Genomic DNA, 55,760 nt, shown 5'->3' with positions numbered 1-55,760 from the left:
TCAGGCCGATGACCCTGCGGCTGTTCGTGCTGCAGGCCCATTACCGCAAGCCTCTGGATTTCACCGCCGAGGCCCTGGAGGCGGCGGCCACGGGCTGGAAGGGTCTGGACGGCGCCCTGGGCCTGGGGGAGCGCCACGGGGCGGCCCTGGGCTGGGGCGGCGACCCGGCGACGGCCAGTCTGGAGCACAGCGAGGTGCTGGCCGAGGCCCGCGGGCGCTTCGCCGCCGCCATGGACGACGACCTCAACACCTCGGCGGCCGTGGCGGTGCTGTTCGAGCTGGCCCGGCCGCTGCGGGCCCTGGCCAACCGGCTGGAGCGCGGTGAGCAGGAAGCGGGCGCCGCCGCAGAAGCTGCCGAACTTGAGCGGCGTTGGCTGCTGCTGCGGGAGCTGGCTGGTGTGCTGGGGCTGGAGGCGGACCCGGCAAAGGAGGCCGTGGAGGGGGCGATGGATGGGGCAGCGATCCTGGAACGGATCGAAGCGCGGCGGGCCGCCAAGGCCGCCCGCGATTTCGCCAGCGCCGACCACATCCGGGCCGAACTGGCCACCGAAGGGATCGAGCTGATCGACCGACCGGGCGGTCTGACCGACTGGGTGCGGAGCTGACGCGGGGCCTCCTGCAAGGCCGTGTTCCAGACGCAACAAGCATTAATCCCCGTGTGAAAATACTGCCAGGGACGCCTCCACTGCCACGTCCCATCTGAATTCTGGCTGCTGCGATGAGCGTCTGCCCCCCGATCGGCACTCCCAAGCGTCCAGTGGCCTGCAGGCTGAGGGAGGTCCAGGAGCTGCAGGCCCACTGGCTGGAGCGGCTCGCCTTCGGCCAGGGCCGCGCCGACGATGAGCTGGTGCAGCTCTGGCTGGGGCTGTTTCCGGTGTCGTGGCGGCAGCTGTCCGATATGCGGCTGCTGGAGGCTCAGATCGCCACGATCCGCGCCCATCTGCAGGGCAGCTATAGCGATCTGTTGCAGGCGATGATTCAGGACACGGCCCTGCAGATCTCGTTGAATGGGCTGGGGAACCGCCGCAGGAATCCGAATGAGAACTTCGCCCGAGAACTGCTCGAACTATTTACGCTCGGAGAAGGACACTTTCGCGAACGGGATGTGAGCGAAACGGCCCGGGCGCTCACCGGCTTCCGGAGAGGGGCGGATGGCCGCCTATTCGTCGATCCCCGCCAACATGATGCGGGTCTGAAAACGATTCTGGGTCGCCGAGAGCCCTTCGAGGGGGCGTCGCTGGCCGCCTGGCTGTGCCAGCAACAGGCCACCGCCTTGAATCTGGTGCGGCGCCTCTGGCCGAGGATGGTGGGCGTGGCGCCAACGGGCGGACAGCTCGAAGCCCTGGCCGGCCGTTGGCGCCAACAGGGGCTGGCGTTGCCCTGGCTGATGCAAGCGTTGCGGCGATCAGCAACGGCCCCGGCCAACAGGGGCCAGCGGCTTGAGGATCCGATCCTGATGATGGCGCGCAGCCTGCGCCTGCTGGGCAGCCGCCATCCCGATGCCTTGCTGATCGCCCGGCAGCACCTCGGCCGGATGGGCCAGGAGCCGTTCGATCCCCCCTCGGTGAAGGGCTGGCCTGTGAACGGTGAGTGGATCAATCTGCGCTGGCAGCAGGCCCGGGTGCGGGGGCTGCAGGCCCTGCTCTCGGATGAGGAGGTGTGGGCGTCGCGGCGGACTCCTGGGACGCTCGTTGTTGGCGTGACCGCCATCCCGCCGCTGACGTTCACCCTGCCATTGGCTGTCTCCAGGGAAGCCATGGGCTTGCTGTTCACCGATCCTGCCTGGCAGTTCGCATGAAACGACGCCAGTTTCTGCAGCGCAGTGCTGAAGCCCTGGCCGCCAGCCTGGCTGTGTCGGCGTGGGTGGAGCAGCTGCAGCACGGCGCACGGGCCGGCGGCCAGCCAGGACGGGTGCTGGTGCTGCTGGAGTTGAGGGGGGGTAATGACGGCCTCAACACCGTGATTCCGTTCCGAGATCCGCGCTACCAGCAGGCACGCCCCAGCCTCGCCATTGACGATGGACCGGCCCTCGATGCAGATCTGATCCTCCACCCGGCGCTGGCACCACTGCTGCCGATCTGGAAAGCCCGGCGGTTGGCCTTCGCCCTGGGGGTGGGCTGGGAGCAGCCCACCCGGAGCCACTTCAAGGCCATCGACCAGTGGGCCACCGGCACCACCAGCGGATCGGGGCCAGGCTGGCTGGCGGCCGCCCTGGATCGGCGCGGATCGCGGGGGCCCCTGGTGGCGTTGGGTCCAACGGGCTCCGCGGCCCTGGAGGGGGGGAGGGCCTTAGCGATACAGATGGCACCGGCCCAGCTGCAGGGTCGCCTGCCGGCCCGGGTCGATCCCGCCCAGGCCGGAAACCATGCCCTGCTGCGCAGGATGCTGGCGTTGGAAGCGAACGGCCGCAGGGAGTTGCTCCGGCTGCGGCAGGCCCTGCGGCCGCCCCCGGAGGGCCTGCAACTGCCGCGGGGGGGCCTGGGGCCGCAGGTGGCTCTGGCGTTGCAGCTGATCGGTTCGGGTGCGGCTCCCCCCGTGATCCAGATGGCCCAGGGCGGCTACGACACCCATGCCGGCCAGGGGTCGCGCCATGGCAAGGTGCTGGCCGAACTGGCCAGTGCCCTGGCCGGCTTTGAGCGGGGGCTGAAGCTGCTGCCGGGTCGTCCCGAGGTCTGCCTGCTGGCCACCAGTGAATTCGGCCGGCGGCTGCGGGAGAATGAAAGCAACGGCACCGATCACGGCAGTGCCTCGATCGCCCTGTTGCTGGGCGATGGGGTGCCCCATCCCTTCCTGGGCACCTATCCAGATCTGGAGCGGCTGGATGGGCGGGGGGATCTCATCGCCGGGCTCGCACCGCAGAAGCTCTACGAGAAGCTTTTGCACCTCTGATTGTTGTGATCTGCGATCCAGAGTACGGTTGACAACCAGCCGACCAAAGGAATGCTGCGTTGTTAATCAGAACCCAGCGTGCTGGCGTCACAACCCTGCCTTCCGATTCAATTGGAAACCCCCAATGGATGATCCACCGCCTACAAAAAAGACTTCACGCTACTGCTTTGGTTTCGTCAGAACATACTGCAACTTCCCAGCTTGTTGGTGGGAATTCTTACGTTGCTGGGTGTCAGCAGCCTGATCTCAAGGATGAGCACATCAGAAATGCTGGCAAAGCAGATTGACAATCTCAAACATGCCGAAGACATCCAACGTAGTGTCTCGATTCTGGCGATTGAGCATACACTGCCAAGCAGAAGTCCTATCGAAGGAGTTAATCATGAGATGCCCCTGAGCCGGGTGCTAGATGAAGTCCTCTTGTACGACAGGGCCAAAGGTAATTTGCTCATCAAGAAAAATGACAGCGGACGTCAACGCCTCGCCCACATCCACCGAATCATGCTGGCCCTGGTCCGGGGCCTCAACAAGGAATGAGGAGAAGGCTTTGATCGCCTGTCCGATGCCGGAGAGCATCTCGTGTTCCAAACAACCAGCAACAAGAAAGATCCAGGGAAATCACTGCATGATCTGATCAAGACCTGAATGTCGTTATGCATCGGCCCTCGGCCTCTGGAATTGGTGGTGGCCTGGCAAAGCCTCCCATGATGAGCTGCTGCGCACAGCCGTTCAATAGTTGGCGGAAATCAATACCAGCTCGTCGGCCCGCTCAGAGCAGCCCCTTTCCAGCCGGATCACCAACAGCGGTCTGCAAGGCCTGGCGGGCGAGGGGGCGATCCAGCGCAACGAGTTATCTTAGGAGGATGTGATTGCCGCCTCAGAGATCGTGGCCACTGTCATGGTCAGAGATCAGCAGAAGCAACTCGTGTCTGAAAGGCACGGAAAGCCACCTGACCAGCCACATGTGTTCATACATTACGACAGCAAAGAACTTAAAAAACCACTGACCGAAGTCGCCCAAATCCTGGCGATCAATGGATATTTCGTGGATCTCTCACTGCGGTATGTCGCCTCCAGCACCAAGGCCTGCGCCAGCCATTCCCAGGTGAAGCTGTTCCATGACGCCGATCGGGGAACGGCGGAGGCCCTGGTGAAGGTAACCAACAGCATCACCGCCAACCCAGGCACGAAGGCGGGCACAACCTGGCCCCGTTCGTGGGTGATCATTGGGTCGAAAGAGTGGGGCGGAATCACCGATCTCAGCGGTTGGAGCCTCTCCTCCAAGGTGCCGAGGGGGCAGCTGGAGCTATGGCTGATCGACCGCGGAGGTCGCTGCAAACAAGCCCGTGGGTAGGGCCTCTGTGAAGTTCAGATGGTGGTACCTTTTGGCCCCATCCTCCAGGTCAATGGAACTGTCGCAGCATGAGCCTGCCCCTGCGTCCCGATCCCTCCCGTCTCCGCTGGCCCGTGGGCGCCAGTCTGGTGTTGGTCGTGGTGGTGGCCCTGCTGGTGGGGCTGCAGCTTGGCGCCGTGCCCTGGCGGTTTCGCCGTCAGATGCTGCAACTTCAAGGTGCCCTTGCCGGCGGTGCGGTCGGAATGGTCGTGGGCTATGCCCTGGGCCGCCGCCGCAGGCAGCCATGACCACCCTGCCCCGCCGAGGCGCCGCTTCCAGCCTGGATCGACAGCCTTCGGGGGGATCGGCGGTCATCGCGTAAGCCTCGGGTGCAGCCCAGCTGGCGTGCTGATCGGGCACCCGCCGGCTCAGGGGATCTGGCTGGTCATCATTCAGGGCCGCTTATCGGCCATCAGTTTTTCAATCTTGCGGATCCGCTGCAGGGTGGTCTGCCACACCTCCAGCTGGAAGGCCCGTTCGCGATCGCCGGCCGCCACCGCCTGGCGGCAGTCCTCCACCAATGCCTCAAGATCCTCGCGACGCTCAAAGGCTTCCCAGAGCTGGCGCTCGATCCGAGCCCGCTCGATGAAGTTCCAGCGCTGCAGCCAAGACATGAAAGCGATTCGGTGTCGTCCCAGTTAAGCCAGCACCGCCGGCGGCCGGAGATGGGACACTGGGACGCCATGAATCCTGCTGGGGCCAGCCTGTGAAAGCCATCGCCGTGCTGGGCTCCACCGGGTCGATCGGCACCCAGACCCTGGAGATCGCCGAGGAGTTCCCCGATCGCTTCCGCGTTGTGGCCCTCACCGCCGGCCGCAACCTTGATCTGTTGGTGGAGCAGATCATCCGCCACCAGCCGGAGGTGGTGGCCCTGGCCGAGGCCGACCTGGTCGCCGAGCTGGCCAGCCGCCTGGCGGCCCTGGAACCGGCGCGGCGCCCGGCCCGGCTGCCCGAGCTGGTGGGGGGATCCGAGGGCCTCTGCGCCGCCGCCGCCTGGCCCAGCGCCGATCTGGTGGTCACCGGCATCGTGGGGTGCGCCGGTCTGCTGCCCACCCTGGCGGCGATCCGGGCCGGCAAGGACCTGGCCCTGGCCAACAAGGAGACCCTGATCGCCGCCGGCCCGGTGGTGCTGCCCGAACTGCAGCGCAGCGGCAGCCGGCTGCTGCCCGCCGACTCAGAGCATTCAGCCCTGTTCCAGTGCCTGCAGGGCACCCCCTGGGCGGACACCGCCCGCCTCTCCACCGGCGTGCCGACGCCCGGTCTGCGGCGGATCCAGCTCACCGCCTCCGGCGGCGCCTTCCGCGACTGGCCCGCCGCCGACCTGGCCAAGGCCACCGTGGCCGATGCCACCAGCCACCCCAACTGGAGCATGGGGCGCAAGATCACGGTGGATTCGGCCACCTTGATGAACAAGGGGCTGGAGGTGATCGAAGCCCACTACCTGTTCGGGCTCGACTACGACCACATTGAGATCGTCATCCACCCCCAGAGCATCATCCACTCGATGGTGGAGCTGGCCGATTCCTCCGTGCTGGCCCAGCTGGGCTGGCCCGACATGAAGCTGCCCCTGCTCTACTGCCTCAGCTGGCCGGAGCGGCTGGAGACCCCCTGGCGTCGCCTCGATCTCACCGCCGTGGGCCAGCTCACCTTCCGCGCCCCCGACCGGGAGAAATACCCCTGCATGGCGTTGGCCTACGCCGCCGGCCGGGCCGGCGGCACCATGCCCGCCGTGCTCAATGCCGCCAACGAGCAGGCGGTGGCCCTGTTCCTGGAGGAGGCGATTCCCTTCCTCGCCATCCCCGAGCTGATCGAGCGGGTCTGCGACCGCCACCGCGTCGACCACCACAGCACCCCCTGCCTCGACGACGTGCTGGCGGTGGACGGCTGGGCGCGCCAGGCCACCCGCGAGGCGGCGGTCGCGCTCCGCGTCCAACCAACCCCGGCCCTGTCGGCATGAGCGGGGTTCAGCACCACCTGCTGCTCTGCGCCACGCCCACCAAGGCGCTCTGTGGCGACCCGGCCGTTGGGGCGGCCAGCTGGGACCGGCTCAAGCAGCTGGTGCGGGAGCTGGGGCTGGAGGAGCCCGGCCGGCCCCAGGGGGTGGTGCTGCGCACCAAGGCCGATTGCCTGCGTGTCTGCTGCGAGGGCCCGGTGCTGCTGATCTGGCCGGAGGGCCTCACCTACGGCGGCGTCACCCCTGAGCGGATCGAGCGAATCGTGCACCAGCATGTGATTGGCGGGGAGCCCATTGAGGAATGGATCGTGCGCCGCACCCCCTTCAGCCGCCCCCTTCCCCCCGGCTGAGGCGCTTCAGCCAGGCCACCACCAGCCGGTCGGCCCAGCAGGCCGGTCCGTCGCCAGGGGCATGGAAGCCGTTGTGGCCGCCCTGGGGCGTGATCAGCACCGTGGGGGCCGATCCCGCGCCGGTCGCCGCCTGGCCGGAAACCCTGGCCGCCAGCTGCCGCAGGGGCCCCACCGGCACCCAGGGATCGTCGCCGGCATGCAGCAGCAGGGTGGGGGGCAGGGGCTGGCCTTCGAGCAGGGGGCCCAGGGGACTGGCGGCGGCGTAGTAGGCGGCCACCGAGGCGAAGCCCCAGCGCGGCGCCGTGATGGCCGCATCGAAACCCCGGATCGTGCGGGCACGCCTTGGCCCCACCAGCGCCTGGCGCTCCGCCTCCAGGAGCCCCCCCGGATCGGCCAGGGTCTGCTCCCGCAGGCGCTCCATCAGCCAGCGCTGGTACAACCGGTTGCGGCGGCGCTCGAACTGGTCAGCGCAGACGGTCAGATCGAGGGGACTGCTGACGCAGACCAGGCCATCCAAGCCCATGCCGCCCAGGCCAGCGTTGAGCAGCACCGTGCCCCCCAGGGAAATGCCGGCGCCGAAGAGTGGCAGGTCAGGGGCCAGTTGCCGGGCCCGGGCCAGGGCCGGCCGCAGGTCGTCGTTGCAGATGGCGCAGTAGGTGCCCCGGGCAAGGGGTCGGCCGCGGCCGGCCCCCCGCAGGTTAAGGCGCAGCACGGCGAAACCCTCGGCGGCCAGGGCCTGGGCCAGTCGCCGCGGGCCTGGGCCGTCGCCGGAGCCCCCCAGACCATGCAGCACCAGCACCAGGCCGATCGGTGCTCCATCGTCGGGACGGTCCAGCAGAGCCACCAACTGGTCGCCGTCCGCCAGGGGGATCGGCAGAGCCTCGGCGCGATCGGGGGGAAAGCGCTGGGGGCGCAGGGTATCCCGCAGGGTCTGCAGATCCCCGCCGATCCACGGGGCGCGCTGGCGGAACGGGCTCAGGCCAAGGCGGTCGGGTAGCTGGGACACGAGCGGGGCCCCACCCTCAGGCCGACACCTTCACCTTGCCTACGCCCATGGACCGGAGCTCGCTCAGCAGGCCATTGAGCACCGCCTTGGCATCCCCGAATACCATAGCGGTCTGGGGCATTTCGAACAGGGCGTTGTTGATGCCGGCATAGCCGGCCCCGAGGCTGCGCTTGACGACGAACACCTGGCGGGCCTGGTCCACCTCCAGCACGGGCATCCCGTAGAGGGGGCTGGTGGGGTCGTTCTTGGCCTGGGGGTTCACCACATCATTGGCCCCCAGCACGATGACCACGTCGGTGCGGGGGAACTCGGGGTTGACCAGGTCCATTTCCAGCAGCTGCTCGTAAGGCACGTCGGCCTCGGCCAGCAGCACGTTCATGTGGCCCGGCATGCGTCCCGCCACCGGATGGATGGCGTAGCTCACCTCCACCCCATGGCTCTCGAGCAGCTTGGCCAGCTCCCGCAGGGAATGCTGGGCCTGGGCCACCGCCAGGCCGTAGCCAGGCACGAACACCACCCGCTCGGCCTGTTCCAGGGCCATGGCGCATTCCTCGGCGCTGCAGCTGGTGATGCGGGTGTAGCCCGCCTCGCTGCCGCCACCGCCCACGGCGCCGGCGCTGGCCCCGAGGGCACCGCCGAAGAGCACCGACACCAGGGAACGGTTCATGGCGGTGCACATCACCTGGGTGAGGATCAGGCCCGCCGCCCCCACCATGGCGCCGGCCACGATCAGCAGCTGGCTGCCCACCACGAAGCCCGCCGCCGCCGCCGCCACCCCGGAATAGGAGTTGAGCAGGGAGATGACCACGGGCATGTCGGCCCCGCCGATGGGCAGGGTGACGCCGATGCCCAGCAGGGTGGAGCCGCCCATCAGCAGCCACAGGGGCAGGCCGGAGGGATCGCCGGGCAGCAGCAGGGCCGAGACCAGGCAAAGCACCGCCAGGGAGATGTTGACGCCGTGGCGCAGGCGGCTCTGGGTCCAGCCGGGGGTGTCCAGCCAGCCCTGGAGCTTGGCCATGGCCACGATCGAGCCACTGAAGGTGATGGCGCCGACGAACACCGACACGGCGATCGACACCAGGGCGACGATGTCGGCATCCCCCGTATCGAACAGGGCCACTCCCATGGCCACCAGCAGGGAGGCCATGCCGCCGCAGCCGTTGAACAGGGCCACCGTTTCCGGCATGGCGGTCATGGGCACCCGGCGGGCCGTCACCAGGCCGGCCAATCCGCCGGCGGCGCTGCCGGCGGCGATCCAGAGCCAGGCGATCGGATCGGGCCGGATCTCGATCAGCAGCCCCACCACGGCCAGACCCATGGCCAGGGCCGCCAGGGCGTTGGCCCCACGGGCGGAGCTCACCTTCGAGAGGCCTTTGATGCCAAGGGCCAGCAGGAGAACGGCCGCCAGATCGATGGCGGCGGCAAAAGCATCCATGGAGAACGTCATCGGCTGTCACCCTTGCGGCGGAACATGGCGAGCATGCGATCGGTGACCAGGAAGCCGCCGATCACGTTGTAGAGGGCGAAACCCAGGGAAAGGGCTCCGATCACCAGCAGGGCCGTGTTGTCTCCGGCCTGCTGGATGAGGGTGAGGGACGCCAGCACGGTGATGCCGCTGATGGCATTGGCCCCCGACATCAGGGGGGTGTGCAGGGTGGGGGGCACCTTGCCGATCAATTCCAGCCCCAGCAGGCTGCCCAGCAGGAGCACCCAGAGGGACTGCGTCAGAAGGCTCATGAACGGGCTCCGATGGGGGACAGGCCGGCGGGCTCGACGATGTCGTCGCGGCGGCAGGCGCCGGCAAAGGTGAGCAGACAGCCGTCCAGGATCGGATCCTCCGGATCCAGCCGGAAGCCGTCCTCGCCCAGCACGTGCTCAACCAGGGTGGCGATGTTGCGGGCGTAAAGGGCGCTGGCGTGGTTGGGAACGGTGCTGGGCAGGGCATCGGCCCCGATCAGCAGCACGCCCCGGCGCTCCACCGTGGCCCCGGGGATCGTGCCGAAGCAGTTGCCCCCCTGGGCCACGGCCAGATCCACCACCACCGCTCCGGGCCGCATGCCATCGAGCATCTCTTCGCTGATCAGGCGGGGTGCCGGCCGGCCGGGCACCAGGGCGGTGCAGATCACCATGTCGGCCAGGGCCAGCTGGTCGGCCAGCTGCTGGCGCTGGGCCGCCAGGAAGGCTTCGCTGGCCTGGCGCGCGTAGCCGCCCACCTCGGCGGGGGCCTCCTCCAGTTGCGGCGGGTCGATGAAGCGGCCCCCGAGGGATTCCACCTGCTCCTTCACCGCCGGCCGCACATCCGAGACGTACACCACACCGCCGAGGCGGCGGGCGGTGGCCAGTGCCTGAAGACCAGCGACGCCCGCACCCAGGATCAGCACCCTGGAGGGCTGGATCGTGCCCGCCGCCGTCATCAGCATCGGCACGTAGCGATCGAGGGCGGCGGCCGCCAGCAGCACCGCCTTGTAGCCGGCGATGTTGGCCTGGGAGGAAAGAACGTCCATCGACTGGGCCCGGGTGATCCGCGGCAGCAGCTCAAGGGCGATGGCGGAGGCCCGCCGGCCATTGAGCGCCGCCACCAGGGCGGTGGCGCCGTAGGGGGCCAGCAGGCCCACCAGCAGGGCTTCCTCCCGCAGGCGGCCAAGATCCTCGCTCCGCGGGGGCTGCACACAGAGCACCCCATCGACCGCCCCCCAGGCCGCGGCGTCCCCGTCCCACAGCTCGGCGCCCACGGCGGCGTAGTCGGCGTCGAGGAAGCCGGCCGCCTGGCCCGCCCCCCGCTCCACCTGAAGGGTCGCCCCCTTGACCACCAGGCGCCTGACCGTTTCGGGGGTCGCGGCGACCCTCCGCTCTCCGGGAGCCGTCTCCCTGGGAATCAGCAATTTGACCAACGCGGGGCCACACACACTCCTTCCGCAATAGACAGCCCCGCCGGTGACGGCAAGCAACCGGGCGCCAATGTGCGGACACGCCCACCGGGCCCTGGCCAGCCCAGCAGAATCGGCCCATGGCGCCACCGTCCTTCGATCTGGGTCTGGGCCGCGATGGCGGCTTGCGGGGCGTCGCCGGGACTCCCTGCGGCCCCGAGCCCCGGGCCTGGCAGCGGCGCCTGATCCAGCTGCTGCGGGCCCGGCTGGTCGCGGCGACCCCCGGGGGCCAGGACGTGCTCCTGCACGCCGGTCCCGGCGCCGGCAAGACCCTGGGGGCCCTGCTCGCCTTCCAGCAGTTGCAACGGGAAGGACGGCTGGAGCGGTTCGTGGTTTTTTGCCACCGCAGCGCCATCGGCCGCCAGTGGATCGGCGCCGCCGCCCGCCTCGGCCTGGTGCTGCGGGAGTGGGACCCGGGGGGGGCGCCCCCGGCGGCGACCGGCCAGGGCCTGCTGCTCAGCTACCAGGCGGCCGCCCTGCACCGAAGCCGCCTGGAGCAGGAACTGGTCGGCCATCTCCATGGCCGGCGCTGGCTCGCGATCGGCGACGAGGTGCACCACCTGGGCCTCGATCCTCTTGAACCGAAGGCCACGGCCTGGGGGCACGCCTTCAGCAGCCTCAGCGGCGGCGCCCAGCTGCGGCTGGGTCTCACCGGCACCCCCTTCCGCGCTGACAACCTGGGCTTCTGTTCAGGCCGTCGGATCCGGATGCACGACCAGGACGGTCCGGCCGAGCGCATCATTCCGGACCTCTGCGTCGAGCCCCGGGCCCTGATCGCCGCCGGTGACGTGCGGCCCCTGGAATTCCGCTTCCAGGACGGTTGGGTCGAACACGGGCGTCCGGAGGATGGGCGGGACCGCGAGATCTCCCCCCTGTCGGCGGAGCAGCGGGAGAGCTGGCGGGCCCGCAACCTGCGCCGGGCCATCCGACCCGGGGATCGGGGCGGGATCGCCCTGCGGCTGCTGCTCCAGGCCCGCCGACGCCTGGAGCGGGTAAGGCTGGAGCATCCGGGGGCCGGCGGCCTGGTGGTGGCCCGCGACATCGGCCATGCCGGCAGCATCGCCGACCTGCTGGCCAAGGAAGGGGACCGGGTGCACCTGGTGCACTCCCAGGATCCGGAGGCGGCCCAGCGCCTGGCGGCGTTCCAGGCCGGGGAGGCCGACTGGCTGGTGAGCATCGACATGTGCGCCGAAGGCTTCGATGCCCCCCGGCTACGGGTGGTGGCCTACCTGACCACCGTGGTCACCCGCAGCCGCTTCGTTCAGGCGATCACCAGGGCCGTGCGCATGGACGGGGATCGCTCCGGTCAGGAAACCATCCCGCGCCTGCCGTCCTACGTGTTCGCTCCGGCCGATCCCCTGCTGATCAGCTACGCCAGGGGCTGGACCGTGAGTGAGCCCTACGTGATCCGCCCACGCCCCCCGGAGGTGGCCCCCGGCGGGGGCGGCTCCCCGGGGAGCGGCCAAGGCCTGCCGCTGCAGGCCCTGGCGGACGACGCCGGGCGGATGCTCAGCGTCAGCGGGCCCGTGTTGCCGTTGATTCGACGCCAATTGGCTTAACTTCTCCCCCACTTGGCTTGCCGCCGCTGGCTTTCCTGCAACGATGTGACAACCAACACCGTCGAGGAGTCCACCAACAGCCAACGTGGGCACACCAGGACATCCACCGAGATCACCCCGATGGACAGGCCAAGAGACGATTCAAGCGAACAGGACGCTTCTTTTGATGCTCCCATGGATGCGGCTGTCCATCGTCGTGTGACCGTGGCGGTCTGCTGGGCCCTGGCCCGCCGGGCTGCCCTTGATGGCCGTGAACTGTTCGAAGACAGCTACGCCATCAACGAGGAATTCCGTGAGTGGCTGCTCACCCTGGAAGACCACCCCGAACTGCTTCAGGCCAACGTTCTGATGGTGCCGAGGGATCTGGACCTCGGCCGTCGTCCGGAAACCGACGGCCTGCTGGAAATCTGAGCGGCTCGAGCCGGCCTCAGCGGCGCCTGGGCCCACCGGGACGGTTGCCCCCCGGCCTCGGTCCGGTGGCTCCGGCATTGCGCTCCCGGTAGGTGATGCGGCCCCGGGTCAGGTCGTAGGGGCTGATCTCCACCAGCACCTTGTCCCCAGCCAGCAGCTTGATCCGGAACTTGGTCAGCTTGCCCGCCGCCCGGCAGAGGCATTGGTGACCGGCAGGCTGCTCGAGGGTGACGAGGTAGAACCCGTTGCCCTGCTCCTTTTCGATCACACCGGACGTTTCGATCATGCGGGAAGGCTGGCTTGAGGAAAACAACAGAGTTTCAGCTTAAGCGCCGGCCGTGCCCGCTCCCAAGCCCGTCACACGGTGGCAAGACAGGAGCGATAGGGTCAGCCGAAAGAGCGCCCCTGGCCCCACCCCATGATCCTTCCTCCCATTTCGATGGATCTGGGCCTGCTGCTGATCTCGATCGGCGTGGTCAACCTCTGGCGGGCCCGGGAAAGCGCCTGACCCTGCCGGAGCAGTGACGACGACCCTGCTGCTCCATAAGCCCTACGGGGTGCTCAGCCAGTTCACCCCGGAACCGGGCAGCCCATGGGGCACCCTGGCCGATCTGGTCAATCAACCGGGCGTCTACGCCGCCGGCCGCCTGGATGCGGACAGCGAGGGACTGCTGGTGCTCACCGACGATGGGCGGCTTCAAGCGAGGCTCACCGACCCGGCCCAGGGCCATTGGCGCCGGTATCTGGTGCAGGTGGAAGGTGTGATCACCCCGCCGGCCCTCGACAGCCTCCGGCAGGGGGTGATGGTCCAGGGGCGACGCACCCTGCCGGCCCGGGCCCGGGCCGTGGCGGACCCCGCCCTGTCTGAAAGGGATCCGCCGATCCGCCACCGGCTGCGGGTGCCCACCGACTGGCTGGAACTGGAGTTGCGCGAGGGGCGGAACCGCCAGGTGCGGCGCATGACCGCGGCGGTGGGGCTGCCCACCCTGCGCCTGCTGCGTACGGCAATCGACCTGATGGACGGCGGCCCGCCCCTGGATCTGGTGGGCCTGGCCCCCGGCACCTGGCGCGCCGTGAGCCCCATCGAGCGCCAACGCCTGGCGGCGCTGCTCAGACCAGGGCGTCTTTCAGTTCCCTGACCGTCTGGAGCTGACCGTAGTAATAGTTCGCCCGGGCGCGTCGGTCGGGATCCTCCAGGCTGTCGAAGGCATCGAAGCCCAGGGAGGCCCAGAGCTCATGGCCGCAGGCGCGTGTGAGCTCGGCGATCGCCTCCTCCTCCAGGTTGGCCAGACGCCGCTGCAGGTTCTTGATCTGGGAAATCGCCATGGCCGTCGCCAAACGCTGCAATAGTACACACGAACTGTCGCGTCTTGGCGCTCAGAACGGCAGCTTCTTCTTGGCTTCCTTGTCGAGGTCGGACTCCATCTCCCGCAGACGCCGCAGGATCGTGTCGTAGTACTCCTTGAGGTAATCCTCGAGAAGGGTGGTTTCGGCTGGATCCAGGCCGAAGGCGGCATAGCTGGCCTCCATGGGCGCGGTGAGGGGCTCGCCGCCGCCCACCACCTCAGCGAACGCAAGCCGTTCGGCGACGTTGAGGCTGGCCTCGAAAAATCCCGTGGCCGACTGCATCAGCCGCAACAGGACCGGCGGCACCCGAAACACCCGGGCTTCGCGGCCGCTGTAGCGCTCGCAGAGTTGGGTGATCTCCCCGGTGATCCAGGCCCGGGGACCCACCACCGGGAACGCCCGCCGGATCGTTTCGGGCCGCTCCAGGGCCGCCACGGCGAAACGGGCCACGTCCTGGGTGTTCATGTAGGCGATCGGCGTCGGTGCTCCGCTCACCCAGACGGTCTGGCTCTCCAGCACGGGAATCGCGAACTGGCTGATCAGCCCCTGCATGAAGGCGACACCACGCAGGATCGTGTAGTCGAGGTCGGACGCTTCAAGCCACGCCTCGGTGCAGGCCTTGATGTCCATCAGCGGCACGGACCGGTGCTTGGCCGCATCCAGCAGCGACACGAACACCAACCTCCCCAGACCGACCCGCCGACAGGCGGCGAAGAGGTTCTGCTTGCCGTCCCAGTCGATCTCGTAGGCACTGCCGCCATCGGTGGCCCGGGCCGTGGCGGCATCGATCACGGCCTCCTGCCCCTCCAGGGCGTAATCGAGGCTGGCGGGCTCCAGCAGGTCACCGCGGGTGAGATCACAGCCCCATTCCTGCAGGAAGGCGGCCTTGCGGGGCGAGCGCACCATGCAGCGGACGGTGTGTCCAGCATCAAGGGCACGGCGGGCGATCTGGCGACCGAGGGTTCCTGTTCCACCGACAACCAGAACCTTCATGGACCCCTGCAAAGGAAGCGGGCTGAGCCTAAAGGTGCGTCCGGCCCCAGCGCGGAGCCGGGGCTCCGGCGCTCAGTCGTTCAGGAGCTTGAGCAGCAGGGCGCCGCCCGCAAGCCCGACGGGGATCAGCACCCAGAAGATGGCGGCGGTGCCGAAGATTTCAGAGGCCATGGCCCGGACAGAGGGAAACGGGCTACCTATCTAGCAGCCTTCGTGGCCACCAGCCCCCGGGCCGTGGCCACGATCACCGGCCAGGGGGCCTCGCTGCGCAACTGGCCGGCCATCACGCCGCTGGCCGCCGTTGCGAACCCCTCCGCCCTCAGTGCCGCCACCAGCTGGGCCAGCGGCGGGGGCCCCTGGCCCAGGTGGCGGCCAATCGCATCCACGGGCCAGCAGCGGGGTGTCACGGCCGGATCGTCCTGGAGCCGCTGCAAAAGTCGTCGGCCCGGCCGGTCCAGGTGGGCACCACCCCCCTCCTCGGCCTGCTGCAGCATCGCCGCCAGCGTGCCGGGATCCTGGAGGGGGCCGATCCAGAGCGGGCCGCTGACCGCCAGGGCCGGCCCCTCGCCCGAGGCAGCCCCAGGGCAGGTGCAGGGGCGCCAGCGGCCAAGCCGCAACAGGCTCTGCACCTGCTGATCGCCGCAACCATGGCAGTGGGCCACCAGGCCCAGCTGGGCCTCCTCCCCAGCGGCGGGATGCCGCGCCAGTCGCACGGCCGTGCGGAACGCCCGCCCTTCGCTGAAGCTCAGCAGGGGGGTGAGCCCCCGCCCCATCGCCCAGGCGGTTCGGGCCAGCAGCCCCAGCTGCAGGCGCAGGGCGATCTCCCAGCTGGCGGGGTGGGCCCGGGCGGCGGCACCGAAACGGCGCACGGCGGCGCGGCGGTCATGGCCCGTGGCCGAGCGGCCGTCGGTGCTGGCCAGGTAGAGCACGCCGCCGAAGGCCACCGCCTCCAGGGCCAGGGGAACCAGGGCGGCCGGACAGCCGAAGGCATCCAGGTCCACCAGCTCGAAGCGGCGCCCCTCCACCAGGCAACCGGCCAGCAGTTGCTGGGCCGTGCTGGTGCTCATCTGCCGCTCCACGGCCACGGGCAACCGGGCGAGGTTCCGCTCCAGCAGGGGCAGGCGGTCCGGGTCGGCGTCGTTGGCCCACACCGCCGTGGCGCCGCCCTCCAGGCCGTAGCGGAGGGCCCGGATGCCGCAGCCCGCCAGGCCATCAAGGACCCGCACGGGCCGATCCGGGCCGGCGGCGGCCAAGGTCCGCGCCAGCAGCACACCGGAGTCCCTGGCCGGCCTGGAGGCGGGTCGGAAGAAGCCGTCACCGGTCTCCACCAGGGCCGCACCTTCGCAATAGTGAGGGGGTTCGCTCAAGTCCGGGTCCTTGCCGCAACCATCGGTGTCGTCCGCCGACCCCCAGCCTGCCCCCGGGGAGGCCGCACCGCAGCAGGGAGCCGACTGGGGGGACCACGCCCGGTGGGACTGGCGCGGCCACGGCTGCCACTGGCGCCGCCTGGGCCCCCCTGACGGGCCGGCGCTGGTGCTGTTGCACGGCTTCGGGGCCGCCAGCGGCCACTGGCGCCGCAATGCCGGCCCCCTGGCGGCGGCGGGATGGTGCGTCTACGGCCTCGACCTGATCGGCTTCGGTGCCTCCAGCCAGCCGGGGCTGGACCGCCACCAGGCCCTCGACAACCGCCTGTGGTCGAGGCAGGTGCAGGCCTTCCTGGCGGAGGTGGTCCAGGGGCCTGCCGTGCTGGTGGGCCATTCCCTCGGCGGCCTGGTGGCCCTGACCTGCAGCGTCTACGCCCCGCTGTGGGTGCGGGCCGTGGTGGCGGCACCCCTGCCCGATCCCAGCCTGCTGATGGCCGGGCGCCGCCCCCCGCGCCGCCCCCCCTGGCGACGGCGACTGAAGCGGGGGGTGATCCACGGCCTGCTGCGGCTCCTGCCCCTGGAGCTGGTCGTCCCGCTGCTGGCCCATTCCCCCCTGCTCGACCTGGGCATTCAGTCGGCCTACCGCCACCCGGTGATCGGCGACCAGGAGCTGCGTCGGCTGATCGCCCGGCCCGCCCGACGCCCCGGGGCGGTGCGGGCCCTGCGGGCCATGAGTATCGGCATGGCCCTGCGGCCGTTCCGTGCCACCGCCGTCGCCTTGCTGCAACAGCGGGGTCGGCCCACCCTGCTGATCTGGGGCGCCCAGGACCGGCTGGTGCCGGTGGAGGTCTCCCAGCAGTGCCTGCGGTTACGCGCGGACCTCGACCTGCACGTGGTGCCTTCCTGCGGCCACTGTCCCCACGATGAGACCCCCGACGCCTTCCATGGCGTGGTGCTGAGCTGGCTGGAGCGGCTGCCGACGGGCTGAAGGGCAGGCCTCCCCTGGCGCGTACCTTTGGTTAGACCATGCCGGCTTTGCCTCCGGTCCCCCGCCGCACCCCGATCACGAGCCCGACATGAAGCACACCCTTTCGGTGCTGGTGGAAGACGAATCGGGCGCCCTGAGCCGCATCTCCGGTCTGTTCGCCCGGCGGGGCTTCAACATCGAGAGCCTGGCGGTGGGGCCGGCGGAACACCGCGGCATGTCCCGTCTGACCATGGTGGTGGAGGGTGACGACCGCACCCTCGAGCAGATGACCAAGCAGCTCAACAAGCTGATCAACGTGCTCGGCGTGATCGACCTCTCCACCATTCCGGCGGTGGAGCGCGAGCTGATGCTCCTGAAGGTGGCGGCACCGGCGGAGAACCGCGGCGCCATCTTTGATCTGGTGCAGGTCTTCCGGGCCAAGGTGGTGGATGTGGCCGACGACGCCCTGACTCTGGAGGTGGTGGGGGATCCGGGCAAGCTGGTGGCCCTGGAGCGGCTGCTGGAGACCTACGGGATCCTGGAGATCGCCCGCACGGGCAAGGTGGCCCTGGAGCGAGCCTCGGGGGTGAACACCGAGCTGCTCAAGGCCACCGTCTCCGACAAGCGCGTCCCCGCCTGAGAGAGCAAGCACGTCCCCGCCTGAGAGGGCCTCAGGGCTTCTTCTTGACCAGCGTGCCCCCCTCAATCACCCGGGCCCGGATCAGCTTGTCGCCCTGCTGGATCCGGTCGATCACATCCATCCCCTTGCTCACACGGCCGAACACCGCGTAGCGGCCATCCAGCTCGGGCAGGGCCTGCAGGGCCACGTAGAACTGGGCGCTGGCGGAATTGGGATCGTTGGAGCGGGCCATGGCGATGGCGCCGCGCTCATGGGTGAGGGCCAGCTGGCGCGTGGCGGTGGGGGTGGTGATCTCCTCGCCGTAGCGGGGTTCCTGGGTGCCACCGAGCTTGAGCTCCAGGGGTATGCGCCGGGACTCGCCACTGGCGGGGTCGACGAAACCGCCCGAGCCGTAGTCGCTGGGGGCCACCTTGGGATCGGCGCTGCTGGGGTCGCCGCCCTGCACCACGAAGGGCACCGGTTCCTTGACCACCCGGTGAAACACCGTGCCGTTGTAGACCCCGCGCCGCACCAGATCAACGAAGTTGCCAGCCGTGAGCGGTGCCGCCGCGCCGTCCAGGGTGACTTCCACCGGTCCCTTGCTGGTCTCCATGGCCACCACCGCCGTTCCCTGCAGGCAGGGGGTGGTGGCCGCCTCACAGCCCAGCGGTTGGTTGCCCTTGTCGGCAGCGCAGGCCGCCAGGCCGAGGGGCGTCAGCCCCAGAACCACCAGGAGCAGCAACCGCCACCCAAGGGAGGCCGGGGACCGGTGCTGGTTCATGCCTCGCTGAGCCATCTCAAAGACCCTCCAGGGGAACACCAAGGAAGCGGGCCAGGCGGGCACCCGCCAGCTCCAGATCCGCCAGGGGCATCGGTTCGCCCACCCGGGTCAGGGGCATGTCCCGGCGACCCTGCACGCGCAGGGCCAGGCGTCGCTGGGGACTGAGGCCATCGCGCACCTCCACCTTCACCGCCTGGATCTCCCGCAGGGGGATTACCACTTCGATCAACCTTCGGAAGCCGCGGCGGCTGATGCGGGCCTCGCCAGACCCCCGATCGAAGCGGTTGAGACCCGAGCCCAAATCGATGCTGATCACGAGCCACAGGTAGGTGGCCAGCAACAGCGCCGCCACCCCATAGAGCCCCATCACCAGCCCCTGGGGCACCCAGACCAGGGCGGCGGGGTGACCGATGGGCAGCAGATCGCGGCCAAAGCGGCTGGAGGCACTCGTGAGCACGAAACCCAGGCCACCGATGCTGACGGCGGCCGCCACCAGCAGATTGGAGAGACGGCGGGAGCCGAGCACCGGCTGCTCCAGCACCTGCTCGTCGGCCGAAGGGGAAGCGACGCCGGGCGAAGCCATGCGGGACGAAACGGCATTGGCCCGCCATCCTGCCGTGAAGCGTGCCGGAGTCGTCAGTTTCAGCCCATGTCGTCTGGCACGGGTGGCGGATCAACGTTGTTACCATCCCCCGGTAACCCACAGCCCTGCGGGTCTTCCGCACCGCTTTCCCCCATGACGATCGCCCTAGGGCGTGCTCCGGCCACGCGTGGATGGTTCGACGTCCTCGACGACTGGCTCAAGCGCGACCGCTTCGTTTTCGTGGGGTGGTCCGGTCTGCTGCTGTTCCCCACGGCCTATCTGGCCCTGGGCGGCTGGCTCACCGGCACCACCTTCGCCACCTCCTGGTACACCCACGGCATTGCCAGCAGCTACCTGGAGGGATGCAATTTCCTCACCGCTGCCGTCAGCACGCCCGCTGATGCCATGGGGCACAGCCTGCTGCTGCTCTGGGGCCCGGAAGCCCAGGGTGACTTCGTCCGCTGGATCCAGCTCGGCGGCCTCTGGCCCTTCGTGGCGCTGCACGGCGCCTTCGCCCTGATCGGCTTCATGCTGCGTCAGTTCGAGATCGCCCGTCTGGTGGGCATCCGCCCGTACAACGCCATCGCCTTCTCCGGTCCAATCGCGGTGTTCGTCAGTGTCTTCCTGATGTATCCGCTGGGTCAGAGCAGCTGGTTCTTCGCGCCATCCTTCGGTGTGGCGGCGATCTTCCGCTTCCTGCTGTTCCTGCAGGGCTTCCACAACTGGACGCTCAACCCGTTCCACATGATGGGCGTGGCCGGCATCCTCGGCGGTGCCCTGCTGTGCGCCATCCACGGCGCCACGGTGGAGAACACCCTGTTTGAAGACAGCGACCAGGCCAACACCTTCAAGGCGTTCGAGCCCACCCAGGAAGAAGAGACCTACTCGATGGTCACCGCCAACCGCTTCTGGAGCCAGATCTTCGGGATCGCTTTCTCCAACAAGCGCTGGCTGCACTTCTTTATGCTGTTCGTGCCGGTGATGGGTCTGTGGACCAGCAGTATCGGCATCATCGGCCTGGCCCTCAACCTGCGGGCCTACGACTTCGTGAGCCAGGAGATCCGCGCCGCCGAGGATCCCGAATTCGAAACGTTCTACACCAAGAACATCCTGCTCAACGAAGGTCTGCGTGCCTGGATGGCCCCTGCCGACCAGCCGCACGAAAACTTCATCTTCCCTGAAGAGGTTCTGCCCCGTGGAAACGCCCTTTAATTCCGGTCTCATCTCGGTCGGGGGCAAGGACCTCGACTCCACTGGCTATGCCTGGTGGGCGGGTAATGCCCGGCTGATCAACCTCTCCGGCCGTCTGCTGGGGGCCCACGTGGCCCACGCGGGCCTGATGGTCTTCTGGGCCGGCGCCATGATGCTGTTCGAGGTGAGCCACTTCACCTTCGACAAGCCCATGTACGAACAGGGCCTGATCCTGTTCCCCCACGTCGCCACCCTCGGCTACGGCGTGGGCCCCGGCGGTGAGGTCACCGATCTCTATCCGTTCTTCGTGGTCGGTGTTCTGCACCTGATCAGTTCCGCCGTGCTCGGTCTCGGTGGCCTGTACCACGCCCTGCGCGGCCCCGAGATCCTGGAGAACTACTCCGCGTTCTTCTCCCAGGACTGGCGCGACAAGAACCAGATGACCAACATCATTGGCTACCACCTCATCCTTCTTGGTGTGGGTGCTCTGTTGCTGGTGTTCAAGGCCATGTTCTTCGGTGGCGTCTATGACACCTGGGCCCCCGGTGGCGGTGATGTCCGCCTGATCAGCAACCCCACCCTCAGCCCCGGTGTGATCTTCGGTTATCTCACCCGCGCTCCCTTCGGGGGCGAGGGCTGGATCATCGGCGTCGATTCGATGGAGGACATCATCGGTGGCCACATCTGGATCGGACTGATCTGCATCTTCGGTGGCATCTGGCACGTCATCACCAAGCCTTTCGGCTGGGTGCGCCGCGCCTTTATCTGGAACGGTGAGGCCTACCTGAGCTACAGTCTCGGCGCGCTGAGCTTCATGAGCTTCATCGCTTCGGCCTACATCTGGTTCAACAACACCGCCTACCCCTCGGAGTTCTACGGCCCCACCAACGCCGAATCCTCCCAGGCCCAGAGCTTCACCTTCCTGGTGCGCGACCAGCGCATGGGCGCCAACATCGGTTCTGCCATGGGCCCCACCGGCCTGGGCAAATACCTGATGCGCTCCCCCACCGGCGAGATCATCTTCGGTGGTGAAACCATGCGCTTCTGGGACTTCCGCGGTCCCTGGCTGGAGCCCCTTCGTGGCCCCAACGGTCTCAGCCTCGACAAGCTCCAGAACGACATCCAGCCCTGGCAGGTTCGTCGGGCTGCTGAGTACATGACCCACGCGCCCAATGCCTCCCTCAACTCCGTCGGCGGCATCATCACCGAGCCCAACTCGGTGAACTTCGTCAACGTCCGCCAGTGGTTGGCCTCCACCCAGTTCGTGCTGGCCTTCTTCTTCCTGGTTGGTCACCTGTGGCATGCGGGCCGCGCCCGTGCCGCCGCCGCCGGTTTCGAGAAGGGCATTGACCGTCGGGCCGAGCCCACCCTGGCCATGCCAGACCTGGACTAATCCGACGTTCTCCCTTCGATTCAGTTGCTCCCAAAAGCTTTCTCAGTAGAGAGAGCTTTTTCTATGTCTATAGGTTCAGTGGTGTTCTCGGGGCCATCTTGCTGCTTGGACAACAAGTGAACATCACCGTCAAGCTTCAGGCAGGATTCCACCGGTTCGCATGTAGGCCCGGTCTCATTGATTAGAAACAGATGCTCTTAGGCGAGGTCCTTTAATGATCGTAATTTACCTGGCAACCTATCCAAAGTGCGGCAACTCTGCTCTTGCCTTTCCCTTGATTCTTGCGGGTCAACTTGCTGACTCGTCATATGAAGGATGGGACAGCCTGAGCAAGGTGCGGCGTGCTCACTTGGAAGACAATTCCCTCCCATTCAAAGCCATCAGAGGGGCAGATACAACAGTCATAAAGACCCACAAGATCTTCAAGGGATCCAAAGACCTGACTACGCCCCAAGGTAATGTCAGCAAAGTCATCAGAATTACCCGCAATCCGTTTGACTGCTTGCTGAGCGCTTTGAATTTTCTGCGCCTGGAAGCGAACAGCTCAAGAAGCTTGGCGATGATCAGGCCCACGGTTGAAGCCCTTTTCCCGAATCATAAGCTTATCCGGAGATGGACCTCCCCCAATCAATTCTTCAATCGTTTCAAGATCGATAGCCTAGCTAAGGAGAACTTGCTTGATCTGGCCTTGGAGAGCTTCAGCAGACTCGGCCTCACGCTCCCCTTTTACTACTCCGTTTGCGGAGGATGGAGAACAAATTACGAGTCCTGGGGAGCGGCCAAAGTTCCCGTACTTGACCTCAGATACGAAGACCTGGTGCCAACCCCATCAGTGGGAACCATCCAGTTGATTTCGAATTTCCTAGGGGCCGACGAAGAGCTGCTTACCAGAGCCTTTGAGATCCAGATGGAGAACGTGCATCATCAGAGAAAGAAAGGTAATCCATTTTTCAACCAGGCCAACAAGAGCTACTTTTCCAGGTATTTCTCAAAGAAGGCGTTGCGTCACTTTGTTGACTACAATCAAGTGGCACTTCAGGCGATGGGATATGAAGAACTCAGCCAAGAGGTCAACATCTAGATTGGTCATCCGAATTTCGCAACGGTAGAGCAGTGCCATGGGGTCTCTCTCATCGGCCGATTCCAGGTCGATAGCATCGTTCAGACCGCAGAACTCCCGCCCGGCAGGGCGCAGATCAAGAGCGCCATCTACGCAACACCTCTGATGGGAGAGGGACCATCAGAGCGGGGGGGGGGGGGGGGGCACAGCCCGTGACACTTGCGGGTTGAACCGAAAGCATTCCATCGGATGTTATGCTGCAAATCTGTAATCGTTATTCATGGATCGCCAAGCCGTTCTTGCTTTTCATTATCCTCACAAGACAGGATCCATGTTTGGATATGAGATCCTGAAAAAACTCTCCGCCGCAACCGGCGCCCCTTTCTATTCACCAAACAATCAGCCGGCCAACCATCAGAAGCTTGCGGAAGCTGTTTCCCAGTATGCTTCAGGCCTTGTGCTCCGAGGGCCAGTCAGGGACTTTGAGCTGACAGACGAGCGTTCACTGGATACAGCGAACCTGGCGAACGAAACGCCAGTTTCACTCTTCGACTCTGTCGAGTACTACGCCGTATGCCAAGTGCGTGATCCACTAGATCTGGTCGTCTCGCAGTACTTCTCCCATGGCTGGATTCATGCCATCTATCCATCCATTGACGCCAAGATAAGGGAGGACATACAGGCCGGCAAAATCAGCATCTATGACTACGCAGTAATGGAGTTCCGGGGTGAAAGCGGGTTTGGTGAAGCCTCAATCCTTCAAAAGTATCATCATCTGACTCGGCTTAAAGACCTTCTGGGGGGCCGATGTCTGATCCTCAGGTATGAAGACATGGTGCTTAACTACCCGACATGGTCGCGCCAGATGTCAGATTTTCTGCGCCCTCTGGCAGAGGCGAGGGCTCTGCTTGCAAGCCTCAGGCCCGACTATGGAAAGTTCAGGAGAAAGGAGGGTTTCTGGATTTTTGGCAGGAAACAGCGTTTCTGGTCCAACCCGTTGGACTATGTCGAACAGGAAATGAGAAAGGTGCATATCCGCTCACCGTTGCCCGGCGACCATCTTAACTTTCTGACTCCAGCAGAAATCTCCTCTCTCCGTTCCTCTGCGGATCAGTTTTCCGGCAAGCCATAGCCACCGATCGGCATCCTTCCAACCCCATGGTGTGGGGAGCCGCTGATCTGGTCCCCATCGCGCGATCAGGGAACGCCTGGCCAGGCCGCAGGCCGAGCTGACCTGATCAGAGACCTGGCAACCACAGCCGCAGCAGGGGCAGGCTGAGGCCGATTACGTTGCTGAAGCAGCCCTCCAGCCTCTCCACCACCAGGCCGCCGCGGCCCTCAAGGGCGAAGCCGCCGGCACAGTCCAGCGGTTCACCGCTGGCCACATAGGCCTGGATGTCGGTCTCGCCGAGGGCAGCGAAATGCACCCGTGTGGTCACCACCGCCTGCAGGGGCTCGCCCGTCTCCCCGGGGGCGGGGGGCTTCAGCAGGCCATGGCCGGTGTGCATATCCCCCCAGCCGCCGGCCATGCGCCGCCAGCGGGCCACCGCCTCGGCGGCGTCCCGGGGCTTGCCCCACGCCTCCTCCTGCACCACCAGCAGGGTGTCGCACCCCAACACCCCCAAGGACGGCCAGTGCGCCGGCGACGCGAGCGTGGCGGCCACGGCCAGGGCCTTGGCGAGCGCCAGCCTCTGGACCAGCCGCCGGGGATCCGCCTCCCGGATCCCCTCCTCATCCACGCCGCTCACCTGGATGCGGTGGGGGATGCCGGCCTGCTCCAGCAGGCGGCGGCGGGCCGGGGAAGCGGAAGCCAGCAGCAGCAAGGGGGTCTCCAACGGGTTCTCCAGCCTGCCCGTCGATTGGGGAGAATGGGCGGATGGCACAGGCCGACACCGAGTCCCGTTCGCTGGCGCGGGCCGCCCTCTCCCTCCGCTGCCTCCCCTTCCGCCGCCGCTTCTACGAGGCGGTGGGGGAAGAGCCCCTGAGCAGCACGGAACTGGCCGGCAGCGCCGAGGTCCTTCCCCCCTTCACCTTCCTTCCCCTCAGCAGCGACCGCATCGAGGACCATTTCCTCTGGCTGATCCGGCTGGGGGTGCTGCGCCGGGAAGTGGACGGCCAGGGACTGACCGAACGGGTGCGGCTGACGCCCATGGGCCGGCAGGTGCTGCGGCGCTGGCCCGGCGAGATCCCCCGGGCGGGCCGGCGGGAGCGGATTCTGGAGGCGCTGCGCCGCCACCGCCCCCGCCTTTGAACCGCCCCTACCCCGCCTCCCCCCGGCCGCTGATGGTGCTGGGCACCAGCAGCGGCGCCGGCAAATCGCTGATGACCGCCGCCCTCTGCCGGGTGCTGCGGCGCCGTGGAGAGCAGTCCCTGCCCTTCAAGGGACAGAACATGAGCCTCAATGCCTGGGTCGACCAGCAGGGAGGCGAGATGGCTTACTCCCAGGCCCTGCAGGCCTGGGCCGCCGGCCTAGAGCCCCGGGTGGCGATGAATCCGGTGCTGCTCAAGCCGAGGGGCGACAGCACCAGCGAGGTGATCCATCTGGGCCTCTCGGTGGGCACAGCCCGGGCGGAGCACTATTACCGCGACTGGTTCCGGCCCGGCTGGGCGGCCATCCGAAGAGGTCTGGAGGAGCTCCAGGCGGCCCACCCGGGTGGGCGACTGGTGCTGGAGGGGGCCGGCAGCCCGGTGGAGGTGAATCTGCAGGCCAGGGACCTGACCAACCTGCGACTGGCCCAGTATCTGCGCGCCCGCTGCCTGCTGGTGGCGGACATCGAGCGGGGTGGCGTCTTTGCCCAGATCGTCGGCACCCTGGCCCTGCTGCGCCCGGTGGAACGCCCCCTGATCGGCGGCCTGCTGATCAACCGCTTCCGAGGCCGCCGTTCCCTCTTTGATGAGGGCCGGCTCTGGCTGGAGCGGCAGACCGGTCTGCCGGTGCTGGGTGTGATGCCCTGGCTCGATGAACTGTTCCCACCGGAGGACTCCCTCGACCTGCTGGAGAGGGGCAGCCGCAAGCCCCGCAGCGAGCTCCGCATCGCGGTACTGCGGCTGCCCTCCCTGAGCAACTTCTCCGACCTCGACCCGCTCGAAGCGGAGAGCAGCGTGCAATTGCAGTGGCGGCGACCAGGGGAGCCACTGGAGCAGCCTGATGCCGTGATCCTGCCCGGCAGCAAGCAGACCCTGCGAGACCTGGCGAGTCTTCGCAGCAGCGGCCTGGCGGAGGCGTTGCGGGCCTATGTGGCGGGGGGGGGACAGGTGTTCGCCCTCTGCGGTGGTCTGCAGATGCTGGGCCAGGAGCTGCACGACCCCGAGGGGCTGGAGGGGGAGCTGGCCGGGGACCGGGTGGCCGGTCTGGGCCTGCTGCCGCTGCGCACCGTCTTCCAAGGCAGCAAGGCCCTGCGGCAACGGCGCAGCCGGGCCCTCTGGCCCCCTGGCCCGGGCGAACCGCTGCTGGTGGAGGGGTTCGAGCTTCACCAGGGCCGCAGCGAGCTGATGGATCAGGCCGACTGCATGCCCCTGGCCGAGGATGGCCAACTGGGCTGGTGGGCGGTCTCAGGCACCCAGGGGGGTGTGGTGGCCGGCACCTATCTGCACGGCATTTTCGAGAACGGCCCCTGGCGCCGGCGCTGGCTGAACCAGCTGCGTCAGCGGCGCCAGCTGCCGCCCCTGGAGGAGACCCAACCCCACCACGCCCGCCAGCGGGACGCCCTGCTCGACCGCCTCGCTGACGCCTTCGAGGCCCACATCGATCTGTCACCCCTGCTGGCCGAACCGGTCTAGCGTTCGCGCCCCGATCGCAATGAAGGGAAAGTAAACACCGTCAGCATTCAATCAACCTGACGCAGAATCGTTGCGCTTGGCTTATATTTGCCGGTTGAAGTGCAACAGTGCCTATCAGATCTGGCCATCACGCCATAATGCTTAACACTCAAAGGACGATTCAAGAGCACACTGGAGATGTCCCATCGGCGAAGCTGAACACCATGCCTCCTCACAACAATCTGCGCAGTGATCGGCGCAAGAATGGGCGCCATGTCTTCGCCGCCGCTGCCACCCTCGGCCTGGTCTTTACTGGTTATGGCGTGTTTGTTCCGAGCGCCGATGCGCAGACCGTTTCAGGCCTGAGCTCCAAGTGGGGCCGAGCCTGCAAGATGCGGGTTGTGGAGCAATTCGATGTTCCCAATTCGGATGCTGTCGTGAATCTGGGTGCCACCGAACAAAAGAGCATCGACGAAGGCAACACCTCCCTGGCTGACGCCCAGAAGTACGGCCTCAGCTTCAACTGGGAGGTCCGCGGCAAGAAGATCAGCGGCTACTGCAACGTCGACGGAAAGGGCAAGATCACGGAATTCAAGCAGGGCCTCTGAGTCCTGGGGTCAGCCACCGTCCTGTGATCGCTTCCAGGGGCCGCACCCCTGATCGCTGCGAAGCCGCTAGATTCGCAGCAACGTCAGTCCAGACCCATCGGCCTTCCCCGCCCTGCCATCACCATCGCGTGGCCGGACGGGCTGACCACCTCAGCCATCCCGGGCCAGGACTGGCTGGAAGCCGCGCGTCAGGCGGCTGTGGTGATCCCCACAGGTTGCCTGGGGGGCAGCTGCGGCGCCTGTGAGATCGAGGTCAACGGACGCCTGGTGCGGGCCTGCATCGCCACCGTGCCATCGAGCGCAAGCGGCCGGCTGATGGTGAGTCTGGCCAGCGATCCCTTCTGGTAGCGCGTGTGAGCTCCATTCCCCGGTGCCACATCCTGTCGCTCGATTTCCAGGATCTCGATGTGATCTGGAACGTGCGGCTGTTCTACCTGGCTGCAGGCTTTTCGCTGATCCGCCAGTGGGTCAGCTCAGGTCCGGAGCTGCTGGTGATCCTGCGGGGCGATCCCGGCCTGTCCCACCAGGACTATGGCGGGACCGTCCATGTCTACGACTACGTCAAGGAGCTCCAGGTGGACTGGCGCTCCCGATTTCCCCACGCCCGTGAGATTCGGCTGATTTCGCTCCTCCGGCCAGCCGTGTTGCCCGAAGGAGTCCGCTGGGTGCAGGGGTATCTGCCAGTGGTTCCGGAGTTCTGGCAGCTGCTTCCGTTCCGCAAACGGGCCGGCAGGCCCCTGCACATCGCCAACTTCAAACCGATGGGCGACGACCCCTACCAGCAGGATCTGGCCCGTCTGGCCCGCAGGGGACTGGTGGAAGTCCATGGCAGCCACTGGGACAGGCTCGGCTTGAGCACCCACGGGCTCAGCTATCTGGAGGCAAACCGGCTGCTGGCGGGAGCCAGTTGCTGCTACGGGCTCATGTATCCCTACCAACGGGGCACCACCCTCTCCGGCCGGATGTGGCAAGCGCCCCTGCATGGGTGCCTGGTGATCAGCGAAGAGGGCACCAATCCCTTCGGGCTGCCGGGCCTGCTCGAGGTGGAGCGCTTTGCTCCGGACACGCTGTTGAGCGCGTCTTCGATCCGGGAGTGCTGGCAGGTCCGGATGGAGGCCACCCGCTTCTGGCAGGGGGCCACCGCCGAGCTGGCCCGCCAACTGGACCTGCCGACCTACCGGGGGCCGTCGGCCGCCCAGCTGGCGACCTGCAGGCGGGACAGGCGGTCCCAGCACTGGCGGCTGGTCTGGGGTCGACGGCTCCATCGGCTGGGGCACTGGCTGAGCCCTCCCCCGATCAGCTGCTGGTGGCGCCGGCGTCAATGGATGCTCCGGGGACTGGGGCGAGTCCTGGGCGCTGGCGCCAGTCCAGGCAGCGGTTCGACGGACCACTGAAATCCCCTTTCCGCCACACCGTTCGCCCGACAGCGTGGAAAGCGAACCCTTGGAACTTCGATGTCAGCGTGCAGGCGCTACGATGACGTGACGTAAAACGCTAGGTAGACATCTCGATGGCCTTACCAACAGTCCTGAAGCGTGCTGTTCCCAGCAACGTGCAATCGGCGGTAAAGCGTTTGCTCTGGCCTGAGTATTCCCCCAAGCCTCCCGGTCAGAAAGTCATTGAATTCTGGGTGGATGTGGTGAGTGGATGCAACCTCCGTTGCACGGCCTGTCCCGTCGGCATGCCCGAGTACACCAACAGCATCGGCCAGAAGCTGACGGAGATGCCGATTGAGTTGTTCGAAAAAATCTGCCTCAAGGCGAAGGCAGATACCGAGGGCAACTGCCGGTTCGGCTTGTACAACTGGACAGAGCCCACCCTCCACTCCAAGCTCCATGAGCTGATTGCCTGCGCCGAGAGTCATGGCGTCCCCTGCGGGATCTCTTCCAATCTCAATTACGACTACGACTGGTCTCTACTAAAACCACTGCATCTCTGGAACTTCACGATCACGGTGTCGGGCTTCACCCAGCGCACCTATCAAATCAATCACAAGGGAGGACGGATTGAACCTGTCCTCGCCAATCTGATCCGGATCTCGGAGACCCTGGGCGACTGGGAATGCTACAAGAATATTGATGTGCGCTACCTGGTGCACAAGCAAAACCAGCACGAAGTGCATCTGTTCAAGCATTTTTGCGACAAACTGGGGATGAAGTTCTCCCCCTACCACGCTTACTACATGCCGATCGACAAGATGTTTGATGGCTTGGAAGAGGTTCCCCCAGAACTGGAATACATCTATTACAGTCCCCAGCTCATACAGCAGGCCATCGGCAACCACCGATCCCAGAATTGCTTCATGCGCGAATCCCAGGTCTGCCTGAATCACGAAGGAAACTTCTCTGTCTGCTGCGTGCAGTCCCCTTCAGCCTCCTCAATCGCCAACTATCTCGACACGCCCTACAAGGTGATGCAGACGCATCGCTATGCGAGCGATCTCTGCAAGAAATGCACCAGCAGCGGCATCAATATCTTTGCCACCTATGGCATGCAGGAACCACCAGAAATCCAGCAGTCCATCGAGGATCTCCTGCCCGTGGATCTCAAGGATTTCCGCTAAGGAGTGACCACCCTCCCCTACGACTACCTGATCGTCGGCTGCGGACTGTTTGGGGCCACCTTCGCCCGGCTGGCCACCGATGCAGGCAAGCGCTGCCTCATCATCGATCGCCGGCCCCACATCGGCGGAAACTGCTACACCGAGAACCAGGAAGGCATCAACGTCCATCGCTACGGAGCCCACATTTTCCATACGAGCAATAAAGCCGTCTGGGCCTTTGTAAACCGGTTCGCCGACTTCAACAACTACATCAATTCTCCCAAGGCACTCTCCGGAGGGAAGCTCTATTCGCTTCCCTTCAACATGAACACATTTTATGAGCTCTGGCAAACCCGCACGCCCGTAGAAGCCAGGCAGAAAATCGACTCCCAACGGTTTCACGGTGAACCGACCAACTTGGAGGAGCAGGCCCTATCCCTGGTGGGCAAGGACATCTACGAGACCCTGATCCGCGACTACACCCGCAAACAATGGGGCAAGGACCCCTGTGAGCTGCCGGCCTTCATCATCAAACGGTTGCCGCTGCGCTTCACCTACGACAACAACTACTTCACCGACCGCTACCAGGGCATCCCCATCGGCGGCTATACGGCCCTGTTCAAAGCCATGCTGGAGGGCATTGAGGTTCGCCTCAACGTCGATTTCCTCGACGACCGGACCCAGTTGATGTCCCTGGCCAGGACGGTGGTCTACACCGGTTGCATCGACCAGTATTTCAACTACAAGCTCGGCCGCCTGGAGTACCGCTCCCTCGACTTCGAGAACAGCATCGAAGAGCAGGAGAACTTCCAGGGGAATGCCGTGATCAACTACTGCGATACCCGTGAGCCGTTCACCCGCATCATTGAGCACAAGCATTTCGAGGCGGCAAACTCCCCCGTCACGTTGATCACCAGGGAGTATCCCAAGGCCTGCAGCGGCGACGCCATTCCTTACTACCCGGTCAACGACCCTGCCAACCAATCGCTCTATCGCCGTTACCAGGAGCTGGCCCAAGGCGCCGATAACGTGATGTTCGGCGGACGGCTCTCCGAATACAAGTACATGGACATGCACGTGGTGATCGAATCGGCGATGAACCGGTTCCGCAGCGAAACCCGTCAGCCGTCGGCCTGAATCAATCCGCCGCCGAGCAGCACGTCGCCGCAGTAGAACACCGCCGCCTGGCCCGGTGCCACAGAGAACTGGGGCTCGGCGAAGTCAAGCCGGGCCCGGTGGGGCCGATCGGCGGCATGGTCGGCGGCCGTTGCCGCCAGGGGCGTGAGCAGGGCCCGCTCCGGCAGGCTCCGGTATCGCACCTGGACCTCCATCTTGATCGGTCGGTCCGGCGCGGCGATCGAGACCCAGTTGATGGCGCCCACCACGCAGTCCTGCCGAGTCGCCTCCCGGCGGGGGGCCACCACCACCCTGTTCATGGCGCCATCGAGGCGCACCACATGCAGCGGTTCGCTCCAGGCCACCCCCAGCCCCTTGCGTTGTCCGATCGTGAAATGCTCGATGCCGTCGTGGCCGCCGAGCACCGTGCCATCGGTCAGCACGATCTCGCCCTGGCGCGGCGGCAGGTAGGCATCGAGGAACGCCCGCATCGAACCGTGGTGGTCGGCCAGGCAGAGGTCCTGGCTCTCGGGCTTCTCGGCGGTGCGCAGGCCGAGGCGTGAGGCCTCGGCGCGGGTCGCTGCCTTGGTGAGTTCACCCAGGGGAAACACCAGCCGGCCCAGCACCGCCTGGGGCAGGTCGTAGAGGAAATAGCTCTGGTCCTTGAGGGGATCCAGGCCCCGCAACAGCTGGTGGCGGCCGGCCCCGTCCCCTGGCAGGCTCTGGCCGTCGGCGGCGCCAGCGGGCCGCTGCCGGGCGTAGTGGCCGGTGGCCAGGCGGCTGAGGCCACGCTCCGCGGCGGCCCACTCCAGCATCGGTCCGAACTTGACGGCCCGATTGCAACGGGAGCAGGGCAAGGGGGTGAGACCCTCTCCGTAGCCCTCCACCAGAAACCCGACGATCTGCTCCTGAAAACGGACGCGGCTGTCGACCACGTGGTGGGGCACCCCCAGCTGGTCGCAGATGCCGGCCGCGTCCACCAGGCCCTCGGCGCAGCAGGAGCCCTTGCCACTCATCAGCCACAGGGTGAGACCTTCCACCTGCCAGCCGGCGGCCACCAGCAGGGCCGCTGTCAGGGAACTGTCCACGCCGCCAGAGAGTCCCACGGCCACCCGCCGCTCGCCGGGCCAGGCGCCCAGGCGTGCCAGCACCGCGGCCACCTCGGGGGAGACGGTGCTGGGCGAGGTGGCGGAGACGGGGCTCAAGGATCCCGGTGGGTGGAAGGAACGGATCGCTCCATCATGGGAGAGCACTGCTCGGGCCGACGTGGACTTCCGGCCGATGCCTGACTCCTGGCCTTCGCTGGATGCCGACCACCTTCTGGTGAGCGGCACCGCGATGGCGGCCATTGAGCAGGAGCTGTTCGCCAGCGGCCTGCCGGTGGAGGCCCTGATGGAGAAGGCGGCCCTGGCGGTGAGCCGCCGCCTGCAGAAGCGGCCGGGCCGGGCTCGCCACGACGGCCTGCTGGTGCTGGTGGGGCCGGGCCACAACGGCGGCGATGGGCTGGTGGTGGCCAGGGAATGGCATCTGGCCGGAGGCCGGGTGCGGCTCTGGTGCCCCTTCGGGCGGCTCCGCCCCCTCACCGAGGCCCACCTGCGCCATGCCCGCTGGCTGGGCCTTCCCCTGCTGGAAGACCCTCCGGACCCCGCCGATCCGGCCCTATGGGTGGATGCCCTCTTCGGCATCGGCCAGCACCGCCCGGCCGGTGACGCGATCGAAACCCTGCTTGGGGATCGCCAGAGGCTGCGGCCCGGCGCCCTGGTGGCCATCGACGTCCCCACCGGACTGGACGCCGATGACGGGGCCCTGCTCGGCACGGTGGCCGCCACCGCCTCCACCACTTACTGCATCGGCCTGATCAAGCGGGGCCTGGTGCAGGATGCCGCCCTGCGCTGGGTGGGGCAGCTGGAGCGGGTCGACCTTGGACTGCCGCCCGCCCTGCTGGGCCAGCGGTCCGCCGATCCGCTGCTGGGCCTGATCGCCGCTGACCGGGCCTCGGCCCCCTGGCCCATGCCGGATCCGGCCGCCGGCAAGTACGGACGGGGGCGTCTGCTGGTCATCGCCGGCAGCAACCGCTTCAGGGGGGCCGCCCACCTGGCCCTGGCGGGCGCCACGGCCTCCGGATGCGGCAGCCTGCGGGCTGCCCCGCCACAGGAAATCGCCCCCCAGCTCTGGCAGGTCCATCCCCACGTGGTGCTGGAGCCGGGCCTTGGCGCCACCCCCGCCGGCGGCCTGGCCCTGGGGGATCTGGGTGAGGGCTGGCTGGATCGGCTGGATGCGGTGCTGCTGGGTCCGGGCTTGGGCGGGCTGGGCAACGCCGGTGAGCCGGTGGCGGCGGCTGGCGAAGCCCGGGAACGGCAACGCTGGCAGGAGCTGGCTGACTTCAAGGGACTGCTGGTGCTCGATGCCGATGGCCTCAACCGCCTGGCGGCCATGGGCGCCGACTGGCTCCAGGGCCGCCGGGGCCCCAGCTGGATCACCCCCCATGCCGGGGAGTTCCGGAGGCTGTTCCCCGATCTGGCCCCGCTGCCCCGGCCAGAGGCGGCGCTGGCGGCGGCCCGCCGCTGCGGCGCCAGCGTGCTGCTCAAAGGAGCCCGCAGCGTCGTGGCGGCCCCCGACGGGCGCCGCTGGCAACTGCTCTCAGCCTGCCCTGACGCCGCCAGGGCCGGGCTGGGTGATGTGCTGGCCGGCTACGCCGCGGGGCGGGGGGCCATGGCCCTGGCTGCCGCTGAACGGCGGCCCGACGAGGCGTCCGGCGCCGATGGGGTTTGGCTGGCCGCGGCGGCTCTCGACCATGCCCACGCCGGTCAACACTGCCGGGACCGCATGGGTCCCGGGGGCGTGACGCCACTCGCGGTGGCCGAAGCCCTGACCCAACGAGATCCTGCAGCGACCGATGGGGACCCGCGCTGAAGATCCAGGGCTGGACAATCAGGGAAATCAAGGCCACTTTCCGATCTGGCAAGCCCTGCCTTACCCCTTGCATCAACTCAGAAATCAACCCTTTGCCCATCCAAACGAAGTCAATCGCCACAGAAAAGCAATTGTGTGTGGTTTCACAAGCAATGGCTTAAAAGTTATCCCAGACACTTTCCGTCCTTGCCAACTAGTAGAGAATTTAGTGAAATACTCGTGGGCGCCACTTCGCCCCCCCCCCCCCCCCTATGACCGCCTCTGCTGTCACGACGAGAAGGGAGGGCTCCAGCCGCAGAGGGGGTGATTCCATCACCTGGTATCTCACCTCGATCGGCAGGGAGCCACTGCTGACCCCAGCCGAAGAGATCGAGCTCGGCAACCAGGTGCAGGCGATGATGCACCTGGTGGAGGAATCGAAAGCAGGATACTCCGTCCAGGAGACCAAGACGATCAAGGTCGGCCGTCGCTCCAAGGAGCGGATGATGCGCGCCAATCTTCGGCTCGTGGTGAGCGTGGCCAAGAAGTATCAGGGCAAGGGACTGGAACTGCTCGATCTGATCCAGGAGGGCTCCCTCGGCCTGGAGCGCGCCGTCGAGAAGTTCGATCCCACCCGGGGCTACAAGTTCTCCACCTATGCCTTCTGGTGGATTCGCCAGAGCATGACCCGGGCGATCGCCTGCCAGTCCCGGGCCATCCGCCTGCCGGTTCACCTCAGCGAACGGCTCACCACGATCCGCAAGGTGAGCCTGGAGCTGGCCCACAAGCTCGGCGCCATGCCCAGCCGTCGGGAGATCTCCGAGGCCATGGCCATTCCCGTCGAGGAGCTCGACTCCCTGCTGCGCCAGGCGCTCACCATCTCCAGCCTGGATGCCCCCATCCATGCGGAGGACGGCCGCAGCTTCCTGGGGGACCTGATCGCCGATGGCTCCACCGAGGAGCCGCTGGATCGCATCGAGCAGGGCATGCACCAGGAGCAGCTGGCCGAGCTGATGGGCCACCTCTCGGCCCAGGAGAAGGAGGTGCTGGCCCTCCGCTTCGGCCTCGACGGCATGGAGCTTCACACCCTGGCCGAGATCGGCCGGCAGCTGGATGTCTCGCGGGAGCGGGTGCGGCAGATCGAACTCAAAGCGCTGCGCAAGCTGCGCACCCTCTCGAACCGGGCGACTCCACTCATCTGAAGATCTCAGGAGCGGGTGAGCCCCCTTCGACCGAGCCATCGTCGCCAGGCCGACTTGAACACTGCTCCCGAACCGATCCTTGTTAATCTTCAGTGATCAATTTCCCAGGACGGCACCTGGGTGATTCCTGGAAAGCACCGACGGGCTGAGGCGGCATGACCACTGATGACATCATGAACAGGCCATGGCGGCCGGTGGAGATGCGCCAGCGACCCTGGGCACCAGAATTGATTAGAACCTGCGAGAGACACAAGTTATACTATCATCAATCAACATGTCTTGCCAAAAGGTCAACAATCACAATCATGCCTCCAACAAGACCACATCACTGCAGCATCGGGCCAACAATCCATCCGATCAGCCATCCCATGATCTGCCTTCCAGGAATGATCCGATGAAAAGGGTGACCATGGGTGGGGCATCGCATCCAGCAAAACGGTGTGTCATTAGCCTTGCCATTGGACGGAAAGGCCTCGCCCAATCGCTGGAGAGGCTGGAGGAGAGCCTGACGAGAGTTCGCTTCAAGGGCGATTTTCTGGCTTGGAACGAGGAATTGCCACTCCGTTCACCCACACAGTTTGAAGCTCCAATGGCTTTCAAGACTTTTTGCTTTTTAGAGGCCAGAAAACGTGGCTACGAAGAGATACTTTGGATGGATGCAACGATCGTCGCCCTTCGCCCAGTGGAGCCAATATTCCAAACTATCAATGAGCACGGGTACGTAGCCTTTTGCAATAATTATGGCCAGTCTCTTGGGCAATGGTCCAGCGACGAAGTATTACAACACCACTGCATCAGTCGTGAGGAAGCGATGAAGATTCCCGAGATTCCCACCTCTGTGATTGGAGTGAACGTACGCCACGAATCTGGCATTCGTTTTCTTGAAGCTTGGCATGCCCTCAACACAGACGGGCTGACTTGCAGAGGAGGCAGGACGCCGATCACGACCCTCGATGAGCACTACGCTATCGCTTGGAATAAGGGAGGCTGCATCTCCTCGGATCCACGTGTCGGCGGCCACCGTTTTGATCAGACAGCCGCAGGAATCATCTTCCACCAACTCGGTATGCGCCCTAATGAGGATAGTCTCAGGGATATCCACCATAAAGAAAGAGCGATTGAGAGAGAAACTATTCTCCTTCACCACCGTGAGTTCAAAGAAGAAATCACACCTCTCAATGCCATTTATCGCAAGGTGTTCTTTACGATGCCTTATCTGGATCCCCTCAGGAGCAAAGCCAGACGATTGATAAGATTCGTCCGGCGAGTCCGTCGCCCGCCGTCCTGACTTTCGAACTAACCCTGCGCCGACGGAGGGTCAGTCCTCCGCCCAGATGTAGCGGGTGAGCTCACTGCCATCGGGCTCGGGGGCCGCCAGGGCGAACTCGACGCAGTCGGCCACTTCGGCATCGATCTCCCTGTCGATCTCCCTGAGCTCCTCAAGTGAGGCCAGGCCCTGCTCGACCAGGCGGCCGGCCAGCTGCTTGATGGGATCACGCTTGGCCCAGAACTCCTTCTCGGCCGCTTCGCGGAGCTCGTCGGGATCGGCCAGGGAATGGCCGCGGAAGCGGTAGGTGAGGCACTCCAACAGGGTGGGGCCTTCCCCAGCCCTGGCCCGCTCGATGGCCCGCTGGGCCGCGGCCCTCACGGCTAGCACATCCATGCCGTCGACCTCCTCGCCGACCATGCCGAAGCCCGCCGCCTTGCGCCAGATCTCCGGCTCGCTGGTGGCCCGGTTGTGGTCCATGCCGATGGCCCAGCGGTTGTTCTCGACCACGAACAGGATCGGCAGCTTCCAGAGCGCGGCCATGTTCAGGCATTCATAGAACTGGCCGATGTTGCAGGTGCCGTCCCCGAAGAAGGCCGCGGTGACCGCATCGCTGTCGGCCTGGCCGAGGGCGTCACGCTTGTAGCGGCTGGTGAAGGCCGCCCCCAGCGCCACGGGAATACCCTCGCCGATGAACGCATAGCCGCCGAGCAGATGGTGCTCGCGGGAGAACAGGTGCATCGAGCCGCCCCGCCCCTTGCTGCATCCGGTGGCCTTGCCGAACAGCTCGCTCATCACCTCCCGGGCCGGCACGCCGCAGCTCAGGGCATGGACATGGTCGCGGTAGGTGCTGCAGAACCAGTCGTGCTGGAGCCGCATTGCCCGGATCACCCCGGTGGAGACCGCTTCCTGACCGTTGTACAGATGCACGAAGCCGAACATCTTGCCGCGGTAGTACATCTCGGCGCACTTGTCCTCGAAGCGGCGCCCCAGGGTCATGTCGCGGTAGAGCATCAGGCCCTCGTCCCGGCTGACGCTGGCCCGCTCGGCCGGATACAGGCCCTCAAGCCGCACCGCATGGCTGCCGGCCTCCTCAGAAGACGCGGCGGCCCCAGGGCTGGCGGGCTGGGCTGCCCGCGCCGCGGTCAATTCCTGAGTCATGGCAGGAAGGCGATGCGATTCGTAGCCATGACTGTACGGGGTCCGTTCCCTGGTGACAGTCAAAACCACTGCCTCTGACTACAGTCGCGCCCCAGCGTCATCATCGGATTGGACCTGCCGATCGATCATTTCCGCTTGCTGGGCGTGCCTTCGTCCGCCGATGCCCAGGGGGTCCTGCGCACCCTCCAGTCGCGCCTGGACCGTCTGCCCCACGGAGGGTTCAGCCCCGAAACCCTGCAGGCGCGTGCGGAGTTGCTTCGGGCCAGCGCCGACCTGCTCTCCGATGCGGATCGGCGCGCTGCCTACGAGGCGGAACTGACGAGCCTGGCCAACACCGACGGCACCCTGCAGCCGGCCCTGGAGATCGCCACCGCCCGCCAGGTAGGCGGACTGGTGCTGCTGATGGAGGGGGGCCAACCCCTGGAGGCCTTCGAGCTGGCCAGCCGCTCGCTGCAGCCTCCCCAGTCACCCACCCTCGGCAGCGGCCGCGAAGGCGATCTCACGCTCCTGGCGGGGTTGGCCTGCCTCGCGGCCGCCAGCGAACTAGAGGAGCAGCGCCGCTTCGAAGCCGCCGCCCGCACCCTGGAGCAGGGTCTGCAGCTGCTGCAACGCCTTGGCAGGCAACCCGACCTCAGGGAAGCCATGCACGCCCAGCTGGAACACCTCACGCCCTACCGGGTGCTCGACCTGCTGAGCCGGGACCTGGTTGCCGGTGTCGAGCGGCAGGAGGGCCTGGCGTTGCTGGAGCAACTGGTGCAGCGGCGTGGCGGGCTTGAAGGCGATGGCGATCCCCAGTTCCCCAGCCAGGATTTCCAGCCCTTCTTCCACCAGATCCGTGCCTTTCTCACGGTTCAGGAGCAGGTGGATCTGTTCAGCCGCTGGGCGGCCAGCGGCTCCGATGCCGCCGACTTCCTGGCCACCATCGCCCTGACCGCCTCCGGATTCGCCCAGCGCAAGCCCGAGCGCATCGCCGAGGCCAGACACCGTCTGCAGCGCAGCGGCCGGGAGGGGATCGAACCGCTGCTGGCCAATCTGCACCTGCTGCTGGGCGAGGCCGATACGGCGCGGTCCTGCTTCGACCGGGGCGCCAGCCAGGAGCTGAAGGACTGGGCCGCCGGCAAAAGTGCCGACCCCCTGGGTCAGCTCTGCGCCTATTGCAGCGACTGGCTGGTGCGGGATGTGCTGCCGGGCTACCGGGACCTCGAAGCCGAGCCTGATCTGGTGGCCTACTTCAGTGACCGCGACGTGGTGGCCTACGTCGAGCGGGAGGACCAACGCAGGGGCCGCGCCTACCTCCCTTCCCCGGCAGTCGCTGAGCCTGCCGAAGCCTCCTCCTTCCCTCCCTTCGACGACCTCGGCCTGGGAACGCTGGCGCCGCCCGCGCCCCTGAGCCTCGATGGAGATGCCGCCGGCGGCTTCGCCCCTCTCCCTGCAGCCGATGCCGAAACGGATCCCGATGACGACGGGGAGCTAGATGACGACGTCCCCCTGCGCTGGCCACTGCCCCCGAGGCCCTGGCTGCTGGGGGGCGGCGCCGCCCTGCTGCTGGTGCTGGCCGCTGCCTGGGGGCTGCGGCAGCGCCAGAGCTCGCCGCCACCGGCGCCGGCACCGCCGGTCACCGCCCCGGCTCCAGCTCTGAAACTCTCTCCGAAACCCTCTCCGAAACCCGCCCCTACGCCTGTGGTCGGGCTGCGCATCACCCCACTCACCGTGAGCCGTCCCGATGCGTCCCAGGTGCGCCGCCTGCTGGAGAACTGGCTGACGGTGAAGAGCGGCGTCCTGGCAGGCGAACCGATCCCTCAGGACCTCGATCGCATCGCCCGGGAAGGGCCGATGGCCCTGCTCGCCAGGGAGCGCCGCGACGATGCCGCCCGGGGCCAGACCCAGAAGCTGGAGGTTCAGATCATCGATCTCAGCCTGTCGGAAAGCGGCCCCCAGCGCCTCGTCGCCATCGCCCGGCTCCGCTACAGCGACCGGCGCCTTGACGCGAATGGGACGGTGCTGGAGACCACGGCGCCCTTGGAGCTGCGCAATGGTTATGTATTCGGACGCGACGGCGACAGCTGGCGCCTGGCGGCCACCCAATCTCTCAACTGATGTTCGACGAACTCTCCCAGCGCTTTGAAGACGCGGTCAAGGGACTGCGCGGCCAGGCGGCCATCTCGGAAACGAACGTCGACGGCGCCCTCAGGGAGGTGCGACGGGCGCTGCTGGAGGCTGACGTGAGCCTGCCGGTGGTGAAGGAATTCGTCGAGGAGGTGCGGCGCAAGGCCGTAGGGGCCGAGGTGGTGCGGGGAGTGAGCCCGGATCAGAAGTTCATCCAGCTGGTGCACGAGCAGCTGGTCGACACCATGGGGGGCGCCAACGCGCCCCTGGCCCGGGCGACGGACGGGCCCACCGTGATCCTGATGGCCGGTCTGCAGGGGGCCGGCAAGACCACCGCCACCGCCAAGCTGGGCCTGCACCTCAAGGAACAGGGGCGGCGTGCCCTGCTGGTGGCCGCCGATGTGTACCGGCCGGCCGCCATCGACCAGTTGCAGACCCTGGGCCGCCAGATCGGCGTGGAGGTCTTCAGCCTCGGCAGTGACGCCAAGCCGGAAGCGATCGCTGCCGCCGGCGTGGCCAAGGGACGGGACGAGGGCTTCGACACGGTGCTGGTGGACACAGCCGGCCGGCTCCAGATCGATGCCTTGATGATGGAGGAGATGGTCAGGATCCGGGAGGCGGCGGCCCCGGATGAGGTGCTGCTGGTGGTGGATTCGATGATCGGCCAGGAGGCCGCCGAACTCACCCGCGCTTTCCATGAGCAGGTGGGCATCACCGGCGCCGTGCTCACCAAGCTGGATGGCGATTCCCGCGGCGGGGCGGCGCTCTCGATCCGCAAGGTCAGCGGTGCGCCGATCAAGTTCATCGGTACCGGTGAGAAGGTGGAAGCGCTGCAGCCGTTCCACCCGGAACGGATGGCGAGCCGGATCCTGGGGATGGGCGATGTGCTCACCCTGGTGGAGAAGGCCACCAAGGAGGTGGAGCTCGCCGATGTGGAAAAGATGCAGCGCAAGCTGCAGGAAGCCAGCTTCGATTTCTCCGATTTCGTCCAGCAGATGCGCCTGATCAAGCGCATGGGCTCCCTGGGCGGGCTCATGAAACTGATCCCGGGGATGAACAAGATCGACGACGGCATGTTGCGGCAGGGCGAGAGCCAGCTCAAGCGCATCGAGGCCATGATCGGATCGATGACCGAGGCCGAGCGCCGCCAGCCCGAACTGCTCGCCTCCCAGCCCTCCCGCCGTCGCCGCATCGCCGCCGGCAGTGGCCACACACCGGCCGACGTCGACAAGGTTCTCAGCGACTTCCAGAAGATGCGCGGCTTCATGCAGCAGATGAGCCGCGGTGGCATGCCAGGGATGCCTGGGATGCCCGGGATGGGTGGCTTTCCGGGGATGGGCGGGATGCCGGGGATGGGGGCTCCTGGTGGCCGCGGCGGCGGCAAGCCACCCAGGCCCCCCAAGCCGGCCAAGAAGCGCAAGGGGTTCGGCCAGCTGTGAACCGGCCTGTAGGATTGGGGGCTGCATTTCGAGCACCCTTTTCCAGATGATCAAGCTCCGGCTGAAGCGGTTCGGCAAGAAACGGGAAGCGAGTTTCCGTCTGGTGGCCACCAACAGCACCTCCCGCCGCGATGGCCGTCCGCTTGAGGAGCTGGGCTTCTACAACCCCCGCACCAAGGAAACGCGCCTGGACACCGAAGCCATCCGCCTGCGCCTCGGCCAGGGAGCCCAGCCCACGGATACGGTTCGCACCCTGCTCGAGAAGGGCGGTCTGATCGAGAAGACCGTCCGGCCGGCCGAAACAGTCGGCAAGGTCAAGCAGGCCGCCGCCCGCGAGGCCGCCGCTGCCGCCGCCATCAAGGAGGCGGCAGCCGCCAAGGAGGCCGCCGCCGCCAAGCTGGCTGAAGAAGCGGCCGCGGCGGCCGCTGCCGAAGTCGCCGCCGCCGAACCAGCTGCCACCGAGGCCTGAGCGAACTCTCCTCCACGTTTGCCCTCCCTGACAGCGGCGCCGCCGTTGCCCTGGCGGGCATCGATGGGGCCTCCCTGCGGCGGCTCGAAGCCCTCACCGGTGCGCAGATCGTCCTCAGGGGTCTCGACCTTCAGATCCGGGGCCGCAGCTCCCAGGTGGAGCGGCTTCAGGCCCTGATCCAGCTCCTGGAGCCCCTGTGGCAACGGGGCGAGCCCATCGGCCCGGTGGACATCCAGGTCGCCCTGACGGCCCTGGACACCGGACGCTCCGAGCAGCACCGCAGCATGGGCCTCCAGGTGCTGGCCACCAGCGTCACCGGCAGGCCCCTGCGGCCGCGAACCCTGCGCCAGAACGGCTACGTCGAGGCGATCGAACGCCACGACCTGACCCTGGCCATCGGCCCGGCCGGCACCGGAAAAACCTTCCTGGCCACGATCCTGGCTGTGAGGATGCTGCAGGAACGCAAGGTGGAGCGGCTGATTCTCACGCGTCCGGCGGTGGAGGCGGGCGAACGGCTTGGCTTCCTGCCCGGTGACCTCCAGCAGAAGGTGGATCCCTATCTGCGCCCCCTCTACGACGCCCTCCATGGGCTGCTGGGCCAGGAACGCACCACCCAACTCCTGGAGAAGGGGGTGATCGAGGTGGCGCCCCTGGCCTTCATGCGCGGCCGCACCCTGGCCGATGCCTTCGTGATCCTCGATGAGGCCCAGAACACCACCTGCGCCCAGATGCGGATGGTGCTGACACGGTTGGGGGAGAACTCCCGCATGGTCGTAACGGGGGACACCACCCAGATCGATCTGCCCCCGGGCCAGCTGAGCGGCCTGGTGGAGGCGGAGCAGGTGCTGCAGGGGGTGGAAGGCGTGGCCATCTGCCAGTTCACCGATGCGGATGTGGTGCGCCACCCCCTTGTGCAGCGGCTGGTGCAGGCCTACGCCCGCCGCGATTCCCGCCTACCGGCCCCCCCAGCCAGGAGGCGGATGGATGGCACCCCCGCCCGCTTGGAACCATGAACAGCGCTGAACGACTGCGCATCCCCGCCCAGATCGCGGTGGCCGCTCTGGTGGCCTACCTCCTGGGTTTCTGGTTCACGAGCCTGTTTCCGGGCTACCTGCCCAAGATCGGCGCCCTCTGGTCGGCGATCTCCGCTGTCGTGGTGACCCAGCTCACCCGCAAGGATGCGGCCTCCTCCGCCTCGCTGCGGATTCTGGGGTCGGCGATCGGCGCCATCACCAGTGCGGTGTACCTGACGCTGCTCCCTTTTCACCCCCTCGGCATGGCGGCGGCGATCTTCGCCACGGTGATGATCTGTGCGGCGATCAACGTGCCAAGTCATGGCCGTCTGGCGGCGATCACGGTGATCGTTGTGATGGTCACCGGCAGCCTGGATCCGTCCCTGAGTCCGGGTCTGAATGCCCTGCTGCGCTTTCTGGAATCCTGCATCGGCACGGGTGTCGCGCTGCTGGCGGTGTGGCTCTGGCCCGGATCCCGCAGCCAGCCCGGGGGCAACGCCTGAAGCCTGGCTGCCTGACGGGCCTGCATGGGGAGATCCGAACCGGCCTCCTCGCCGTAACCCTGGAGTCGCTGGCAAGATAGATCAAGTTTGAAATGCGAGTGCCATGCCGGCCAGAAGCAATTTCCAGGAAGCGATCCGCGAAGCCCAGTCCAGCGCCCTGATCGGACCCAACGTGGTCAACAAGGCCCTCCCCTACGTGGGTGGTGGCATGGTGCTCACCGCTGGTGGTGTCCTTGGTGGCATGTCCCTGATGGCCAGCGCGCCGGCCCTGTTCATGCCCCTGTTCTGGGTGGCCCTGATCGGCAACTTCATCCTCTTCTTTGTGGCCCAGAACGCCGCCATGAAGGGCAACGCCGGCACCGCCTTGCCGATCCTGACGGCCTACAGCCTGATCACAGGTTTCACCCTCAGCGGCATCGTGAGCTACGCCGTGACGGCGGCTGGTGTCGGCGCCGTTGGCACCGCCGCCCTGGCCACGGGCATCACCTTCGTGATCGCCTCCTTTTTTGGCCGCCGGATGAGCGACAACGTCGGCCAGGCCCTCAGCGGAGTGGTGGGTCTTGGCATCATCGGCCTGGTGATCGCCATGGTGGTGCAATTGGTGGGTGGCCTGTTTGCCCCGGCCATCTTCACTGGAGGTGGTTTCGAGCTGATGATCGCCGGCTTCGGCACGGTGATCTTCGTGGGAGCGGCCTTCGTCGATTTCTACACGATGCCGCGTACCTACAGCGACGACCAGTATCTGGCCGGCGCCCTTGGCATGTATCTCACCTACATCAACCTCTTCATCTTCATCCTGAGGCTGATCATTGCTCTTCAGGGCGGCGGTCGGCGCGACTGAAGTATTCAGCCGCTTCTCTTTGAATTGCTTGCTTGGGCCTGTTCTTTGTGGACAGGCCCTTTTTGCTGGAAGGGAGACTTCAACGCTAACCAGGTCTTGCCGAAGGTTTCCAACACCGCTTTTGCTTGAGAAGAAGAACTCAGTCGCTAAGAACAGCGGGCACAGGGCCTGTGGATCATCCGCTCTGCCGCAGCTGTCCCCAGATGACAGGGCTGAAGCGACCGTGACCGGCGCCCGTTTCTGATCGGATGCGAGCTTCCGGCTAAGCTGGCTTGGATTTCAAACCGTCAGCGTGGCCCTGTCCTGGGCCGGGAGCTCCCTGCACCCACGGGCGTCCAGCGCGCCACTTCAACCCTTGAATGCACTGAAAACTCCATGACCAAAACGGCTCTGATCACCGGGATCACCGGTCAGGACGGTTCCTACCTTACGGAGTTGCTCCTGGAGAAAGGGTATGTGGTGCATGGAATCAAGCGGCGGGCCAGCAGCTTCAACACCACCCGGATCGACCACCTTTACCAGGACCCCCACGAACAGGATCCTCGGCTGGTTCTGCACTATGGGGATCTGACGGACTCCACCAACCTGATCCGGATCGTTCAGCAGATCCAACCCGATGAGATTTACAACCTCGGAGCCCAGAGCCACGTGGCGGTGAGTTTTGAAAGTCCCGAATACACAGCCAATTCCGATGCCCTGGGCACACTGCGAATTCTAGAAGCTGTTCGCATCCTCGGGCTGACAGAAAAAACCCGCATCTACCAGGCCAGCACCAGTGAGCTCTACGGCCTGGTGCAGGAGATCCCCCAGAAAGAAACCACGCCCTTCTATCCCCGGAGCCCCTACGGCGTGGCCAAGCTCTACGCCTACTGGATCACGGTCAATTACCGGGAGGCCTACGGCATGTACGCCTGCAATGGCATTCTGTTCAACCACGAAAGTCCCAGACGGGGCGAAACCTTCGTGACCCGGAAGATCACCCGGGGGCTGGCGCGTATCGACGCCGGTCTTGATCAGGGTCTGTTCATGGGCAATCTCGATTCCCTTCGCGACTGGGGACACGCCAGGGATTACGTCGAGATGCAGTGGCGGATGCTGCAGCAGGACCACCCTGAAGACTTCGTGATCGCCACGGGTCGCCAGGAATCGGTGCGACGGTTCATTGAGCTCACCGCCGAGGAACTGGGTTGGGGCGGGATTGTCTGGGAAGGCACGGGGGTTGAGGAGACGGGCGCCCGCCGCGACACAGGCGCCACCGTGGTGCGCATCGACCGTCGCTACTTCCGCCCTGCGGAGGTGGAGACCCTGCTCGGGGATCCGACGCGGGCGCGCGAACGGCTGGGTTGGACGCCCACCACCACCCTGGAAGAGTTGGTGGCCGAAATGGTCGCCACCGACAAGGAGGAAGCCGCCAAGGAGGCCACCCTGCGCCGGGAGGGCTTCAAGGTCGTCGGCTGCATGGAGAATCCCCCCCAGGTCGGACTCAAGACCGCACCGTGAGGAGAGATCCGAAACGCCGCTATGGTCAGGTCTGTGACCAGCTCTCGCCGAAGAGAATCACGGCAGGAACGGTGCCGTCAACAGAGATTTACCACCTCGCGCAAGGGCCCAGCGGCCTGAGGCATTCCCCATGCTGATTTCACCGAACGATCGGATCTTCATCGCCGGCCATCGCGGCATGGCCGGCTCAGCCATCACCCGACGCCTCAAGTCGGAAGGCCACCAGCAGCTGCTCACGGTGGGCCGTACGGAGCTGGATCTCATGGATGGCCCTGCCGTGGCGGCGTGGTTCGCCGACCAGCGGCCCGATGTGGTGGTGCTGGCGGCCGCCAGGGTGGGCGGCATTCTGGCCAACTCCACCTACCCCGCCGATTTCCTGCTCGACAACCTCAAGATCCAGCAGAACGTGATCGAGAGCGCCTGGCGGCAGGGCACCCGGCGCCTGCTGTTCCTGGGCAGCAGTTGCATCTATCCCAAACTCGCCGATCAACCAATCCGGGAGGACGCCCTGCTCGGCGGGCCGCTCGAGCCCACCAACGAGTGGTATGCGATCGCCAAGATCACCGGCATCCAGCTGTGTCGTGCCCTGCGCCAACAGCATGGCTTCGACGCCATCAGCCTGATGCCCACCAACCTCTACGGCCCCGGAGACAACTACCACCCCACCAACAGCCATGTGCTGCCCGGCCTGATCCGGCGTTTCCAGGAAGCCCGGGAAGCCGGAGCCGAGGAGGTCGTGTGCTGGGGGAGCGGCCGACCACGCCGCGAATTCCTCCACGTCTACGATCTGGCGGCTGCGGCGCTGTTCTGCCTGCAGCACTGGCAACCGGGCCCCGAGGAAAGGCCGTACATCAATGTGGGGACAGGAACAGACGTGAGCATTCAGGAGCTGGCCACGATGGTGGCCGAAGCGGTGGGTTTCCGAGGCCGAATCAGCTGGGACACGTCCAAACCGGACGGGACTCCGCGCAAGCTGCTGGACGTCAGCCGCCTGGCTGCCCTGGGCTGGCGATCCGCGATTCCTCTGCAGGAAGGATTGCAGCGCACCGTGGCGGAGTTCGTCAGCCAGCGGTCCAGCGGCGCTGAGGTGCGGCTGTGAGGGTCCTTGTCACTGGAGGAGCCGGCTACATCGGCAGCCATGCCGTCAGGGCCCTGACCCGGGCGGGTCACCAACCCGTGGTTCTCGACAACCTGGTCTATGGCCATGCCGACATCGTCGAAAAAACCCTGAAGGTTCCCCTGGTGCTGGGCCAGGTTGGCGACCGCGAAGTGCTGGAGCCGCTGCTGCGCGGCCGCCATCCCGCCCTCGATGGGACGGCGCTGGAAGGCAAGCCCATCGAGGCCGTTCTCCACTTCGCCGCCTACGCCTATGTGGGTGAATCCGTCAACGATCCAGCCAAGTACTACCGCAACAACCTGGGCGACACCCTCACCCTGCTGGAGGCGCTGGTGGCCACCGAGCGTCCGTTGCCGATCGTCTTCTCCTCCACCTGCGCCACCTACGGCATTCCCCAACAGGTCCCGATCACCGAAGACCATCCCCAGGCTCCGATCAACCCCTACGGCCGCAGCAAGTGGATGGTGGAGCAGTTGCTCACCGATTTCGCGGCGGCCTATGGCCTGCCCAGCGTCATCTTCCGCTACTTCAACGCCGCCGGTGCCGATCCCGACGGCGACCTGGGGGAGGACCACGATCCCGAAACCCACCTGATCCCGAGGGTGCTCGACACCATGAGCGGCCGGGAGCCCTATCTGCAGATCTTCGGCGACGATTACCCCACCCCGGATGGCACCTGCATCCGCGACTACATCCACGTGGCCGATCTGGCCGATGCCCATGTGCTGGGCCTGGAGAGGCTGCTGCGGCTACGGGAGCGGGAGGAGGCCGAGCGCAAACCCCTGATCTTCAACTTGGGCAACGGCACCGGGTACTCGGTCCAGCAGGTGATCGAAACCGCCAAGGCCGTGACCGGTCGCGGCCTGCTCGCCCACGTGGCCAGACGGCGGGAGGGTGATCCTCCCCAGCTGGTGGCCGGCGCCTCCCGCGCCCACCAGGAACTGGGCTGGCGGCCCCGTTTCCCCGAACTGGGATCGATCATCGAGCACGCCTGGGCCTGGCATCTGAAGCGTCACCAGGGTTGAGTCCCCCACGCACCGGCCAGGGCCTGGCCAAGGGCTCGCCGATGAAGACACCCTGGCCAGGCATGGCCACGCTGCGCCAGTAGCTCTCGATCAAGGTGTCACCACGACGGTAGTAGGTGAGCAGCAGGCCGGGATCGGAGAACTTGGCCGGGAAATTGCATGGCTCCACCACGGTGCCGTAGCTGCCGGTGGCACCGGCCTCAAGCCAACAAAGCGCACTCATCTGCGGACTGTCGGTCAGCTTCCCGCCGAAGGACGTGAGATGGTCGGCGACCGCTCCCGGCCGGAAGCGGTTGGTGCGGATCCCCACGGGGAAGGCCATTCCGGTGAAGTAAGCCATGACGTCCTGGGCTCCCACCAGTGCATCGGAAGCGACGACCCTGACCCGGAACCGTGGTCCCATGGCCGCCACGACCCGGCCATAGCCGGCGGCCCTGGTGTTGCGCCTGGGGTCCCCGGTGCTCAACAGGTAAGCCGTCCCATCAGGCGCCGTGCCATCGGAAGCCACACCTTTCTGGATGAAGCGCCTGGCCATCGCAGGACTGGTCGCCGCCAGCAGCATGCTGGGCCGAATTCCCAGCTGATCCCAGGGACGGCGCACATCGCCACGGGCAAACAGGGGACTCAGGGCGGTGGTCCGGCAACCGCTGGCACAGAAGCGGGAATCCAGGCCGAAGGTGAAGGCACTGGTGATCGACTGGCACCCGACCCGATAAGGGGCGGCCCAGGCCAGTGCATAGACCTGGACATGACCTGGGGTCCGGCTGTCCACGGCCCGCTTGATTCGGCGGAAGTCTGCTGGACTCAACGCCGCTGTCCTGGGGGAGAAGCGCACCCGGATCACCTGATCAGCGGGAATCAGGCGGGCGCCCTGGTAGGCACGGCCGATGGTCTCACTGAGGGGATCGGCGGCGTTGATGATGATGGCCAGGTGCCGATGGTCGAGAGGACCATCCGCGGAGGCCCTGCTGCCGATGGGCCGCGACCGGCGCGGAAGGGTCTCGCTGGCGGCCAAGGCCAGCAGCAGCAACAGCGAAAGAGAGGCGGAGAGCCGGCGCCGGAGGGGGGTCGACAGCCGTCCACGGAACGACCCAGCGGCCATGGGAAGGGGGAGAAGGCTGGCCGACGCGGCGGCGGAAAGCCCGGCGACCTGGCGGAATCAGTGGACTCTGGGAAACCGGCGAGCGGGGAGAGGCCAGGCTTGGGGCCGGTTCTGGAACTCGTACCAAGGGTTTGGAGGGAGTCCCACCGCCAGCTCCAGCCTGGGGATAAAGCTGATCGTAGGTCGAGGCACAACATTGGTGCAGGCTGCCGATGACGACCTAGATTTGAGATCGAGTGGCTTTGCTGATCCCCGGTTGCAGACTGACCATGTGCCCAAACCCTGTTCAGGGACCCTGATCAATCGATACAATCGGATGCGCCACTGACAAAAACTTGCCAACCAGAGGCCTTCATCCGTTGAAGCTTTACTCTTGACTTGAACGTTTCAGATCCCTTTCTGCCTCGCCGTTGATGCCGTTTCTCCATCGCATCGCCAGACGTCTCCCCAACTCCCTGCTTACTCCTTTCACTGACCAGAGACCTGCCGCGCGCCTGATTCGGCAATCGGCGAAGAAGAACTGGAAGTTGCTGGCGCTGAATTTTTTCACCAGCCTGGCCGCAAGCCTCAGCGAGGGCGCCACCCTCGGGATCATCTTTCTCTCGGTGAGCCTGATCAGTGCTCCGGAGAACAGCGATTGGAGCAAAATATCGGTCCTTGGATTCCTGAACCAGCTCCCCTGGCTCCAGGACTGGCTCAGCGCAACCCTCAGCACCCGCACAGGGCGCGATGGAATCTTCGTGCTTCTGCTGGCCACCGCCGTGGCTCTGCAGGGCCTGATGGCGGCGACCAGCTATGTGAACAGCATCAGCAGCGACGTCATCGGAGCCCGGATGGGCGCGGAAATCACCACCAAGCTGAACGATCGGGTGATGTCGCTGAGTTTCGGCTGTGCCAGTCGATACAGGGTCGGCGACCTGTTGACCTACGTGAGCGCCGGTGGCAGCACCGTACAGAAGGAGATCTCTCTGGCCAATGGGCTGGTGATGAACAGCCTCCAGTTGCTGATCTATCTGGTCATCCTGGTGGCCATTTCTCCATGGCTACTGCTGGTGGCCTTTGCCATGGCCGCCGTCATGCAGACGGTTCAGAAACTGCTGCTGCCACGCATTCGCAGGAATTCACGGGAGCTGCAGATCGTGGGTGTGGAGCTCTCCAGCCACCAGAATGAGCAGGTTCAAGGCCTCCGGTTGCTGCACAGCACGGGCCAACTGGAGAGCTCAAGAAGCAAGTTGAATGGGTTGCTCGATGAAAACAAGCGCCTGTCGATACGACATAGCAAACTCTCTAACTTGGTGCAGCCAATTTCCAACATGCTGCCGATCATCTCCATCGCCCTGATCGCGGCCCTCAGTCTGTTGATTTTCAAGGATCGCAGCAGCGGCGTGCTGCCAAGCCTGGTCACCTTCATCATTGCCCTTCAGAGGCTCAATCAGCGTGTCGGCAGTCTGACAGGACTGGCAACGGGCTTTGCCGCCAACAGCGCCAATGTGGAGCGCCTCAACGATATTCTTCGTGACGATGACAAAGATTTCGTCAGATCTGGAGTAATGCCATTTACGGCCCTCCAAAGTGGAATTCAGCTCGATGATGTTTCGTTGCAATACAGCCCGGATCTCCCTCCAGCCCTCTCCTCAATCCAGCTCAGGATCGACCGCGGCCAGACCGTGGCCTTGGTCGGCTCCAGCGGGGCCGGCAAGAGTTCCATTGCCGATCTTCTGACGGGTCTGTACGAACCCACAGGAGGGAGGATTCTGATTGATGGCGAAGATCTTCGAGATCTCAAACTCTCCAGTTGGCAGCAACGCCTTGGTGTCGTCAGCCAGGACACCTTTCTCTTCAATGCCAGCATCGCCAGCAACATTGGCTTCGGTGTCAACAGGGCGTCCCTCGACGACATCAAGGACGCGGCCGCCAAGGCTCAGGCCGCAGGCTTCATTGCCGACCTTCCCGAGGGGTACGAAACAAAAATCGGTGAACGTGGCTACCGCCTCAGCGGCGGGCAGCGCCAGAGGATCTCGCTGGCCAGGGCGATTCTGCGCAAACCTGAACTGCTGATTCTGGATGAAGCCACCAGCGCCCTGGACAGTCAGAGCGAGCGTCTGGTGCAGCAGGCGATTGAACAGTTCGAATGCCAGCATACCGTACTGGTCATCGCCCACCGTCTGAGCACAATCGTCAATGCCGACGTCATCTGCGTGATGTCCGAAGGAAGGATTCTGGAGCGGGGTCGACACCACGAGCTGCTGGCCCAGTCAGGGCTGTATGCGAAACTCTGGGGTGACCAGTCCAAACATCCACAACAGTCGTCCAAGGCCGCAACACCCGTCTGATGGTCATTGACGCACCACGCATGAATCGCCCCGACCCAGGGCATTCACCGATTCGATCATTGACCAAGGCGTTGCCCGTCGCGATGGCAGCCCTGAGATTATCATTGCCTGCACGATCGACAACAACTACATTCGGCACTGTGCCGTGATGCTGAAATCCCTTCAGCTTTCAAATCCGACTGAATCGATCAGTATCTACATCCTCCACGATGTCATTGATGCCAGTGAACGTGCTCGACTGGCTGCCTATCTCGGTGGTTTTCTGCCGTCGGTTTCCTTCATTCAACTTGATGAGGAGATGTTTTCAGGGTTTCCGGTCTTCGGCCACATCACCCTGGCAACCTATTTCCGGTTATTGCTGCCAGCGGCCCTGCCCCACGCCGTGGAGAAGGTTCTCTATCTAGATTCTGATCTCATCGTGGTCGACTCGCTTCGTGCACTCTTGGAATCTGACCTTGGGGAGAACAGCATCGGCGCCGTGGAGGAACACAACCAGGAGTTTGACCGCAATCGCCTGGGCCTTGCCGAGGGTTCGTTGGTATTCAACGCCGGAGCCATGCTGATCGATCTCGGCCGCTGGCGCAGGGAAAACATCCTGGCCACCGGTCTGGAATTTGCCCGCACCCATCCCGAGCGCATCAAGCACTGGGATCAGGACGTGCTCAATTCTCTGCTTGAAACCCGCTGGCTTCCCTTCGACTGGCGCTTCAACGCCCTTCCCCATCTCTGGATGCATCCGGAGTATTCCGATGTCAGCACCCCGCTGGGCCAGCAGGCGGAGCTGGCCAGGGCCAACCCCGCCGTGATCCACTTCGCTGGGTCCGGAGTGGCCAAGCCCTGGCACCATCGCTGCACCCATCCCTGGCGCCAGCGCTACCTGGAGATTCGCCAGCAGACACCCTGGGCCAACCTCCCCCTGGAGGAGGCCCCCAGCACCTCCCTGGCCGATCGCCTCGGGTCGCTGCGCTTCCGCCTAAAAAGTGCGGGCAAACGGATGCTCGGCAGGCCGAGGCCCTAGGGACCCATGACCATCCAGCTCGGCGATCACCGGCTCACCTGCATTGGTTACTGCGGCACGACGGAGGCGGACCTGCTGGGACGCTTTCTGCGAGAAGGAAGCCGTGCCCTTGTCGCCATGGAAGGGGAGTTCACCCTGGTGATCGAGACCGACGCCGGCGACGTGACGGTGGTCACATCGCCCGTCGGGGCCACGCACTATTACTACCTCGAGCGCAACGGCCGCCTCTTCCATGGCGACCAGGTGGCGGAGATCCGGCGCCGCAGCGGACTGGAGTGGCGCTGGAACTGGCAGGCCCTCGGCGATCTCTGCCAGCTGGAGAACCTGACCGACAACCAGACGCTCCACCCCGAGATCCATCGCGTCCCCCCCGGCAGCGTCCTGCACTTCACCGACGGGCGCGTGGCGCTCCGGTCCGAGTCGGTCCTTGATCGGATCCCGGCGGCCCCCGCTGACCCGGACGCCGCCGTCAACGCTCTCAATGCCGCGGTGCTGCGGCTGGCGGGGGATAACCCCCACCTGTCGCTTTCGGGCGGTTTCGATTCGAGGGTGATCCTGGCGTCGATGCTGCACCAGGGGCTGCGCCCCCATCTGATCACCATGGGACGGGAGGAGGCCACCGACGTGCAGGTGGCCCGCCACATCGCCCGCCGCTTCGATCTGCCCCACCAGCTGATCCACCTCGATCTGGAGGAATTCTTCACCCACGCGCCCAGCATCTCCAGCCTCACCAACGGCACCAAGACCGCCTGGCACTGGCACACCTTTCTGTATCCCCTGAAGGCGGCGATTCCCGCCGACGCCACGTTCTTTGTCGGCACCCTGGGGGAATTCGCCCGTACCTACTACTTCGACCGGGGCTGGCTCGGCCGCCTCGCGTCCGTGGCCCCCGAAGCCGCCCTGGGCCAATTCTGGCGCCTGAAAGTGGAGCGTCACCTCAGCTTCTCCGCCGAGGAACTGCGTCATCTGGCCCCGCCGCTGGCCGCCCAGTTGATGCCGGAGGGTCGCCGCCAACGGGCCGCCAGGCTTGCCGGCTTCTGTCGGGGAGGGTTCCTTGAAGGCCTGACCCGCTACTACTTCGAGCAACGTGTGCCCAACTTCTACGCGAACGGCATCCGCATGTACCGGGCCTCCAGCGCCTGGCGGTCCCCCTTCCACGACCGCCGCTGGATCGAGGCGATCTGGAATCTCCCCGATGGTTGGAAGCTGGGCTCCAACTGGCACCGCCATGCCATCGCCCGCAACTGCCCCGAGCTGCTCAGCTTTCCCGAGGAGAACGGTTTCGACCGGCGCCGCATGCTGGCCAAGGCCCCTCCCCTCTACTGGACGCCGCCCATGCGGAGGGCCCGGTACATCAGCTACGACCTCAGCGCCGACTGGTACCGCGACCCCCGCATGCACACCTTCCTGCTGGCGCACGGCGGGCTGATCGACGACCTGGTGGATCCGGAGCTGCTCAGCCGGATTCTGGACGCCCATCGCAACGGCACCGACAGGACCCGAACCCTTGCCTTCCTGCTGACCCTGATCTTCTGGAAGCAGGTGATCACCCCATGAGGGTGCTGTTCGTTTCCCACATGGCCACCCGCAGTGGCGCCCCGCTGCTGCTGCTGTGGCTGTTGCGCTGGCTGATGCAACACGAGCGCGGCATCGAAGCGTCGGTGGTGCTGATGAGCGATGGTCCCCTGCGTCCCGATTTCGAAGCCCTGGCGCCCACCGTGGCCTGGAGCCGGCCGCTCTTCCAACCCCTGCTCGAGCGGCTCGCCGCCAGGCTGGGCAGGGGGCAGGCCAGCAGTCCCGACGGCCTGCTGGAGGCGGCGGTGAAGCGCCACAAGCCCGACCTCATCTATCTGAACACCCTGGTCCTGGGCCAGCACCTGAAGGGCCTCAGCGCCGACCCGAGCCGGCCGGCCTGCCTCACCCACGTCCACGAGCTCGAGACCACACTCGCCACCATGAGCACCCCTGAGGCCGTGGCCCGCCAGCTGGCCCTCTCCAGCGGTGTGGTGGCCTGCGCCGAAGGGGTCAGGCAATCCCTCCACATCCACCACGGCCTCCCCCTGGATCGCTGCTCAGTGATTCCGGGTTTCCTTCCCCTCTCGCCCCCCGGGCACGGCCGGGCCCAGGATGCCCTGCTGGAGCCGCTGGAGACGGCCCTTGCCGCAGGCAGCTTCGTGTTCGGCTTCGCGGGACAGGCGATTCCCCGCAAGGGCTTCGACCTCTTCCCCCTCCTGGTGCGGGAATGCGAGCAGATCTTCGCCGGCAAGCCCTTCCTGGCCGTGTGGCTCGGGGCCTCGCCCCAGCAGGAGGCGGTGATCCTGGCCCGGCGTGATCTGCAACAACTGGGCCTCGAGCACCGCGTCCTGCTGCTGCCACCGATGCCCTCCGGCATCGACGTGATCAGGCGCTATGCCGTCCACGGGCTGCTCTCTCGCGAAGATCCTTACCCCCTGGTGGCCCTGGAGGCCGCCGCCTCATCGGTGCCCACGATCTGTTTCGAAGGGGGCGGCGGCATGGTGGAGTTCGTGGCCGATGGCTGCGGCATCGCCGTGCCCTATCTCGACCTGGAGGCCTTCGCCGCCGCCCTGCTACGGCTCAGCAACGACCAGGAAACGCGCCGACGCCTGGGGGAACGCAGCCAGGCCAGGGTGCTGCGGGAGTCCAGCATCGATGACGTGGCTCCCCAGCTGCTGGCGTCCATGGAACGTGCCATGGCGGCCGGATCCCAGCATGGTTGACATGCCCCTGCCAAGCTCCCGACCGCTTTACGGTTGGCCCGAGGGCGGGTCGATCGCCGTGCCGGAACGGTTCAGCGCCGATCCACAGCGACCCCTGTTCTCGATCGTCATCCCCACCCTCAACCAGGGGGACTTCATCGAGGACACCCTGCTCTCGATCCTCTGGCAGGGCTACGACAACGTCGAGATCATCGTGGTGGACGGGGGCAGCACCGACGAAACCCCGGCGGTGCTGGAGCGGTACCGGCCGTGGATCAGCGTGCTCATCAGCGAGCCCGACAGGGGCCAGTCGGACGCCATCAACAAGGGATTCCGCCAGGCCAGCGGTTCGATTTTCGCCTGGCTCAACTCCGACGACTTCTATCTGCCCGGTGCCTTCCACACCGTGCTGGCCTGCTTCGCCGCCGACCCGGACGGCCGCTGGCTGATCGGCAGCGGCGACATCATCAGCGCCGACCAGCAGTTTCTGCGCCATGTGCCCGCCAGCGAGGGCTCCGAGCAGACCCTGCTGGCCATGGAGAACGGCTGCTTCCTGCTGCAGCAGAGCTGCTTCTGGAGCTCCTCCCTCTGGCAGGAGGTCGGAGGGCAGGTGGACGAGTCCCTGAGCCTGTTGATGGACTACGACCTCTGGTGGCGTTTTTCCCGGCGCTGCCGTGGCCTGGTCACCCAGGAGAAACTGGGAGCGATGCGCTACTACGCCACCGTGAAGACCCGGCGCCAGGGGGAACGCTTTCCGGCCGAACTGGCCACCATCTACGCCCGTTACGGGGCCAGCGAGCCGCTGGAGCGGCTGGTGCAGCGGCTGCTGAAGGAGAAATCCGCCCTCGGCGAGCGCCTTCAGGTCCTGGAACGTCAACTGCCGGTGCGGCTGTTAAAGCGGCTGCGGCTCCTCCCCAGACCATGAGCACACCCGAACTGTTCGTCGGCATCACCAGCTGGAACAGCGAGCTGTTCCTGCCCCATTGTCTGGAGGCACTCCAGGCCACCACCGGGGGCCTCGACACCGAGATCTGCGTCCTGGACAACGACTCCACCGACCGTTCGGTGGCGATCGCCCGGGAGCGGGGTGCCGACGTGGTGCAGCGATCCTGCAGCCAGCCAGAAGCGCTCAATACCCTGCTGGGCCGCTCCCGCTCCCCCTACACCCTGCTGTTGCATGCGGATGTGATCCTGCTGTCCCAGCAGTGGTTCAGCCTCTGCCGTTCCCGTCTCACCGAAGGCG

The 55,760-nt window shown here is 66.2% G+C and carries 58 protein-coding genes (2 of these 58 cut by a window edge); 42 read left to right on the top strand and 16 right to left on the bottom strand.

Going from position 1 to position 55,760, the window contains the following annotated elements; translation table 11 throughout:
- The 6 genes from cysS to KBZ12_RS03875 all read left to right on the top strand — a co-directional run.
- Positions 1–605: the 3' portion of a cysteine--tRNA ligase gene (gene cysS / locus KBZ12_RS03900; RefSeq protein WP_254956451.1), read on the top strand. Its footprint begins 865 nt before the window's first position; 605 of the gene's 1,470 nt are visible here — the last part of the coding sequence; its start codon lies beyond the left edge, outside the window; its stop codon occupies positions 603–605.
- Positions 606–718: 113 nt separating this feature from the next.
- Positions 719–1,798 (top strand): DUF1800 family protein, encoded by a 1,080-nt coding sequence (locus tag KBZ12_RS03895; protein WP_254956450.1) that lies wholly within the window; start codon positions 719–721, stop codon positions 1,796–1,798.
- Positions 1,795–2,889, top strand: coding sequence for a DUF1501 domain-containing protein (locus KBZ12_RS03890; RefSeq protein WP_254956449.1), 1,095 nt, complete (start codon positions 1,795–1,797; stop codon positions 2,887–2,889). The genes KBZ12_RS03895 and KBZ12_RS03890 overlap by 4 nt, the downstream gene beginning before the upstream one ends.
- Before the next feature lie 252 nt (positions 2,890–3,141).
- Positions 3,142–3,426 carry a hypothetical protein gene (locus KBZ12_RS03885; RefSeq protein ID WP_254956448.1) on the top strand — a complete coding sequence of 95 codons (285 nt, stop codon included), beginning with the start codon at positions 3,142–3,144 and terminating at the stop codon, positions 3,424–3,426.
- Positions 3,427–3,775: 349 nt separating this feature from the next.
- Positions 3,776–4,243, top strand: coding sequence for a hypothetical protein (locus tag KBZ12_RS03880; protein ID WP_254956447.1), 468 nt, complete (start codon positions 3,776–3,778; stop codon positions 4,241–4,243).
- A 68-nt stretch (positions 4,244–4,311) separates the two neighbouring features.
- A complete protein-coding gene (locus tag KBZ12_RS03875) occupies positions 4,312–4,530 on the top strand; it encodes a hypothetical protein (protein ID WP_254956446.1) in 219 nt (72 codons plus the stop codon).
- 144 nt (positions 4,531–4,674) lie between these two features.
- On the opposite strand, the gene KBZ12_RS03870 is transcribed toward KBZ12_RS03875, so the two are convergent.
- Entirely contained in the window at positions 4,675–4,896 is a 222-nt protein-coding gene (locus KBZ12_RS03870; protein ID WP_254956445.1) for a hypothetical protein, read from the bottom strand.
- 92 nt (positions 4,897–4,988) lie between these two features.
- Here KBZ12_RS03870 and KBZ12_RS03865 point away from each other — a divergent pair, with 92 nt between their 5' ends.
- Entirely contained in the window at positions 4,989–6,239 is a 1,251-nt protein-coding gene (locus KBZ12_RS03865) for a 1-deoxy-D-xylulose-5-phosphate reductoisomerase (RefSeq protein ID WP_254956444.1), read from the top strand.
- On the top strand, positions 6,236–6,586 hold the full coding sequence (locus tag KBZ12_RS03860) for a ferredoxin (RefSeq protein WP_254956441.1): 351 nt from the start codon (positions 6,236–6,238) through the stop codon (positions 6,584–6,586). The genes KBZ12_RS03865 and KBZ12_RS03860 overlap by 4 nt, the downstream gene beginning before the upstream one ends.
- Here the strand turns inward: KBZ12_RS03860 and KBZ12_RS03855 are convergent.
- Genes KBZ12_RS03855 through KBZ12_RS03840 form a run of 4 tightly spaced genes read right to left on the bottom strand, consistent with a single transcriptional unit; the run spans position 6,561 to position 10,483 of the window.
- A complete protein-coding gene (locus KBZ12_RS03855) occupies positions 6,561–7,592 on the bottom strand; it encodes an alpha/beta fold hydrolase (RefSeq protein ID WP_254956439.1) in 1,032 nt (343 codons plus the stop codon). The genes KBZ12_RS03860 and KBZ12_RS03855 overlap by 26 nt on opposite strands.
- Before the next feature lie 16 nt (positions 7,593–7,608).
- The gene (locus KBZ12_RS03850; RefSeq protein WP_254956437.1) at positions 7,609–9,039 is read right to left on the bottom strand and encodes an NAD(P)(+) transhydrogenase (Re/Si-specific) subunit beta; all 1,431 of its coding nucleotides are present in this window, start codon (positions 9,037–9,039) and stop codon (positions 7,609–7,611) included.
- The gene (locus KBZ12_RS03845; protein WP_015108787.1) at positions 9,036–9,329 is read right to left on the bottom strand and encodes an NAD(P) transhydrogenase subunit alpha; all 294 of its coding nucleotides are present in this window, start codon (positions 9,327–9,329) and stop codon (positions 9,036–9,038) included. Before KBZ12_RS03845 ends, KBZ12_RS03850 begins: the two co-directional genes overlap by 4 nt.
- On the bottom strand, positions 9,326–10,483 hold the full coding sequence (locus KBZ12_RS03840; protein ID WP_254956436.1) for an NAD(P) transhydrogenase subunit alpha: 1,158 nt from the start codon (positions 10,481–10,483) through the stop codon (positions 9,326–9,328). The genes KBZ12_RS03845 and KBZ12_RS03840 overlap by 4 nt, the downstream gene beginning before the upstream one ends.
- Before the next feature lie 116 nt (positions 10,484–10,599).
- Here KBZ12_RS03840 and KBZ12_RS03835 point away from each other — a divergent pair, with 116 nt between their 5' ends.
- Both KBZ12_RS03835 and KBZ12_RS03830 read left to right on the top strand, forming a co-directional pair.
- The gene (locus tag KBZ12_RS03835; protein ID WP_254956434.1) at positions 10,600–12,078 is read left to right on the top strand and encodes a DEAD/DEAH box helicase; all 1,479 of its coding nucleotides are present in this window, start codon (positions 10,600–10,602) and stop codon (positions 12,076–12,078) included.
- Positions 12,079–12,252: 174 nt separating this feature from the next.
- Entirely contained in the window at positions 12,253–12,489 is a 237-nt protein-coding gene (locus KBZ12_RS03830; RefSeq protein ID WP_254956433.1) for a hypothetical protein, read from the top strand.
- Between the two features lie 16 nt (positions 12,490–12,505).
- Here KBZ12_RS03830 and infA read toward each other — a convergent pair whose 3' ends face one another.
- On the bottom strand, positions 12,506–12,775 hold the full coding sequence (gene infA / locus KBZ12_RS03825; protein ID WP_015108791.1) for a translation initiation factor IF-1: 270 nt from the start codon (positions 12,773–12,775) through the stop codon (positions 12,506–12,508).
- Between the two features lie 235 nt (positions 12,776–13,010).
- Between infA and KBZ12_RS03820 the strand changes: the two genes are divergently transcribed.
- Entirely contained in the window at positions 13,011–13,628 is a 618-nt protein-coding gene (locus KBZ12_RS03820) for a pseudouridine synthase (protein WP_254956432.1), read from the top strand.
- Here KBZ12_RS03820 and KBZ12_RS03815 read toward each other — a convergent pair.
- The 4 genes from KBZ12_RS03815 to KBZ12_RS03800 form a co-directional block, all read right to left on the bottom strand.
- A complete protein-coding gene (locus tag KBZ12_RS03815; RefSeq protein ID WP_254956431.1) occupies positions 13,600–13,815 on the bottom strand; it encodes a hypothetical protein in 216 nt (71 codons plus the stop codon). The two genes, KBZ12_RS03820 and KBZ12_RS03815, sit on opposite strands and share 29 nt — an antisense overlap.
- 51 nt (positions 13,816–13,866) lie before the next feature.
- Positions 13,867–14,829, bottom strand: coding sequence for an NAD(P)H-binding protein (locus KBZ12_RS03810; protein ID WP_254956430.1), 963 nt, complete (start codon positions 14,827–14,829; stop codon positions 13,867–13,869).
- Between the two features lie 72 nt (positions 14,830–14,901).
- Positions 14,902–15,000, bottom strand: coding sequence for a cytochrome b6-f complex subunit PetM (gene petM / locus KBZ12_RS03805; protein ID WP_015108796.1), 99 nt, complete (start codon positions 14,998–15,000; stop codon positions 14,902–14,904).
- 26 nt (positions 15,001–15,026) lie between these two features.
- Positions 15,027–16,196, bottom strand: coding sequence for a N2,N2-dimethylguanosine tRNA methyltransferase (locus tag KBZ12_RS03800; protein ID WP_254956429.1), 1,170 nt, complete (start codon positions 16,194–16,196; stop codon positions 15,027–15,029).
- 25 nt (positions 16,197–16,221) lie between these two features.
- Between KBZ12_RS03800 and KBZ12_RS03795 the strand changes: the two genes are divergently transcribed.
- Positions 16,222–17,181, top strand: a complete 960-nt coding sequence (locus tag KBZ12_RS03795; RefSeq protein ID WP_254956427.1) for an alpha/beta fold hydrolase — start codon at positions 16,222–16,224, stop codon at positions 17,179–17,181.
- An 88-nt stretch (positions 17,182–17,269) separates the two neighbouring features.
- Complete coding sequence (gene ilvN, locus KBZ12_RS03790) at positions 17,270–17,800, top strand: acetolactate synthase small subunit (protein WP_094583928.1); 531 nt, start codon at positions 17,270–17,272, stop codon at positions 17,798–17,800.
- A gap of 31 nt (positions 17,801–17,831) precedes the next feature.
- Here ilvN and KBZ12_RS03785 read toward each other — a convergent pair whose 3' ends face one another.
- Together KBZ12_RS03785 and KBZ12_RS03780 are read right to left on the bottom strand one after the other, a co-directional pair.
- Entirely contained in the window at positions 17,832–18,575 is a 744-nt protein-coding gene (locus KBZ12_RS03785; protein WP_254956425.1) for a peptidylprolyl isomerase, read from the bottom strand.
- A 1-nt stretch (position 18,576) separates the two neighbouring features.
- Complete coding sequence (locus tag KBZ12_RS03780; protein ID WP_254956424.1) at positions 18,577–19,143, bottom strand: photosystem I assembly protein Ycf4; 567 nt, start codon at positions 19,141–19,143, stop codon at positions 18,577–18,579.
- 153 nt (positions 19,144–19,296) lie between these two features.
- Between KBZ12_RS03780 and psbD the strand changes: the two genes are divergently transcribed.
- The 4 genes from psbD (at position 19,297) to KBZ12_RS03760 (ending at position 23,919) form a co-directional block, all read left to right on the top strand.
- Positions 19,297–20,355 (top strand): photosystem II D2 protein (photosystem q(a) protein), encoded by a 1,059-nt coding sequence (gene psbD, locus KBZ12_RS03775; protein WP_015108802.1) that lies wholly within the window; start codon positions 19,297–19,299, stop codon positions 20,353–20,355.
- Positions 20,339–21,727 (top strand): photosystem II reaction center protein CP43, encoded by a 1,389-nt coding sequence (gene psbC / locus KBZ12_RS03770; protein WP_254956422.1) that lies wholly within the window; start codon positions 20,339–20,341, stop codon positions 21,725–21,727. Before psbD ends, psbC begins: the two co-directional genes overlap by 17 nt.
- A gap of 214 nt (positions 21,728–21,941) precedes the next feature.
- Positions 21,942–22,808: a sulfotransferase domain-containing protein gene (locus KBZ12_RS03765; protein ID WP_254956420.1), complete on the top strand. Its 867-nt coding sequence runs from the start codon at positions 21,942–21,944 to the stop codon at positions 22,806–22,808.
- A 259-nt stretch (positions 22,809–23,067) separates the two neighbouring features.
- Positions 23,068–23,919, top strand: a complete 852-nt coding sequence (locus KBZ12_RS03760; RefSeq protein ID WP_254956418.1) for a sulfotransferase — start codon at positions 23,068–23,070, stop codon at positions 23,917–23,919.
- 106 nt (positions 23,920–24,025) lie between these two features.
- Here KBZ12_RS03760 and KBZ12_RS03755 read toward each other — a convergent pair whose 3' ends face one another.
- Positions 24,026–24,610, bottom strand: a complete 585-nt coding sequence (locus tag KBZ12_RS03755) for a nucleoside triphosphate pyrophosphatase (protein ID WP_254956519.1) — start codon at positions 24,608–24,610, stop codon at positions 24,026–24,028.
- A 53-nt stretch (positions 24,611–24,663) separates the two neighbouring features.
- Between KBZ12_RS03755 and KBZ12_RS03750 the strand changes: the two genes are divergently transcribed.
- The 7 genes from KBZ12_RS03750 (at position 24,664) to glf (ending at position 30,833) form a co-directional block, all read left to right on the top strand.
- Positions 24,664–25,038, top strand: coding sequence for an Npun_F0494 family protein (locus KBZ12_RS03750; protein ID WP_254956416.1), 375 nt, complete (start codon positions 24,664–24,666; stop codon positions 25,036–25,038).
- A gap of 32 nt (positions 25,039–25,070) precedes the next feature.
- Positions 25,071–26,567, top strand: coding sequence for a cobyric acid synthase (locus tag KBZ12_RS03745; protein ID WP_254956509.1), 1,497 nt, complete (start codon positions 25,071–25,073; stop codon positions 26,565–26,567).
- A 203-nt stretch (positions 26,568–26,770) separates the two neighbouring features.
- Positions 26,771–27,154, top strand: coding sequence for a hypothetical protein (locus tag KBZ12_RS03740; RefSeq protein WP_254956413.1), 384 nt, complete (start codon positions 26,771–26,773; stop codon positions 27,152–27,154).
- Between the two features lie 123 nt (positions 27,155–27,277).
- Positions 27,278–27,502, top strand: coding sequence for a 2Fe-2S iron-sulfur cluster-binding protein (locus KBZ12_RS03735; protein WP_254956507.1), 225 nt, complete (start codon positions 27,278–27,280; stop codon positions 27,500–27,502).
- 5 nt (positions 27,503–27,507) lie between these two features.
- Positions 27,508–28,548, top strand: a complete 1,041-nt coding sequence (locus KBZ12_RS03730) for a hypothetical protein (protein WP_254956410.1) — start codon at positions 27,508–27,510, stop codon at positions 28,546–28,548.
- A 116-nt stretch (positions 28,549–28,664) separates the two neighbouring features.
- The gene (locus KBZ12_RS03725; protein WP_254956408.1) at positions 28,665–29,717 is read left to right on the top strand and encodes a radical SAM protein; all 1,053 of its coding nucleotides are present in this window, start codon (positions 28,665–28,667) and stop codon (positions 29,715–29,717) included.
- A gap of 3 nt (positions 29,718–29,720) precedes the next feature.
- Entirely contained in the window at positions 29,721–30,833 is a 1,113-nt protein-coding gene (gene glf / locus KBZ12_RS03720; RefSeq protein WP_254956401.1) for a UDP-galactopyranose mutase, read from the top strand.
- Here glf and mnmA read toward each other — a convergent pair.
- Positions 30,818–31,972, bottom strand: a complete 1,155-nt coding sequence (gene mnmA, locus KBZ12_RS03715) for a tRNA 2-thiouridine(34) synthase MnmA (protein ID WP_254956505.1) — start codon at positions 31,970–31,972, stop codon at positions 30,818–30,820. The two genes, glf and mnmA, sit on opposite strands and share 16 nt — an antisense overlap.
- A 121-nt stretch (positions 31,973–32,093) precedes the next feature.
- Between mnmA and KBZ12_RS03710 the strand changes: the two genes are divergently transcribed.
- The 3 genes from KBZ12_RS03710 (at position 32,094) to KBZ12_RS03700 (ending at position 36,194) form a co-directional block, all read left to right on the top strand.
- Positions 32,094–33,725, top strand: coding sequence for an NAD(P)H-hydrate epimerase (locus KBZ12_RS03710; RefSeq protein ID WP_254956399.1), 1,632 nt, complete (start codon positions 32,094–32,096; stop codon positions 33,723–33,725).
- A gap of 251 nt (positions 33,726–33,976) precedes the next feature.
- Positions 33,977–34,906: a sigma-70 family RNA polymerase sigma factor gene (locus KBZ12_RS03705; RefSeq protein ID WP_254956397.1), complete on the top strand. Its 930-nt coding sequence runs from the start codon at positions 33,977–33,979 to the stop codon at positions 34,904–34,906.
- A 394-nt stretch (positions 34,907–35,300) separates the two neighbouring features.
- The gene (locus tag KBZ12_RS03700) at positions 35,301–36,194 is read left to right on the top strand and encodes a hypothetical protein (protein ID WP_254956395.1); all 894 of its coding nucleotides are present in this window, start codon (positions 35,301–35,303) and stop codon (positions 36,192–36,194) included.
- 30 nt (positions 36,195–36,224) lie between these two features.
- Here the strand turns inward: KBZ12_RS03700 and pdhA are convergent, their stop codons facing one another.
- The gene (gene pdhA, locus KBZ12_RS03695; protein ID WP_254956393.1) at positions 36,225–37,334 is read right to left on the bottom strand and encodes a pyruvate dehydrogenase (acetyl-transferring) E1 component subunit alpha; all 1,110 of its coding nucleotides are present in this window, start codon (positions 37,332–37,334) and stop codon (positions 36,225–36,227) included.
- A 144-nt stretch (positions 37,335–37,478) separates the two neighbouring features.
- Between pdhA and KBZ12_RS03690 the strand changes: the two genes are divergently transcribed.
- From KBZ12_RS03690 to galE, 9 genes are all read left to right on the top strand, one after another.
- Positions 37,479–39,431, top strand: a complete 1,953-nt coding sequence (locus KBZ12_RS03690) for an ARC6/PARC6 family protein (RefSeq protein ID WP_254956391.1) — start codon at positions 37,479–37,481, stop codon at positions 39,429–39,431.
- Positions 39,431–40,879, top strand: coding sequence for a signal recognition particle protein (gene ffh, locus KBZ12_RS03685; RefSeq protein ID WP_254956390.1), 1,449 nt, complete (start codon positions 39,431–39,433; stop codon positions 40,877–40,879). Before KBZ12_RS03690 ends, ffh begins: the two co-directional genes overlap by 1 nt.
- A gap of 46 nt (positions 40,880–40,925) precedes the next feature.
- The gene (gene rpsP, locus KBZ12_RS03680) at positions 40,926–41,348 is read left to right on the top strand and encodes a 30S ribosomal protein S16 (RefSeq protein WP_254956389.1); all 423 of its coding nucleotides are present in this window, start codon (positions 40,926–40,928) and stop codon (positions 41,346–41,348) included.
- Positions 41,345–42,361 carry a PhoH family protein gene (locus tag KBZ12_RS03675; protein WP_254956503.1) on the top strand — a complete coding sequence of 339 codons (1,017 nt, stop codon included), beginning with the start codon at positions 41,345–41,347 and terminating at the stop codon, positions 42,359–42,361. The genes rpsP and KBZ12_RS03675 overlap by 4 nt, the downstream gene beginning before the upstream one ends.
- Positions 42,358–42,864: an aromatic acid exporter family protein gene (locus KBZ12_RS03670; protein ID WP_254956388.1), complete on the top strand. Its 507-nt coding sequence runs from the start codon at positions 42,358–42,360 to the stop codon at positions 42,862–42,864. Before KBZ12_RS03675 ends, KBZ12_RS03670 begins: the two co-directional genes overlap by 4 nt.
- Positions 42,865–42,967: 103 nt before the next feature.
- Entirely contained in the window at positions 42,968–43,705 is a 738-nt protein-coding gene (locus KBZ12_RS03665; RefSeq protein WP_254956387.1) for a Bax inhibitor-1 family protein, read from the top strand.
- Positions 43,706–44,080: 375 nt separating this feature from the next.
- A complete protein-coding gene (gmd, locus tag KBZ12_RS03660) occupies positions 44,081–45,205 on the top strand; it encodes a GDP-mannose 4,6-dehydratase (protein WP_254956386.1) in 1,125 nt (374 codons plus the stop codon).
- 130 nt (positions 45,206–45,335) lie between these two features.
- Positions 45,336–46,304 carry a GDP-L-fucose synthase gene (locus KBZ12_RS03655; RefSeq protein ID WP_254956385.1) on the top strand — a complete coding sequence of 323 codons (969 nt, stop codon included), beginning with the start codon at positions 45,336–45,338 and terminating at the stop codon, positions 46,302–46,304.
- Positions 46,301–47,347 (top strand): UDP-glucose 4-epimerase GalE, encoded by a 1,047-nt coding sequence (gene galE / locus KBZ12_RS03650; RefSeq protein ID WP_254956384.1) that lies wholly within the window; start codon positions 46,301–46,303, stop codon positions 47,345–47,347. Before KBZ12_RS03655 ends, galE begins: the two co-directional genes overlap by 4 nt.
- Here the strand turns inward: galE and KBZ12_RS03645 are convergent.
- Entirely contained in the window at positions 47,301–48,449 is a 1,149-nt protein-coding gene (locus tag KBZ12_RS03645; protein WP_254956383.1) for a TIGR03790 family protein, read from the bottom strand. The two genes, galE and KBZ12_RS03645, sit on opposite strands and share 47 nt — an antisense overlap.
- Positions 48,450–48,862: 413 nt before the next feature.
- On the opposite strand from KBZ12_RS03645, the gene KBZ12_RS03640 reads away from it, so the two are divergent.
- The 6 genes in view from KBZ12_RS03640 to KBZ12_RS03615 are tightly spaced (at most 55 nt apart) and all read left to right on the top strand, a layout consistent with a single transcriptional unit that may run on beyond the window.
- On the top strand, positions 48,863–50,782 hold the full coding sequence (locus tag KBZ12_RS03640; protein ID WP_254956382.1) for an ABC transporter ATP-binding protein: 1,920 nt from the start codon (positions 48,863–48,865) through the stop codon (positions 50,780–50,782).
- Between the two features lie 55 nt (positions 50,783–50,837).
- The gene (locus KBZ12_RS03635; protein ID WP_315859283.1) at positions 50,838–51,800 is read left to right on the top strand and encodes a glycosyltransferase family 8 protein; all 963 of its coding nucleotides are present in this window, start codon (positions 50,838–50,840) and stop codon (positions 51,798–51,800) included.
- Between the two features lie 6 nt (positions 51,801–51,806).
- A complete protein-coding gene (locus KBZ12_RS03630; RefSeq protein ID WP_254956381.1) occupies positions 51,807–53,357 on the top strand; it encodes an asparagine synthase-related protein in 1,551 nt (516 codons plus the stop codon).
- On the top strand, positions 53,354–54,538 hold the full coding sequence (locus tag KBZ12_RS03625) for a glycosyltransferase family 4 protein (RefSeq protein WP_254956380.1): 1,185 nt from the start codon (positions 53,354–53,356) through the stop codon (positions 54,536–54,538). The genes KBZ12_RS03630 and KBZ12_RS03625 overlap by 4 nt, the downstream gene beginning before the upstream one ends.
- A gap of 1 nt (position 54,539) precedes the next feature.
- Positions 54,540–55,442, top strand: a complete 903-nt coding sequence (locus KBZ12_RS03620) for a glycosyltransferase family 2 protein (RefSeq protein WP_254956379.1) — start codon at positions 54,540–54,542, stop codon at positions 55,440–55,442.
- Positions 55,439–55,760, top strand: partial view of a glycosyltransferase gene (locus tag KBZ12_RS03615; RefSeq protein ID WP_254956378.1) — the beginning only. 563 nt of this gene lie beyond the right edge of the window; 322 of the gene's 885 nt are visible here — the first part of the coding sequence; its start codon is at positions 55,439–55,441; its stop codon lies off the right edge, out of view. The genes KBZ12_RS03620 and KBZ12_RS03615 overlap by 4 nt, the downstream gene beginning before the upstream one ends.

Source organism: Cyanobium sp. Cruz CV13-4-11 (genome assembly GCF_024346055.1).
Taxonomy (GTDB): domain Bacteria; phylum Cyanobacteriota; class Cyanobacteriia; order PCC-6307; family Cyanobiaceae; genus Cyanobium.
Note: the sequence above shows the minus strand (reverse complement) of the source record. Positions and strands in the feature narration are given on the sequence as shown.

Excerpts from the sequence above, each read along its gene's own strand:
- KBZ12_RS03895 (WP_254956450.1), top strand. The coding sequence starts at position 719 with ATGAGCGTCTGCCCCCCGATCGGCACTCCCAAGCGTCCAGTGGCCTGC.
- KBZ12_RS03890 (WP_254956449.1), top strand. The coding sequence starts at position 1,795 with ATGAAACGACGCCAGTTTCTGCAGCGCAGTGCTGAAGCCCTGGCCGCC.
- KBZ12_RS03885 (WP_254956448.1), top strand. The coding sequence starts at position 3,142 with ATGAGCACATCAGAAATGCTGGCAAAGCAGATTGACAATCTCAAACAT.
- KBZ12_RS03875 (WP_254956446.1), top strand. The coding sequence starts at position 4,312 with ATGAGCCTGCCCCTGCGTCCCGATCCCTCCCGTCTCCGCTGGCCCGTG.
- KBZ12_RS03870 (WP_254956445.1), bottom strand. The coding sequence starts at position 4,896 with ATGTCTTGGCTGCAGCGCTGGAACTTCATCGAGCGGGCTCGGATCGAG.
- KBZ12_RS03860 (WP_254956441.1), top strand. The coding sequence starts at position 6,236 with ATGAGCGGGGTTCAGCACCACCTGCTGCTCTGCGCCACGCCCACCAAG.
- KBZ12_RS03850 (WP_254956437.1), bottom strand. The coding sequence starts at position 9,039 with ATGACGTTCTCCATGGATGCTTTTGCCGCCGCCATCGATCTGGCGGCC.
- KBZ12_RS03845 (WP_015108787.1), bottom strand. The coding sequence starts at position 9,329 with ATGAGCCTTCTGACGCAGTCCCTCTGGGTGCTCCTGCTGGGCAGCCTG.
- KBZ12_RS03835 (WP_254956434.1), top strand. The coding sequence starts at position 10,600 with ATGGCGCCACCGTCCTTCGATCTGGGTCTGGGCCGCGATGGCGGCTTG.
- KBZ12_RS03830 (WP_254956433.1), top strand. The coding sequence starts at position 12,253 with ATGGATGCGGCTGTCCATCGTCGTGTGACCGTGGCGGTCTGCTGGGCC.
- infA (WP_015108791.1), bottom strand. The coding sequence starts at position 12,775 with ATGATCGAAACGTCCGGTGTGATCGAAAAGGAGCAGGGCAACGGGTTC.
- KBZ12_RS03815 (WP_254956431.1), bottom strand. The coding sequence starts at position 13,815 with ATGGCGATTTCCCAGATCAAGAACCTGCAGCGGCGTCTGGCCAACCTG.
- KBZ12_RS03810 (WP_254956430.1), bottom strand. The coding sequence starts at position 14,829 with ATGAAGGTTCTGGTTGTCGGTGGAACAGGAACCCTCGGTCGCCAGATC.
- petM (WP_015108796.1), bottom strand. The coding sequence starts at position 15,000 with ATGGCCTCTGAAATCTTCGGCACCGCCGCCATCTTCTGGGTGCTGATC.
- ilvN (WP_094583928.1), top strand. The coding sequence starts at position 17,270 with ATGAAGCACACCCTTTCGGTGCTGGTGGAAGACGAATCGGGCGCCCTG.
- KBZ12_RS03785 (WP_254956425.1), bottom strand. The coding sequence starts at position 18,575 with ATGGCTCAGCGAGGCATGAACCAGCACCGGTCCCCGGCCTCCCTTGGG.
- KBZ12_RS03780 (WP_254956424.1), bottom strand. The coding sequence starts at position 19,143 with ATGGCTTCGCCCGGCGTCGCTTCCCCTTCGGCCGACGAGCAGGTGCTG.
- psbD (WP_015108802.1), top strand. The coding sequence starts at position 19,297 with ATGACGATCGCCCTAGGGCGTGCTCCGGCCACGCGTGGATGGTTCGAC.
- KBZ12_RS03765 (WP_254956420.1), top strand. The coding sequence starts at position 21,942 with ATGATCGTAATTTACCTGGCAACCTATCCAAAGTGCGGCAACTCTGCT.
- KBZ12_RS03760 (WP_254956418.1), top strand. The coding sequence starts at position 23,068 with ATGGATCGCCAAGCCGTTCTTGCTTTTCATTATCCTCACAAGACAGGA.
- KBZ12_RS03750 (WP_254956416.1), top strand. The coding sequence starts at position 24,664 with ATGGCACAGGCCGACACCGAGTCCCGTTCGCTGGCGCGGGCCGCCCTC.
- KBZ12_RS03745 (WP_254956509.1), top strand. The coding sequence starts at position 25,071 with ATGGTGCTGGGCACCAGCAGCGGCGCCGGCAAATCGCTGATGACCGCC.
- KBZ12_RS03740 (WP_254956413.1), top strand. The coding sequence starts at position 26,771 with ATGCCTCCTCACAACAATCTGCGCAGTGATCGGCGCAAGAATGGGCGC.
- KBZ12_RS03725 (WP_254956408.1), top strand. The coding sequence starts at position 28,665 with ATGGCCTTACCAACAGTCCTGAAGCGTGCTGTTCCCAGCAACGTGCAA.
- KBZ12_RS03710 (WP_254956399.1), top strand. The coding sequence starts at position 32,094 with ATGCCTGACTCCTGGCCTTCGCTGGATGCCGACCACCTTCTGGTGAGC.
- KBZ12_RS03705 (WP_254956397.1), top strand. The coding sequence starts at position 33,977 with ATGACCGCCTCTGCTGTCACGACGAGAAGGGAGGGCTCCAGCCGCAGA.
- KBZ12_RS03700 (WP_254956395.1), top strand. The coding sequence starts at position 35,301 with ATGAAAAGGGTGACCATGGGTGGGGCATCGCATCCAGCAAAACGGTGT.
- pdhA (WP_254956393.1), bottom strand. The coding sequence starts at position 37,334 with ATGACTCAGGAATTGACCGCGGCGCGGGCAGCCCAGCCCGCCAGCCCT.
- ffh (WP_254956390.1), top strand. The coding sequence starts at position 39,431 with ATGTTCGACGAACTCTCCCAGCGCTTTGAAGACGCGGTCAAGGGACTG.
- rpsP (WP_254956389.1), top strand. The coding sequence starts at position 40,926 with ATGATCAAGCTCCGGCTGAAGCGGTTCGGCAAGAAACGGGAAGCGAGT.
- KBZ12_RS03670 (WP_254956388.1), top strand. The coding sequence starts at position 42,358 with ATGAACAGCGCTGAACGACTGCGCATCCCCGCCCAGATCGCGGTGGCC.
- KBZ12_RS03665 (WP_254956387.1), top strand. The coding sequence starts at position 42,968 with ATGCCGGCCAGAAGCAATTTCCAGGAAGCGATCCGCGAAGCCCAGTCC.
- gmd (WP_254956386.1), top strand. The coding sequence starts at position 44,081 with ATGACCAAAACGGCTCTGATCACCGGGATCACCGGTCAGGACGGTTCC.
- KBZ12_RS03655 (WP_254956385.1), top strand. The coding sequence starts at position 45,336 with ATGCTGATTTCACCGAACGATCGGATCTTCATCGCCGGCCATCGCGGC.
- KBZ12_RS03645 (WP_254956383.1), bottom strand. The coding sequence starts at position 48,449 with ATGGCCGCTGGGTCGTTCCGTGGACGGCTGTCGACCCCCCTCCGGCGC.
- KBZ12_RS03640 (WP_254956382.1), top strand. The coding sequence starts at position 48,863 with ATGCCGTTTCTCCATCGCATCGCCAGACGTCTCCCCAACTCCCTGCTT.
- KBZ12_RS03630 (WP_254956381.1), top strand. The coding sequence starts at position 51,807 with ATGACCATCCAGCTCGGCGATCACCGGCTCACCTGCATTGGTTACTGC.
- KBZ12_RS03625 (WP_254956380.1), top strand. The coding sequence starts at position 53,354 with ATGAGGGTGCTGTTCGTTTCCCACATGGCCACCCGCAGTGGCGCCCCG.
- KBZ12_RS03620 (WP_254956379.1), top strand. The coding sequence starts at position 54,540 with ATGCCCCTGCCAAGCTCCCGACCGCTTTACGGTTGGCCCGAGGGCGGG.